This window comes from Citrobacter sp. Cf118, from assembly GCF_030334095.1.
Taxonomy (GTDB): domain Bacteria; phylum Pseudomonadota; class Gammaproteobacteria; order Enterobacterales; family Enterobacteriaceae; genus Citrobacter; species Citrobacter freundii.
In genome coordinates, this window is record NZ_JAOWES010000005.1 from 1 (window position 1) to 43,021 (window position 43,021).

The following is a 43,021-nucleotide window of genomic DNA, read 5'->3' on the forward strand; positions in this document are numbered from 1 at the left end:
TCTTCATGGGGATGTCCTCATGTGGCTTATGAAGACATTACTAACATCGGGGTGTACTAATCAACGGGGAGCAGGTCAAACTTGCATGAAACCCCCTTTGCTCAATCATCGCCGTAAAGCATCAAGTCAACGCCATAGTTCCAGAAACCAATGGCATTACTGGCAACAGGCAACGGGCTCGATACGATCCTGGCTCGGGGGAATTCTTCTCGTATGGTCTGTTCGTAGAACCTTGTCCCACCACCGGCAGCTGCAATGATATGGACTGGCCCGAGAACCCTTGTCGATTTTCGCAACTCTTTGACTACATCACTGGCGATGGAGGGAATAGCTTCTTCAAGCAGAGGACGTAGGGAAATGTGGCGGAACCCATTAAAGAAAGACTGCTCATTGTTACGGAGAGCGATTTCAATAATTTCTGGTAGATCATCAATTCGCTCTTCCGGGTTATCGGCATTAAGGCGGTTCACAATGCTTTCGATAATTGCACTGGTTGCTTTTAATGATGAACCTGAAGAGCCTGATACCCTGCTTCCGCTCTTAAAGGCGATGTAGTCCATCGAGAAGAAGCCAGGGTCAACCACGAGAATGGTCGACTTCTCTAATTCTTCCTGACTGATAAGGCCCGGTCTGTTAACGATGTCATTGATGACACCAACGCCCTGCTGAAGAACGAGGCATTTTTTAACAGTCACTGTTTTTCCTGGCGCAATAGTAAACGTACCGGTGAGCCTCGCAGTCAGTTTCGCGCGTTCACTTTCATTAGCAAGACGGACAGGTAAACCAGTTACTACCAGGTCGATTTCATTGCCTGCTTTAGCAGTGATTTTATCCAGTGAGGCCAGATATAGTGCCAGGTACATTTCTGTCATGTGGTAACGGTCATGCAGCTCACGCGCATCGGGGCGTTCGGTAAAAGCCCGCCATTCTTTACCTCCTGGGTACACCAACACTTCATGTTCGCAGCTACGCTTTACCAGCCGCACATCATCTACTGGCTCATTCGTAGCGTAGGCCGGATAAATACTGACTGTGGGTTTGTCATCCGCTGAATCCCCTACAGCAATTTTTACATTGCTGTATCCAATATCAATTCCGCAGACAACCAATTTGTCATTGCTCATTCGTTAACCCTGCAAGTTAAAAATGAATTACTGCCACTCCGATAACATTTGAGCGCCAAAAAGGGGTTCGCACTAACGTAAAGAAAGGTGGCCTCCCTCTGTCAACGTCGGGAATTAACCGTTAACAAGTTGTAACATGGTATTCAAACGATCATCGATTACCATTTTTTTTATCGGCAAAACGTCCCCATTTTTGACATTAATAATGGCTAGATACGGACGTTTAAAATGTCAGATATGTACATAAATGCTGCATGAAACTGGACGTCATATATGGCTAAATCCGGCCCTAAAAACCTTAACCCCTAACCTAAATCAGACTGAGGAAATTAGGTGGTAATGTATGAGGGCAACACATTTAGATTGGCTTTCCGCCTGGGGATTTCGCGGAGTATATATACTAAAAACACATGCTTCGGTGAGGTGAATTAAGGTATGTTGTGGCGATTACTCAAGGGTACACTTCGTGAAAATTTTACTTAAGCACAAGTTATAATTTCACTTAAATATGCATATCTCCCCTTCACTTCCCCCCCAAAAAAACTCTCTCAAACTAGTATATATACCTACAAAATGTGACATAAATCACTATGAAGTTACTGTGATTTAGGATTGATCCTGAAGACGGAGGGAGGTGATGGAAGTTTCAGCTGCGTTTGCCATTGTATTCTCCAGAAAGGTAACAAAAAGTGGAAAAGCCAGAAACATAAGTTTCTGCCATATCATATAGCGACTCTACATAATCGTTTACTAAGAGGTTTGTGCAGCGGTGGGCGTCATCCCGTTAATCGCCTCTACATTAGGGGAAGTAAGTTTCCATTATATTCCCCAGAAACCTATTAAAAATCAGAAATGCCCAGAAACGTAGTTTTCTGCCATATCATATAGAGATTGGCAAACTGCTTGATTAAAATAAAATGGCTTGATAAAAGTACCCGTACAGATAGATATTAATAGCTCAATCACCAGATTGCCATTGTATTCTCCAGAAACATGCAAAAAATGAGAACACCCAGAAAGATACTTAACTGGAGAATCAATCTTTCCTGTTTTGGAACTGAAAACTAAAAATCGAACCTGAAAAGGAGTTTTCTCTTTCTCCAGAAACATAGAGTTCTGGCGTAATAATAGAGATTCTCTTTTTTGGGGTTAAGTCCTAATCAAAAAACATCGAGGTGGTTTTATGCAACTCGTCGGGTACATCAATGATCTGGAAAAGGCTCGTGATGCGGTTGATTCAGCCGCAGAACTTCTGTTTAACGAGGCCAATAGTCTTCGGGAGGAATACTGGGACAAAGCTATTGCTGATGACGAGAAGGCACGGTACAGCTTTAACGTAACCAGGCAAGGAACAACTATCAGGATCCGCTGGGCCAGATTGACACCTTTGCGCAAAGCTGGTGGAGGCATTGATCGTGTCGTTCCCAAATACCTACCTCTCAACAAAGGCGAATCATATCCACCAGCGAAATTTAAGGATGCAAGCCAGCGAGAACTTGCGCTTATCGAACTGTATGAAGGTCAGCTTATTTGGTTGCGTGATGAGTTACGAAAAAACCGTGCAATTCGGCAGGCACTTTCACTTCGAATAACTCACCTAAGAAAACAGCTTTAGAAATACAAACCGCTCTGGAGTAAACATAACGGATATACATGAATACCAGGCGATGACCTGGTATTTTTGTTAGTGAGCCTTCAGGCGATCTGTTAGTGAGCCTTCAGGCGATAGCGGACTTATCGCGGCGGAAATGAATCAGGATGATCGCAATATGATCGCGAGTGTTTTCGCCCGGGTATGATCGGGTGGGAATGCAGCGGACTATTTCGCGGGCGCGAATATGGAAGGTAAACAAAGCGGAAGCGATAGCGTCGGTTTTCTCTATTTTTACATCGGGAGGTTGAGCATGGTAATAATCAAACCGCACGATGTCGGAGGAAAGATGAATTTCCTCCGGGGGTTTTTATGGGCAACCGGAGGTTGCCCTGGTTTTAATCGCCGGGGAAAACCAAAAGTGAATAACCAACATGGTTTTCCTCCGGGGGTTTTTGTCGCGGCGAGTACCGCTTAGAAATTGTGATCGGCTATCGAAACGGACAATATGAAGTCGATACCCTCGTTCGGAATAACTTCCCTCCCGATACACGCGTAAACAAAACGAAACCATTAACAAATTATCGCTCAGATTATCAAAGTGGATCATCTCCGTCTCATACCAGCCAAATTCCCTTGTAAACCGATCTGTATTCGCAAAAGGATCCGTTATTGGGATAAAACCACGCCAGAATCGCCTCAGAACGATTCTGAGCTTATCCCCCTGGTATTTTCACGATCGGATTGATTAAAACGCGCCTGAGCGTTTTGAGCGCGTTTTGTAGATCGACATATCTGTAAATTTCCTGAGTATGGTTTGGCTATGCCCTGATTTTGTTCCGAACGGGGAAGCCGTTATGATTAGGTCTGAATGTAAAGCACTTGTAGAGGTGATGCGGTATGAGTCACGAGCGCATTGAGGTTTTTGGTGATGGAGGCAGCTGGATAGCCGAAAGGCTTAAGTCATTCAGGTTAACGATCTTGGGTCAAAGTGAGTCGTTGTCTATCGTCAGGAACCCGACTGACAATTCTGCCTGGGTGACTCACGATGATACCGGCCTTGTTTTATGTCCCCTCCATGTTGATGGTTCGTTGGCCCCGGATATCGCTGAAGCTACTGAGACGGTGGAGAAATACATCTCCCGAGTGAGCCCTGCGGGAATATCAGCACGGATAAAGCAAGCCCGTAACCACCTGGATAGAATTGCCGCACCGGTAGACTCACGTTCTGCGGCAGCACTGTTAAGACGTGGCGGAATCCCGATTCTCTCACTGCGAACCACGGAATATCTGAAGTGGTACGAGTTGTTAGCGAGACTGGCGAAAGGTCAGGCTCTGTCACCATCCATCTGGGTGGATAACTACCTTGCCGGTGATACACCAGAAAGTGCATGGGCTAATGGACGCGGACTCTATGAGTTAATCAACAATGGGAATATGACATCAGCCAATACGATTTTCCCGGTCTGGTATTCTGTAGCTCTCGCACTGGGAAGATTCACAACAGAAGAACTACCTGTGATGAACGCCTGGCCGAGCTATTGTGATGGAACCCGTGTGGAGAGTTTTATCCAGTTGTATCGTGATTAATTCTTATTCATATGTCATATGATTAACGCTAAAGAAGATCTGCGGTAAGTCTGGCCGTTACCCGGAACCCCGGGACAGACCGAAACTTGCTTTCGGGTTGTCTCGGGGTTGGCCGAGCGAAGCGCTGGCAAGCACCACACCTATTTTGAGGAGAAGCCAATGTTAATTTCGTATAAGAGCAAATTGAAATTAGGATCTATCGCACTATGTTCATTTGGTGTAGGTATGGGCGTTATGCTATCAAAAACCGTTCCACTATCTTTAAGCGCTGTAGTAGTACTCGCCTTTTTCTGGTTACTCTCAATCATTTGTTTAGGGGTTGCTGCTTTCTTTTGTTCCGATTGAAATTGTGTAGTTCATACAGTACCCCGAATAATCCCCGCCTTTGTCAGTAGATAACCGTGAGGCAGACCGAAACTTGTTTTCGGGCTGTCGAGGGGTTGGCCGAGCGAAGCGCTGGCAAGTACAGACCATATTGTTCCCCCTGCATTTCTCATCGCTAAATTCTTTCTTGAAATATCGTCAGATTCCCTGTTTGTCACCCACCAGCCTCATGTTGTTATTGACCTAACTGCCATTCAATGGGAAGCAACAATGTTTAATTTAATCGCGAAGGCTAAAGAAGCAGGTTATCAATTCTGGATCAGTGCCTCCAAGGTACTGACAGTTACTACCGGAACCGAGATGGGGCTGACGATTATTAAAACTGTAACTGATATTAACCCTTGCTTGCTGGTGGCGGAGTTAATGAACCTTGGGATCACGTTATCCCCAGATAATAATTATTTCTGCTGGTTGGATAGCGAAGGTGTCCTTTGGGCCGTTGACCGCCACCATCTCTATCGAGGAAATACAGGGGAGCATGGGGTAAACTGGGATGTCGTCTATCATCACGGCATGGTAATTAATACCCCTGAGCAGGCATCCATCCTTTTCAAAATTCCCCACATTGGGCGCTTTACTGCCACTGTAATGTATAGCGCTGGCTATACACCCGACTGGGCTCTTCCAGCCTTTGTTGATTTTTCTGGTGAACCGGATCATGAAACAATACTGTCGTGGTTATCCGAGGTAGGCATTCGTAATGCAGGAATGCATCTCGAAGATATTGAGTTTCTTTCTGTTGAAGAAAATCCCGACGCTTATATCTCTCTTTAATGAGGTCTCTGTATGTCAAACGTTAAACCTTATTCCTGGGTAGTTCGCTTCGATGTTGCTCCTCAGTGGGTAGCTGACGGCTTTATCATGACAGATACCACAGCTCTCGAAATGCTATCTGATGTTATCAACTATGCAAACGATCACGAACTTGCCGCATTGGTTATTTCAGCACCCGATGCAGAAAGAATTTCCGAGGAGCAAGGCTATTTGGCTTCTAACAATGCGGAGCTAATGCGTCAGGTGCTAATCGGCTCACCGCAGGCATATGCTAAAGCATCTGTGGCAAATACCCTGCTAAAGGCTATAACCGCACTTGAGCAAACGCAGGATAATAAGCAGGTCGTTAAAGAACTGCATTCCAGCCTCGCTTTACTGACGGGCAATAAGCCTATTTCGGACATTATCTGGTTTCCAACCCCAGAATAATTCTTTCATAAAGAGCTTAAATCTTTAGCTCATTTATTTATGGATTTTCTATTCGTCAGCCACCCAGCGTGTGTTTAACTGAAGTTAGTAAACAAAACGAAAAACATACGCGGGGTGATTTATGAATACTGCAATTCATCAAGTACGAAATAACGTTCGTCGCACTACATCTGCACGTCCTGTTTGTTATCCAGTTCGCCCGCAGACAGAGAAAGAACTTTTTTCTGTAGGCCGCAGCCTCTGGTATCGCTACACCACTTCATTTGGCCCGTGCCGTGAAGTTCACCATCATCATGTGCAGCAGCTTGCACACCTGGTGGGTAAATCTGTTGGCTATGTTGAACATGCCATTAATCATTACCTCACGCATTGAACGAGGCGGCTTAATATGTCTACTCAAATCTATTGTGCGGTGCTTCGCCATTTCATGATGATGGCTGCATCCTCCCAGCACTCATTGATTGTGCTGAAGCAATTATATAACGCAGAGATTTCATCGAAAGCTCACCTGGCCGGTCTCTCCGTGTCCGAAGCTGAAGCGCTCCTGGCTCTACCATCCACCAGCTGGCGCAAACGCGATGATGTAATTCATGAGCTGAACATTCGCCTTAAGCAACTCACTAGCGTAGCCACACCGCCAGCTCAACAAGTCGCAAACTGAAGGAGTCTATAACATGCTGCCATTTCTCATTTTGCTGTTCTGCTCATCGCCTGAGACGGCGCGAATGATCCTAATCTACGCTACCGATGAATCTGCGGCCCGCCTCCAGGCGCTTGAAGATTTCGCACGTCTGAATGATTCGGGTTTTGCTGCTTCCGCCCAAACCCCATATGAGTGGGAGAATCCTCACGGTGACCAGCTCTTTATTGAGTCGGTATACCCGGTTCCATCCGGCGATTTATCTGCTATCCGCCGTATGCTCGGGGATGACGATGCCCCATATACCGACAAGCACCTTATTGCCGGTTTACTGGAGGACAGCCGACGTATCCAGATGATTGAACCGAATGCCGGTACTCTTTCTCGTATTGCTCAGGCAGAGCAGTACCTTCAGTAGACTTGTGTTCCGACCGCCCACCAGCAGGTGGGCTTCGGGCTAATTTCCTGTACGAGGTATGTATGCAAGGTACACCACGCTGGTGGCAGAACGGTCGTCGGGTGCAGGCCGTTCTCGCAGAGAATCAGACCGCAGATGTAAGGCTCAATATCGGCCCAGAAAATGACTTCTGGTTTACTGATGATGGTAATAATCCTGTTGCTGTGCTTAGGGTTATCGGCCCGGTCTGTCCACTGGATCCGCTAAAATTCACCTCCAGTATCACTGATGTCCTTCCTGAAGATGTCCATAGCTATAAAAAAGCCCTTCAGGAACACCAGATGATAAACCGGCCTGTCTCGTTCTATCTTGCACTTGCCGATGCCTGGTTGCTTGTTAACGAACAGCAGCCGGTTTACCAGTTCCGCATCCGAAACCAGTACAACGGCATGACTACTGAATGGAATTCCGTTGCCCGGGACAAAGTCATTGAAGTGATTAAGATGCAGCCGGAAACCGCTGAATTCCGGGTTCTCGTCCCATCGGCTCCTGAGCCTGCTGCGAATGCCCGGCAGTTGATCTCAGAAATTGAAGGTCTGCGTGAAGCTATTGGGAAACTCTACCCGGCAAATACTGATGTACGTCGTATTGCCAGAAACAGCGGCTGGATGCATGTATACGACGACACCAATGCCAAAATGAACTTTGCAGACAATGCCAGAAATACCCCTTATCTCGATGCCTTTGTGACTCAACTGCATCTCTTCCTCACAGATGATCGAGAGTAGATGTAAAACCTCCCTGAATCTTTCTGCTCTAACCAGCGCTGTCATATAGCATTTTTTTGACGGCGCTGCCGGTTGCGCTTTTATCAAACATGGTAAATACATTGTTTCATGCTGTCTGGCTCCCGGGCGCGGAGTTATCGTTGATGGAACCAAGTTGAGATATTCGAAATGAAAAGACCAACGGCACATAAAAATGACCGTCTGCCGGTGCGAAGATCTAACCCTACAACGCCTCAAGCAAGAGAGCGCGTTATTGCCGGGCTGGTGGCCTCAGCTACATCTGACTTCGTCTACCTCGTTCAGTGGCTGAAATCAGGAAAGCAGAACGGTGACCCTCTACAGCTATCCAGATGGGATAGCCTGAGAAATGCAATAAGCCACCTTGAGACGCTTGATGCTGGTGTACAACCTGACTGGCGCAAAGTCCTCACCCTGGTGTCGCGGGAAATTCATACCAGCCATAATGTCCAGGCGGTTGTTACTCCTCCGTCTAAAATCGCCGGTGGTATACTCAGCAACCTTAACGACATCAGCCAGAAGATAGCGACCGGGCTTGCTTCCCCTGACATGCTCGGCAGGCTCGATTATATGCTTCAGTTGACCGCAGGCCTGGCAGGTGGTGATGATCTGGCGCAAAGCATCCGTAAGGTTTCAGACAGTGCAGAAAAAGCCCTACGTGGTTATGACAAGCCGCAGGCAAAGGCCAAAACGCCTAAACCGGCCCCACCAGCTCCTGCATTCCGGGATGATCAGACGTTCAGGCAAGAGTGTGCGCCACTGATTGGGGTTGATGACCTCTTTGTTCTGGCTAATTGCCTTATTGCGATGTCCGCCCGCCTGGGCCGTTCTCCTGTCAGCCTAGCGAAACGCGCAGCGGGTTTAAAAGGTGTGATTAAACCCGATATGCTGGCTGACCTGCTGGAGCTCTTACAGCAGGACGTGGATCTGACCGCCCTGGCCCCGCCACCCAGGGTTAAAGACGATAATAGCCGCAGTGATGGAGGTAAGCTCGTCGGTTTAACCGGGGTCGTCGAAGGTGGCGCGTCAATCGGTGCTGAAGCGCAGCGTATCATCACCGCAGAACTGAAGAAGCACTCGCCGCTCACTTCGGCGCAGCGCGTATCTTTCGATACCGCCCGTGCGGGTCTGGCGCTGGAGAGCGATACATTCCGGGTTATTGAAGAGATCAGACGTATTGCAGCATCACTCAACTGGAGACCGCTGGCTGTCGCGGCCCATGCCGCGCATAAATCGCCTGGTATCCGCCCGGAGATTGCCGGGGATGTGATCACGTTGCTGGCGCAGGATGAGGCCTTAACCACCAGCAAGCCTAGCCGTTAAGTACCTGCCGCGCTGACTACAGCTTACCTCGCGATATTGCACCAGCAGCTCAGAAATAATACCGGTATAAACGTCCGCGTTTTGCCGGTATTTTAATTCGCCCTATTTTTAGAATTAGCGATAATAGCGTTGCTTATTACGTATTTTTACACTCAGAAACCTTCGTCACATGAATAGGGTATGGTTCACTGAATAGACAAAGACGTTAAATCTGGTCAGCTACAGAAAGGAGGATTTATGTAAATGCTCTCGTTACGTTCAAACTCTTAAAAAACTGCCGCGCCTGCCTATATAAGCCAGGCTGTAGACCTGAAGTCTACAAATTTAGCGTTACTGACAATTCACAATCCAGTGAACCGGCCCACACTAAGGAGGTTATATGCGAACGCGTAACTTTAAATCTGAGTCTATGTAATCTGATCAGCTGGCGCTGCCGAGAATGGCGGACTCCGCTACCCCGGTGATAGACCGGGGTAGCAGGAAGAAAGAGTAACGATTTACCGGTTTTAAAACCAAATTTTCGTCAAATGGGATACAAGCGCCCAAGGCCGGTTCCCGTCTGACAGACCGAAGTTGTGATGTGTGCATCGCCCCCCTGGAAGTTGTTTTATTGAATTGCTGTGTGTAGTTTTGCGGGGATAATACCCCGCTTTTTTTTTGCTTATTCTTCTTCGTCACCCCACCTTCCTGTGCCATCATACGTATAGAAAATAACTTTTCACTTCTGACCCTTTTTCAGTTGAAGTCTTATGATTTGATATTCCGCTAATACACACACATTAAGGAATGAAAATGAGCAACGATATTCATAACAAAATTGCTGATGCTTTAGCTTCTGTTGGTTTAAAACTTTCCGATGGATATACCCGGGCCGCACTCTTACTGAAGATGAAAGGTTCAGTTAGTCTCAATTTTGCTGTTGATGGCAAACCTGTCACTGTCACTCTCCATATGACTGAATCGGGTGATGTTACTGCTACCACTGATTATGACGATTCAACCGCTACTGCCGCAGCAGCAGCCGCAGCCACTACAACGCCAACACAAGAGTCGGTGGAAAAACCAGCAGAAGAGTCGGTGGAAGAGCCAGAAAAAAGTAATACACGAAAAGGCCCAAGGCCTAAGTAATAACTGCGCTGGAACTACATGTTGGCATAATTATAAATATCAAAACTGGCGGGGTTAAATCCCCGCTTTTTTATGCCCGATTTCCTTCGTCACCTGAATACCCCGTGAGACTATAAGTAAACAAAACGAACAACACGGGGCAACGCCATGACCACCAGCAAAGAGAAAAATGTATTCTACGTTCACTACTATGAATCCGACTCCAGTGGTGGCGAACTGCCACTGATGCGCATTGAAGCGGAGAACGAAGATGAAGCCAACCTGATCTGTCTTCGCAACCTCGCGGATGTTTATGACGTTGATCATGACGACATCAGTCTTGAAGACGGCTTCGAAGTGAACGGCAATAGCGTTTATCTGCAAGGTATCTACCCGGCGACCTCAGAGCAGGCACTGGTAGTTGATGCGGTATTTAATATGACTTCTGTAGAACCAGTCGCTGAGGCTGTGACCGGCACGGCGGAATCCGCCTGCGGTATCAGCCTGGTCTCTGATAAGGTCTGGCTGGAAAGCTGGTTCGACCTCGAAGACAAATTTGCTGATCAGATGGCCCACGTCGCTGAAGATGACAAGTCTGATACACGCTTCTTGCTCTACCGTGACCAGGTCATCGATGTGCGTGAATGCGAGACATCTTCTGTCCCAGGCTGGGATCTCCAGTTCGGCTTGAGCGGCGGTACGCAGATGCTATTCATTCGCCTTTCTGATGATGGCGATCACGTTGCACTGGGTCTCGAATAACTGCTGCCTGCGCCCGGGCTTGTTTGCCCGGGTTGCTCCCCTCCCCTGAATCAAACCGAGTATCATGACATCATTCTGAGGAGTACCAGACGATGAGCGAAGTAAAGCACTTCAGCATCACGAAAACCGTTGATTTTTACATCAATGAAGCATCCCCGGAAATTATTGCGGGCCGCAGGATCTATCTGGAAACCGTATTGATTCCTCGCCTTCGTACCGGCCTTGCCGTGCTCAATAAGATGGGCCTGACCGAGCGTGAAGATATGGAGCTGCGCGATGTGTACCAGCGTGGCGTGGAATTTTTTGACAAATTGTTCGATGGCCCTGTCCCGCAGGCCAATACCACCACCAGCCACTAATCCGCAAATTTTGTCCTTTTTTTACCCGGCTCTGACTTCGTCACCCGGGTAACCAGTGATTTAATAAGTAAACAAAACGAACATACCAATAATCACTGGGGATGCACCATGTTTAAAAGTCTGTCTGAATTGATGACCAGCGTTGGCAAGACTGATGCGCATAAAGTCTCGATAGTCCAGGTTAAAACCGGTGTCACCTCGTGGGGCCGCAAAAACCAGTCATCCCGGCCTACGGCTGAATACCAGATCTGGATGGATACTCCTGACAACGACAGTCGTATCGTCCTGAAGCTGAATTTCGTGCTGAGTTCCCGCCGTAACCAGCCTGAGAAGAATGCGCCCCTGAATATTGAAATCAGCCAGTACGCTAACTGGGATACGGTGAAACGCGCCTGGGCGGAATGCGCTCCTGAACGCTATATGCGGCTGGAGAATGAAACGACAGATGAGTTTATGTCCACCAGCGGGGTCTGGGAAGAAGCATCCGTCATCACCAATGACATGCAGCCGGATTACCGCTACTTCTATCCAGGCACGTCCTATTACGTGGCAAACGACAGCTACTGAAGCCAGAAAACACACCATATAACCGAGGATCTACCATGACCGACGCTATCCAGACTGCCCCTGAAAGCTTCAGCCTTTCTTCCCTGACCGACCTGTATCGCACAGTGCAGGCAACCGAGTCCCACGCTCTTTCAATGATGCGTGTCCAGAGGGGGATCACCTCCTGGGGGAGCCGTCGTATAACTGACCGCCGAACTGAGGGGTTCACCGTCTTTCTGGATGCGCCGGATAACGCCAGCCGTATTACTGTTAAAACGGAGTTCGTGCTGAATGCAGCAAAGACCGGCCCTGATACGTCTAATGATCTGGTGGTGGAAGCGCGTGAACATTCAGGCTGGGATGAGAGCCGGAATTGTTTCACTGTTACCCGCGAGATCGGCGAACTGCGGGTTAATGCTGGTGGTGAAAATCATGCTGCTACACTTCGTCAGCTGTGGAAGCTGCTTCACGCGCAGGCAAAAGCCTACCAGTCCAGAAATACTGCCGGTAACGCCACCTGGCTTATGTTCTGATAAGCCCCGGGCATGGTAATGTGCGTCACGACATTACGCCGTGGCGCACTACGTTCGTTTAGAAGGAAATGAAGATGAAAATAAGCCAGCTGGAAGTCGGGATGAGTGTCTGGTCGGTTAGCCGGGTAAATATGGGCAACACCACACTTAAAACAGTTGTCGTCCACCCGGTCGTGATTGTCGAAGTCCATGATAACCACGTCATAGCCACCTGGAATGGTAACGCCCCGCGTCGTTTCGGTGAGTCCGTCGTTAAGGGCTGGAAGAAAGAAAAGCCGTTGCTGATCCGTGAAGGTTTCGGGCAAATGCGCCTGGCTACCAGGGAAGAGAAAGCGCTGGCTGGTAAGTAACCCCCTTCGTGACCTGTATGACCCGTGGTGTAATGGCTCCGACAACCTGGCAGTTTTCGCAACGCAACACTCTGCCGCAAATCACCCTCCACGGGGCCAGACAGGGAATACACGATGACCGATGCCATTCTCTCTGAAGAGCTGTACTTCAAATACCTCAACACCTACGAACGCGAAAGCAGGTTTCGCATTGACTCTTTTCGCTTTGATGGCGAGCCTCAGTGGACAACCAAATTCGGTCAAGCTCGCATCCGCCCTTCTCAGGTACGTGTACTGCTCTGCCGCTGCGGGGCAAACAACTGGAAAGACGATGGCAGGTTCGCCAATGAGTACTGCTGCGACAGCTGCGGACAGTTCGTGGAGGTGCTACAGCATAACGACCGTTGATTCGCGTCCCGGGGCCGGAGCTGATGGCTCACTGATAAACCATTTCAGACCGACATATTCATTCTGATAATACCCGACGTATCGCCTTCGTCACCTGCCGGGCCCGTGTTGTACTGGTATCAGTACAACATAAAACGAGATCACGGGGCGCATCATGCAGACACTGACCGACGTATTCAGCGATAAGGCGAATAAAGCCTTTCATTCGATTTTCGCCGATTTCCTGCCCACCAGCGCGGATGGGGTAATCACCTTTACGGTTCGCGGCTATGGCGGAAAAACTGCCTGCATGACCGTCCCCTCTGGAACCCCGGTTTTCGTCTTTGGCACTGAAGAGCTCGCCGACTTCCATCGCTCCGCCGTGGCGGGTGAATTCTACATCGTTGATCACGGTGGTTTCCGCACCCTGAATCAACAGGTAGAACGTGGCCGCGTCCCAGTCATCTACGACATCCTCTGAAGGGATCCGATTATGGCAATCGACACAGTTTACCGCCTGCGGCTCGATTTCGACGTGTATAACGGCGATGTCATCGACACCAAAGAGCAGGAAGACAAAGACCAGATCTCCATTGCGAAAATCACCCAATTTATCTTCGATGCCTCCGTTCGGCTCAAGCTTGATGCCTGCGAAACCAGCGATGGCGGGCCAGCACATGGGCCTTACTGTGTTCTTGAGCACTGCAACCGAGCTGTACTGGAACAGGCCGAAACTGAAATTAAACGCTATGTGAGACGCTTTAAAGGCCATTCACTGGAAGACTGATGAACCCGGTACATCCACCAGCATGAGGATGTACCTGACTTCGATAGCCGCTGCCGGGCTGTGCCTCCTGAGCAGCAGAGGACAAGGTACGGATATGCCAGACAATAAACCCCGGATGACTGCCGCTGAAATGACTGAGCGAGCCTATCACTTCTTCCTGGACGCAAAGGGTCTGTCCCCTCGTGCCGGGCAGGTAGACATGATGGCGTTTTGCAGCGCAGTCGTTAACGCTACCCCCGCTGAGGAGCAGTATCGCGTCGGGGTTATTGAGGCCGGTACGGGGACAGGGAAAACACTCGGGTATTGTCTGCCGCTGATCCCCCTGGCGATGGAAAAGCATAAGACGCTGATCATCTCCACGGCAACCGTTGCGCTTCAGGAACAAATCATCTCCAAGGATCTGCCAGAAATACAGGCGAGAGCGGGCCTGAGCTTCTCCTATGCGATGGCGAAGGGCCGTAGCCGTTACTTCTGCCAGATGCGCTGTGACGTTCATATGGAAAGCGAGATGAATGCCTATGGCTACATCCGCGATGATGTGGAGGATATCAGCAAGGCCTTTGCTGGTGGTCACTGGACAGGAGAGCGTGATTCCTATCCTGATGAGATCAATGAGGCGGTATGGGGTCGGGTCAATGCTATTGGCAGTCAGTGCCCTAAAAAGCGTTGCCCACATTATCACCGTTGTCCGTTCTTCCTCGCCCGCGCCCTGCTGGAGTCGGTGGATGTGGTTATCGCCAACCATGACATCGTATTGTCTGACCTGTCACTGGGAGGCGGTATTATCCTTCCCCCGCAGGAAGAGTCCATTTATGTGTTCGACGAAGGTCACCACGTTCCGCAGAAAGCAATTAACCACTTTGCGACCTCCGCCTCTCTCGATGCCAGCAGGCATTTCATGAGCGAAATCTTCGACATGGTAATGACCATGCCAGAGTCCTACGGCGGGACTATGGAAAAGCACGTGCAGCAGCTGGTGGAGCTTGCGGGCCATGCCGGTGATGAGCTCGGTGAGCTGCGGGGGACACTTTTACGCTCCCTGAACTGGCGAAACGATCACGAAATGCCAAATGGCACGGAATCGGACATCTATCGCTTCCCGGAAGGTTTCGTTCCTGAAGATATTGCGGCCCTGTTTAAGCCTGGGTTAAAGACAGTAAACGAGATGCAGAATATCGTTGTGAAAATGACGGCGATTGTAGATGAGGCCGGGCGGGATATCAGCGAGGAAGAACTGGCCCTTCAAAAGATGGCTGTCGGCGAGCTGGCAAATCGCCTGGCGGGTATGCATCAGGCTCTGGCCTCATACTGCGGGAATAAAACCGTCTCTGGTATGCCTATGGCCCGGTGGATTAACGTCCGTCGTACTAAACGCAGCACCGAAGTGGTGATTAATTGCAGTCCGGTCTATGCGGGCGAACACCTGAAATCCGAGCTCTGGTCGAAGGCTTATGCCACCATTGTGACCTCGGCAACAATCCGCTCCCTTAGCAAGTTTGACGCATTCCTGGAGCAGGCCGGTCTTCCAGTCGATACACCTACCCTGCTGGCCCGCAGCCCGTTTGATTACCAGAACAACGGCGTGTTGTTCATCCCCCGTATGCGCTCGGTTCCGACCAATCATGAAGAACATACGGCGGAGATCATCGAACTCCTTCCCAAACTGGTGCTTCGGCTTCAGGGTTGCCTCGTGCTGTTCGCCTCCCGCAGGCAGATGGAAGAAGTCAGCAAGGCGATGCCTCAACACATTTCACCGCTTCTGCTGATACAGGGGGCACTTCCAAAACGGGAAATACTGCTGCGCCATAAGCTCAGAATCGACCGTGGTGAGCCGAGCATTATCTTTGGTATGGCTTCTTTCAGTGAAGGGGTGGATCTGCCTGGCGTGTACTGCAACAACGTCATCATTGCCAAGCTGCCTTTTAGCGTTCCGACCGACCCGGTGGGCCAGACCCTGACGGAGTGGCTGGAGAAAAACGGGCGTGATGCTTTCCGGGAAATCTCGATACCGGAGGCCTGCCTCAAACTGACCCAGTCCGTTGGTCGGCTTATCCGCACAGAGAGCGATACCGGCGCGGTGACTATCCTGGATAAACGCCTGAAGACAAAAGCCTACGGGAAAGACATCCTCGCATCCCTGCCCCCTTTCAGGCGCGAAATTCGTTAATCAACAGTCGAGAGGTTGCTATGCATAAAATTGAATGCCCACGCTGTCTGGGTGGTAAGGGTGAGATCCGAGCGTTCCGGCACGTTCAAGGCGGTGTGTGTTTTCGCTGCAAGGGCCGGGGGTATGTCGAGGTGAAAACCATCCCGAAGCCTTCTATCCGGTTTGTTGCTATGCAGAAATGGGCAAATCCAGAGGACGTTAACTACAACAATGGGGATTTTATCAGGACGTTCTATTTCAAGGCCCGAAGTCAGGCTGAAGCAACAAAGAAGCTTCAGAAAAAACTCGGCGCGTCAGGTCGTGAGTTTTATGCCACTCCTGCGGATGATGTCCAGCAATAAATGGGGGCGTTTTGTAGTGGTTTATTCACTCTGAAATCTATCACTCTGGTTATGATTGGTTTCGAAACAAATGACAGGTGGTAACACATGAAAAACCAGGCTAAAACACAACATTCTGTTTTTAAGTTCATTCGAGCTGCGATTCCGGTAACAGTTCTATCGGCTATACAGTACGCTGTCATTTCTACATTGCTGGTGGTTGGAAAAATTGACCTTCAATGGTCGGAACTCGCTACATCACTTCCGTTATGTATTATTGCAATATTCTCAACAGCATTTGTATTTTACGACCCAAATGAATATGAGTACTTTCTTTCAGTGCTGGGAATGCTTACCGTTTGGGTTTTAGTGTTTATTGCATCAATACTCCTACTTGTAATCGCGCGAGGTTTTTCCTTCATCACAAGCAATTATGTAACATATGCTGAATTGGCTTCCTATTCCATACAGATAGGAATGATGATTGTATTTTACTTCAAGAGGGATAGTCTTAATCAACAGACCCTATAGATACAGTATTTCGCGATTAATATTATCATTGAACATTAACGCACAAAATTTACCCCCACGTCATACAAGGTTACCGATGCAATGAAAAATAAAATTATCGATGCAAAACTTGCATTTTTTAAAGTAGAGGGAACTCCAAGTACTGGTCACGTTGTGGTTATCGGGAAACCATCATCTGGGAAAAGTTTCTGCCTTACTGATGAAATAACGCGTTTGTTAAAAGCAGGTAAAAACCACGAAAATTAATTTGAATATTGCAAGCGGGGTTTGCTATGACATCAATTATTACCACTTTATATGAAAAACTTTCATTTCGTGTGCTCGCAGTTCCGCTGATTATTTTCAGCATTGAATTTTTGATATGGGCAGTGCTTATTCGAGAAAATGTTATATCCGGGGACTGGCCTTTGTATAGAACTTGTTTGTTCGCTTGTTTTTCCTCGCTGATTATAACTGGATTCACATTCCAGAATCCTGAAGGCAGTGATTTCCTAAAGGCAGCAGCAGGTCTCCTTGGATGTCTGGCCTTGGGGGGATTGATAATTATTATTTATTATATTGGCACTCTCGAATTTCCGATTATCACTGCCAAGATGGTTTGGATTTTCATGATGGCAAGCTTTACGTCTCAGCTTTTCACTTGCCTGATGAAATCGATGACTGATTAATTTGAAGTTCAGCAAAAACAATTGCAGAGCAAAGTTATTTATTCACTCATTTTGCGATCTAAGTATGCTTACGCTGAAGTAACCGAAAAGTACCTTTCTTGAAAAGTTTTTTCGGGATTTTAGGAGAAATGGATAATGGCATTCTCACTTACTTTCCATCAATACATTCTGGAGTAATAACATGTTTACTTTAGTTCTCGTGATTGGGCTTTATTCAAGTGGTCTTAATCCAAGTGGTGTCACCTCTCAGAAAATACCTGACTACAAAACCTATGATGAATGCCAGAGTGCCGCGCCTAAAGCAAAGCGTGGGGAAACTATCACCATCTTAAGTTATTGCATTCCCCAGCCTGCGGATAAGACAAAGGCGTAAAGGCTTCGCTATATGTGAATTATCGAAGGGGTGTCCATTTCATACCCGATTACTTCGTCAATTGTCGACCGGTGGGATAATAGGATTAAAACAGTTTTTAGCTTCACGATATTATGGAGAAACCGCCGTCATGCACCCATTCGATTCGGTCAGAGTAAAACTGAGTTTTGCCGGAAAGCCACCAGCGGCTTTACTGCAAAGCGCCCTATTTCTTGAAAATCAGCGTCCCGAATCCTCCAGTTGGAGCGACCCGGGCACGGCGGGTAATACACTGCTTCGCGACATCCTCCGGTCACAACCGGTTGAACTGAGCACTCTACAAGGCGTGGTTAATCTGACTACTGGCAACCTCGGTAAAGCCGAATGTAGTGAGTTGCTTGCACTGATGGGCCTTCGTAGCTTCGGTGAAGAAGCTGCTGAGTTAATGGTTCGCAATGCGTCAATGGTTTTTGCGAGTGGACAGGCTAATGCAAAGAACCTGATTCGCATGGAAGTCACTAAATCACACCTTACTTCTGATAAGCAGGTCATTGTCAGTACTGAAACCCTTGAGCGGCGTATGTACGTCATGAACAGCAACGGTATCTGCTTCGTCGTTGAGCCTGAGATCTGCCTTGATGCCGAGAAACTGCCGGGCGCGGATTTCTTTATCACTGAAGACGAAATGGATGCTGCGGGCGTGAGCCGCTGGGGTGAAAACGGCAGTCAGCACTGGCGATGCATGGTTACCTGGTTCAATGGCAGTAGCACCATCATGAACGAAATGGGACACATGTACGAGCTCGGTGATGAACCTGAAATTCGGCTCAATAGCTTCGGTGGATAAAGCCCACCAGCGAGGAAATACGATGAGACACGATAACGTCAAGCCCTGCCCTTTCTGCGGTTGTTCATCTATCCGGGTTCGGGAGATTTCGAATAATTTTCGCGCCTGCTGCAATTCCTGTGAGGCCACGGTGGCGTTTCAGGACTCCGAACAAGCCGCTGTGACGCGCTGGAATACCCGCGCTGAAGAGAAACAATCTGGCGGACTCCAGTCAGCATAAATTAAGCCCCGGGCTGCTCTGGGCCTGAATACCGATAAGAGGAAACACCGACATGAAATTTTACATCAGCGACGTTTTATGGAAATCCGGGCAGGCATTCATTTTCTCGTTTGTCACTGCTCCGGCAGTTGCGTTACTGCTCATTCTGTTCTGCACAGTTCTTACCAGTTCACCATCCAAGGTCTTCCTCGATCAGGCCCGTAGTCTGGTTGGAAATGCCACCAGCACCTCGGTCATGGTTTGCCCTGAAGAGAAAGCAGTGTTTGCCGCGTTCCGCTCCTCAGAATGCCAGCGACACGTGGTGAATGCCGATGATGCCATTAAACAATGGGACTCGCTGTTGCTCAAAGGCTACCTGATAGTGGCGGGTATCGCTCTTATCTGCTGGATGGTAAGCGAGGCAGTTAACTACCGCAGAAAGCCGTGGCGCTATGGGATCCGTCCCTCTGATATGACATTTAGCTATACAAAACTCGTGCCGAAAGAATCCGATGATGACGCGGATAAATAACCACTCATTTAGCACGGCAGACAGCCGGTCAATGCCAGCAGCACAGGGGGCAGTATGGGTAGACCTACAGGCAATATCGTCAGACTCACAAAATCAACAGGCCGCAGCAGCGACTTTTTCGGGCCATGTGAGTTGTGTGGAAAACATATGTCAGAAGCATTCCGTACCCGAAAAGCGCGTGAGTGGCAGCGTGAAAATGGCGAACTCTATTACGGCCATGATTCCGCCGTCATGTATGCACATGAAAAATGCATTCTGAATCTGGAAAGCAAATTTACCTCAAATTAACGACTGGTGAGATTTATGAAAATACCTCTGGGTAAGACGTTCCCAATTTTTTTTATCTTATTGGTGGTGGTGCTGGGGGGCGCTATCGCCGAGAAACTGCTATGGGAGGGACACCTCTATCCCGATTTTCTTATCAGTGATGCCTATGTGGCGAAAGATACTCAATTGCAGGCCAGTAACGACACAACACTGTTGAAGCAGTGCTACGCTCAGCACTTAACTGGATGTGAAAAGTATTATAGAAGCTTCAGCCAACTGGAGGTCAGGGGTAACGATCTCAAGTCGCTGTGTAAAGTCCTGACAAATAACACTGATCTGGACGTCTTTCAGAGTGATGCTCAATTGCTGGTTCGTTGCTCACGATGGAATGTTTTCCGTGTAATTCCATTTAAACCTACAGATAACGCAACTGATAAATTTAAGCCAATGGTCGATATGGTTGGGAGCTGGATGGCCTACAACCGGCTCTCAAAAGAGCTACTTCATGAAGATCCGGTCGATATCTTTTTTGTTGGACTGGATGAGGGAAAAAAGCAACTATCCCTGAAATATTGCTTTACCGGGGTTGATCAAATTCCTCCTCAAGTAGCTTTCCAGCGATGTGACACCGAGTCGGATACGACTAAAACCCAGAGTGACAAATCATGATGACATTTCTCGCTAATTTGCATCGCCATACTACGGCCTGCCGCAGCTTCGCATTCTTCACTCTGGTCTCCGGCCCGGCGATTGCTTTATTTATCACGTTCATCTGCATGAACTATTCAGGTTCACCTTCAGCGCATCTGGTTAGTGCAGCCAGGGCTGTCATTGATGGTGCTCCGGTCGGCAAACTAATGGTATGTACCGAAGAGCCACAATCCACGACTCCCCCGACACTTATCGAATCTCCCTGCGTTCGCGAGGCGGTCGATGAATCAATAGTAACCGCGAAGTGGGATTCAAACTTCCGAATGGTTTACGCAATGCTTGCTCTGCTTTCTTCTGTTATCTGGTGTCTAGTGAGCGCCACACGAGCGAACATATTCAAGGACGCTAAACCCCCTACTCGATAAGCCTGTCAATTCTCAAATAAAATGATGAAAAGTTGTGAAATTAAGGAGTGATGATGAACATAAATTACAGTATTAATAACAGTGTGCTCATGATGATGAGTGAGTTTATGATTACAGCTTTTGTAATCGTAATACTTTTTGTGATTGTATTAGTATATAACAAAGCGTTTAAGTCTGAATTAAGCATAAAAATATTTTGTTTTAGTCAGTTAACAGCCATTTTCATTTCCGTATTAGAAATAACAACAAAAAGAACAAATGCTGGAAGTATCAGTATTACATGGAGTGACGGCATCCATCAGTTTTATACTCACGTTTTTCTGGGGTTTGCTTTTTCTTTCTTACTTTTTTTGCTTGGTCTTTATGACTACAAAATGAAAGGCAACAAAGATGGTTTAAAGGATTGCAAAAAACATGTTTTACCGTGTTTCATAGGGAGTTGGTTCGTATTAATAATATTCTTTTTCTCCGCTTCGCCTTTGCGCTATGAGGAGAATTTGATTACGGATGCTCGCGTCGTAGCTTCGGATCCCAATCGAACCACAATTATCTATGCTGATGGGTTCTACTGGCTATTTGATATGGATAGAAATGAATTTGATAAGTCTATATCCAGAGAGATAGTCAGAGGCAACTACAAGATGTTATGTACTTCAGATACACCAGCTACCTGCTGGGCGGGCAGAAAATTCCCCAAAAACACATCACTGGATAAAGTTTTATGAAAGATTGTAACGCTGAGAAATATAGCTATTCATGTCTTTTCGCAGCGGTATTTAGACCAGGTGAAATGCCTGTCATTTCCGCGTTCCGGGCGCGGTATTGGGCTCTAATCATTCGATGGGCATTGCGTTTCGGTTACACCGTTTGCCTGATTGGCAGCACTGGAACCGGAAAAAGTTACCTCATCGAAAGAACGCTACCAGGACGGATCATTGATGCCCGACTGTTACTGGTAAAGAATGATTGGCATGGCCCTGTGCCATTCAGTTTGCGCGGTGCAAAGCCCGGCCCAGTTGGCATTGATGAGTCGTCCAGCTTTTCAGAGGAAACGCTGCGTCAGAACGCGGAGAACCTGAAAGAAAGAGGGGTAGTGTATACAGCACAAAGCATTGATAAAGCAGCTAAAGTTGCAGCCAACCTGCCAAACAGGCGTGTGTTGCTTATCATGATTGGAAAAACGTAGCCTCTGCGGTCTAGGCCATCTGACCTGCTGAACTGACGCAGTAGACTCTCTCGGAGGCAAACAAATTTGCTGGTGGGATAAAATGGGCGCATACTTAAAGCACGTGTAATCGACACGTGCTTTTTTATTGGAGGACACATGCAGGCTACAGCTGCTCGCCAGAAAAAAACCGTCAGTGTCACCCTTGAGCCAATGCTCGTACAGCAGGCAAAAGACGCTGGGATTAACTTGTCCGCCACGCTGGCAGAAGCGCTTCAGAGCAAACTGAAGGCCAGTGCAGCGGAAGAATGGAAACGACAGAATCGTGCTGGTATTCAGGAGTTGAACCGCATCACTGAAGAGCATGGGTTACTGTCTGACGAATACAGGACGTTCTGATAATGCAATATACCGTTTACCGCAATCCCGGCAACAGCCAGGCATACCCTTACCTGCTGGATATACAGAGCGACATCATTGGCGAGTTAAATACCCGCCTGGTGATCCCCCTTCATCGGCTTAAAAAAGGAGCCTCGGCCCCGGTTGCGCGATTAACTCCGGTCATACAGGTGGAAGGGAATGACGTTATCCTGATGACGCATGAAATGGCTTCAGTCCGCGTGAAGCAGCTCGGTCAGGCGGTCATGGACGCATCTCCGTTCCGGCACACTATCAAAAGTGCGGTGGACTTCCTGCTGGATGGTTTCTGACAGAGATAATGAGCGAGAAAATGATGAAGCAAAATGAACTGCTGGAAGTGGCAAAAGCCATGCGCGATTATATTGATGCCCTCCCTACCGATGTCGTTGCAGCATTACCGGTGATGCCGGGATTTGATCGAGACTGGGCCGACGAAGTCATTTACGAAGCCGAATCCGCCAGCAAATAACCCCCCGTCTGCGCCCGTTTCATCTGAATTCGGGCCGTCACAATCTTTCTGATTTTATTGAGAAAACAGCCTCTTTTTGTCCCCTTTTTTCCTTCGTCAGCAGACTCAGTCGTTCGATAATAAAAACAGACCAACACAACCACTGAGGTGTTTCATGTTAGCGATTATCCCGGCAGCAGGCACTGACAAGGTTTTTAAAACCTCCCTCAAACACGTGCTCGATGAGGACTTCCTGTTTGCAATGGCTTCAAAAGCAAGCGCGACGTACATTTCATCCCATATCAGCGATGACGGTGAGGGCACAGTGTTTTTCAGTCTGAGCGACTGGGATAACCTCAAGCCTTCCTTATCGGCTGATGGCTGGGATGGCGATACGATGCCCGGCTTCATTGATTTGCTGGATGCAATCGCAGCGCAGGGCTATAACACCGTCGAATTCCACATTTCTCACCCACTGGTGGTTGGCGCGGTCTGGTTCACCGATGAGTATTACTTCACGGTTACCCCGCTGGCGTATGACCTTGCCACGCTGGATGGTCAGTTTGTTCTGCCGGATGGCTCTTCCTACCGGCTGGATGACCTTGATGAAGTCAGCTATGACGAAATGACCGACTACTTTGACGGCATTATCGAAGTCGATGGCGATACCATGCTGGGTGTAAAGCGTAACGACGATGACACCGTAAACGTCAGCAAAATCGAAAGCTAACCCCTCCTCCCCGGTGTCGGTATCCGCCGCGCCGGGCTATTTTCCTGCCATCATCCTCTGGAGTGTTTCATGAAAGACCGTTTTTATCTGGTCAGCTTGCGTGACACCGTTGGTAGCAATACCGCTTTTCATAGCCATCACGGCAGAGGTTACAGCACCGATCAGCGTAATGCCCGGGTTTACACCCGCGAGGAAGCACAACGCGCATGGAATACGGGACGGGAGTTTGACCTGCCGGTTGATGCCGATGCAGTCGACCGCCATCTCGTGTTTCATGTTGATCATCAGTTTGTACCGGGAAAAACCATTCTCTCCGAAAGCGCCACCAAATATGTCGGCTTCGTTAATGGCCAATGGGACGGAAACGATCTGTTCTGGCTGGCTGATGCGGGTACTACCACGGATTTTTCCCTTGCCAGAGTTTTTGACTCACCACAGGCAGATAGACCTGATGTCGTCTGGTTACCCCATCACATCCCTGACGCTGCAAAGCGCCCTACCTTCAGTGTTGAGCGGATAGACCGCCGTAAAATGACGCAGGGGGCCGGTCTGCTGATGCCTGCCTGGCTGAAACGCCAAAATCGCCGACAGTCAAAGGGGCTGACTCGCTGGAATTGCCCCGGGTGTGGCCGTATTTCATGGCAACAGAATCCGTATGATTTTGATGGTTGCCGGTTCTGCATATAGTCAACTACCGCGAGAGGCCTCTATGTTCCGATTATTACAGAAGTGGTTAGTCAGGTTTACCTGTCAGGACGATATAGATTGTATGTCGACCCGGCGCTCTGCGGGCGAGTTCTGGCTGGAAATAGATGCCCGTCGTCACTGGATTTTCCTGGACATCGACGGTGTACTCCACCGGGCGGAAAACGGGTCACTGGAGTTTATGCCTGTGCTGGATCACGTGCTGACGCAATGCCCGCAGACGGGAATTATCCTTTCCACAAACTGGCGTACCGGCGTACCCCGGGAGATGGTGCTGAGTCATTTCCCTGCGGGTATACGCGATCGGATTGCTGGACTCAATCCCGATCTGGATGGGCTGGTGAATAACCACGTGCGTTATCACGAATGCATGGCGGTCGTTAAACGGTTCGGCCTACAGCATTACACCTTCGTGGACGATACCGCTCGACTCTTTCCAACTGACTGCCCTGCCCTGTTCCTGACTCACCGGCACGAGGGGCTGAATGCAACGCAGGGTAGCGCTTTGATAGACCGGATTCGGTTAATGAAATGACCGGTTTAAGGCTGAATACAAATTATTAATGAGGATGCGTTATGAATGAAATCCCACAATACGTCTATGACCTGATCGGTATTTGCCTCTTTGTTGGAATGTGGGTCGGAGGCGTTCTGCTTATTTGGTTTATTTTCTCTAATGGAGAGAGCGACGAATAGCCAGGCAACTGGCGCAACTGATGTTGCAGGATGGCCCCAACAATATCTTACCTGCTTACGCTCTGATTACCCGCGCAACGCTTCGTCAGAAGCGGAAAGCTGGGATAATGAATATATCCCGTATACACCAGGCTATCCCAATGAAAATTACTGTGTTTACTGCCCCTGATTGTCCGAAATGTCGCATGACGCTTACCCGCTTTTCTCTGGCTGGGGTGGACGTGAATGAGATCCCGCTGGTGGACAACGCAGATCTCGTTCGCCTGACACAAAATACCGGTGCGCCGCTGGTGGTGGTGGTCAACGATTCGGGCCGTGTGACGGGTTGGGGTGGGTTCCGGCCAGATCTTATTGCGACAACTGCCAATGGCTGGAGTGTCGGGTCACTCGATATCCCCCCGTCGCTGGTTAATCACGTCCTTCACTGAGGTAAACGCCATGCACAATATCTCTGTCGAAATCCCTGCGGCCCTCGGCGTACATCCTCCTTCAGGAGCGGATGTCGTGCTTATAGACGATCTGAATAACGCCCTCGCCGGTGCTGGCTTACCGCAACTGAAGATAGAGCCGATAACGTGGACACCGCCATCAGGCCGACCGGTGATCTACCGGTCTGAGGTTCCCGATATCCTGCGCATTGCAGGTATAAACCCTGACACCTCTGACATGGTGAAAACCTTCTGTTCCGGGCCACTGCCGATTGACGATAACGAGCTGGATGCCCTTCTGGAGATGCGCGAACGGGACGGTCATAGCGAAAGCTTCAGGATCGCGCTCTGTGGGGCGCTGGACGCGATTCTCATTCGACTCTACTCAGCAGAGCGTCAGCTTCGTTGAAACGCCAGTAAAGACGCTGGTGGCCTCATATGAGGTATCAATCGGCTCGGTTCCGTCTCAATAATTTAAAGAGAGCACGGTATATGAGTCCTGAAGAAGAAAAAGTGCTGCATCAGCGGCTGATACAGCTTGGCGATATGATGGGGGATGGCCTGCACTATGAGCGCGACGGTCAATGGATCACCCGGGAGTACAAAGCCACGTTGCGGGCGCTGGGGCTTTTGAAGGCTCCCAAGCGTAAGCATAACCCGACCAAAACACTCGCTGTGGATGAGCGAATGGCACAACGTGTGAAGGACGTAGCCTGTACCCAGTGCGCCGGGAAACTGAAACAGGTGCGCTCCGGGTCTCTGAAAGCGCAATGCACCCGGTGCAAAACCAAGTTCACCCTCCTGAAAACCATTAAGTAACTATACCCGCAGCTGGTGGTCACCCCACCAGCATAAAATATACCCGAAACTGTGACACCTGCGCTTGCCTGCCTCAATGTCGTGATAGCTGACAACCCCCACGAAGAAAACAAACCTCACACCTGCGATCGTCGTGATGCAACGATTTTGTCGAGCCAATTATATGAAGAGACTGTTATGAAAGACTTCCATTTCCTGTATGTCGAACTCCTGGTCGAATTGCTTCGACTGGTCAATTTTCTTCTGCCGTTGTGGTTTGGTAGTTGAAAATAGCAGGTAATACCCGGGCAAGACCTTCCCGTTTTTTTAAAATAAAAGGGCGCACATAGCGCCCTGTCAGAAAGGTATTTTGAAGCAGCAGACTACTTACGAAACTCCCATTGTTTAATCAGCTTTTTGACAAACGTCTCGCCATAGATCTCATGTGACTCCATGTATGCACAAAGCTGTATCAGGGTCATCATGCCATCGCGAAGGGTATCGCATGACTCGTTACGGCAATAGGCCGTGAGTTTGTACATATTCGCCCCGCAAACGTCCGGGTTGTAGAGATTAACAATCAGGCTTGCCGCGAATTTCTTTCTCTCTGCGATAGCGCCCAGATAAGCCAGCTCCCTTTTCAGGTCTTCCGGGATAGGTGTGACAGCACACGCTCGCGGGTTCAGGTTTATCTGGATATGGTCAAAGTCGAGTTCCTGCATTGTCCTGGTTCCTTCTGCTGATATTCGGTATCCGTCTGCCGGGCCACACGATTCTGCATGTAATGCCCTTCATATCACCATTGTACCGGATACCTGCAATTTGCCCCGTAACTACCGGTGCTGATGATAAAAAATATCTTTATTTTGCGAACGATATACACCAGTCCGTCCTGATTTCGTCAGCTGAATTGTGCCGGGTAAGCTGGTTGCCATGTGAGTGACCTAATGGAGAACACCATGCAGCACACTGCAACCACACACCCGCAACCGGCTAACACCGTGAGTATCGTCAGTACGACCTACGGTCAGACGCTGGTGGTACTGAACGGGAAATGTCTCTACTGCGCACCACCAGAGCGAGGAGACGAAGCCCGGCAGCTGGCATCAACCACTGCCGGGGCACTCAACGTGCCGGTCGATGTCGTCCACCTCGATACATTTGCTACCGATACAACCGAAAGCCAGCTGATGGCCCGCTTTGAAAACCAGAATGCCGGGCCGTGGTATAGCCATGCGTTTACCATCGCGTTCAGTGTTGAATACCCGGCGAAGAGTAGCGATGACATTCCACCAGCGGAATTACACCGTGCATTGATGAAGCGGGCCAGAGAGTTTACCGGTGATCTGGATGCGCTGGTGGAAGCCTGCGGGGCATCTTATGACAGTTATCAGATGGGGTAACTCCTGCTGGAAATGACCGCATTCTGCTGGCGTTTTCAATGAGATATCGCCAGCCGCTTTGGTAGAGTTTTCCAGATAGCAAGCGAACATCATAGCCAGTGGCAAGAGGTAAACCTATATGAATTCTGTCTGTCTTGATTACGAGAAAGTGGATTTTCTGGCGAATCTCCTGATCCCCACCCTCGCCAGACACCCCATCAGTAACAGTTTCCCGGAGCGCGGCCTCGCACTTAAGGAAAAGCACCCTGAGCTGGTGGGCTGGCCCGAGCGCAAACTGGGTGAAGTGGAAAATTACCAGAATGCACTGTCCAGACAGCTACCGAGCCTGAACAGCATGTCCTTGCCGGAGTTTATCGACTTCATTCTCACCCCGCATGTCGCGGAGTATGTTCTTGAGCAGGTTGGCACTCCGCTTGCTGAAGAAACCATGCAGCTGTTTATGGCGAAAGTGAAGGCATAACGCGGTTTTCAGCCCCATATACTCCAGATCATAACCGGCCTTAATGGTCGGTTTTTTTTGTGAATTTTCTGCCCCGAAAGCCTTCGTCACCTGCGGGGAGCGTGGTTAACTGGTTATGTAAACAAAACGAACAACACACATAACTACAGGGGTCTACCATGTTAAATCCAGCTATCTGCGCCATGTTCATGTTTCAGGGCTTCCAGCATGAAGTCTCCCGTCTGACCGCATTATCAGTGGCTAATCCTATCCCCCTCACCTTCAACTGTGACAGCGTACAGACAATGATCTGTGAAACGCTGGCTGGTGGCGAAATTGAATGTGCTCACTGGATGTTGGATGCCGCAGAGCAGATCTGTAAAGCCTGCGAACCTGCGTATCAGGCATCTGAAGAACCGGGAGTCTGGTACTACGACATTGCTGAACGTCTGGGCGCTGAAGTGGCCTGCCGTTGCGTAAAAGGTGATATCAGCACTGACCAATTGGTCGCTGTTGCAGTTAACCTCACTGAGTCATGGAACACGCTGAGCGAAGACAGCAATCAGGAGCCTGATTGCGGATCATATGAAAATACCGTCAGGACGTTGGTAGAACGTGCTGATACAGCAGAAGCGGCTTGCGTAGAAGCAGTCAGAATCCTTGATGGTGGTGAGCGGCAGGCGTTATCAAAGGCGATAGCAATTCTTCGCCCTGTGGCCGCAACGTTGCAGTAGATAGTGGCAGAACACCAATACACACAACACTCACTACAGGAAAATGACCATGAAACTCACCGTATCGACTCGCCCGGTAAGAATTGAAGGGAATTATGTCTCTGTCGTCTTTAATCGTTCCCATAACTCCATGCCGGAAACAGCAGAGGTTAAAAATGCCGATCAGGCGCGGGCATTCATCAACGATTACATCGCCCGTAATATCAACGAAACGCCGATGCATCTGGTGCTGACAAAAGAGGGCCGGGCATTTGGCGGGTTCGACGCGCTGAATAGTAGCCTTCCGCCCGCGATTGAATCATCAACCCGTTTGTAATGACTGACTGGTGGCGCTCAGTGAGGAGCGTCACCCGGCATCACGGAGGGAGTTGCAAGAGTTCTGATTAGCCTTTCCTGACCCACGCCCAAAGCATCGCACCCGCCAACACCGTCAGCATCAGAGCAAACACGGAACCAACCAGACTCGCATCGCCATTCTTGCCGGAGTAACCGCAGGTTTGAGATGCGTCACCAACTGCCTGACAAATTGAATCGGGATCAAGTCCCCAGTAGACAAAGGCGAACAAGGCAATTACAGAGATAAACGCTTTAGCGACTTTCGCTTTCTGAATCATCAGAGACACCTCAGTTCGTCAATGCCGGGGAGTTGCCTGTGTGTTATTTCAGGCGGGAATCAAACCGGAACGGAATTTTCTTAACCGTAGCCATCAGGTCAAAGAGTTCAGGGTGTGCCGGATTCAGCAAGTAGTTAAATTCAACCGGAGACAACGCACTTGGAATACGCAGCGCGATAGAAGAACCGCTTTCAGCCCAGTTATCACCGTAGAGCGCCAGCTCAGCAGGAGCATCCTCACTCGCCCAGTTATCAGGGAGACGGCTCATGTCGAAGGTCTGGATCTGATCATCCGGTACATCAAGACTCAGCAGTGTAAAGTCGTCCAGTAACTGCGGCGCGTGAATGTGTACCAGCGTTTCAAGCATGGTAAGGCTGGCCGTTTCAGACAGGTAGACCATTGCAGTGCCTACGCTGTTCCAGCGGCCCCCCGTTTCTTTCGCACCCAGACCAGACCACGCAGTCATCAGATAACGGGTCTTGGTCAGTCGGTAAAGGATCACGAGTATACCCCGTGCTCAATACGCGTAATCAGGCGCATCACTTCAAGCGCACCTGTCTCAGAAGAAACAAGCTCTGCCGGTGATTTCCAGCTCAGACCACGGTTCGCTTCGTTCAGCCATTTGTGCGCCGCTTCTTTGTCACCTTCAAACAGCTCTACAGCGCGTTCAATTACGCGGATAATGCGCACCAGACGTTCGCTCTGATCGGCAGTGAAACGGTCTTTGATGCTACGATTAAACGTCGTATTAGGTATACCCGACATTTTGCGCAGCTCAGACGGCGTGATGTTAGCCCATTCAGAAATGTGCTTAGCTACTGTGCCATCGAGACCGTGATTGATTTTATCCATCAGCGCGATACCGTCATTATCCAGCCCAGCAACCTGCCATAAGCAGTGCTGATTCGTTTTGGTAACGTCTGGAGAAAAAACTTTCATCGTCATAACTAGCCCTCCCATTTGGTAATTCAATTATACCATATGGAACACTAACGGCAATCTTTTAACCATCAGACAACCTCAGCGCCCTTCGTCACCAGCCCCACCTGCCAGATAATAGGTCAATAACGACAAAACTATGACAGGGGGCATCATGCCGAATCTCTTACGTTATGACCAACTGGACTCCTCACGTCAGCCAGCAGCGCGGGCATCAGCCGCTAGTGGCGAATTATGGTGTGCCCGCAACAACGTAAAAAAGCAGGCGGCAGCGTCAAAGGCCGCAATTCACCAGGCAATCAATGATCAGCACCGCATTACCCGGCTGCGAAACACCTTTTCGCTCGCGAAGGATATGCGTGAAAAGCCGGTCGTCTGGATTGAAAAGCGCATCCTCGAAAATCTGTGCATGTTCAATGAGCAGGACGATATGTACCTGTTCACGCAGCAGAACTTTGTCAGCAAACTCTGAACCTCCGGCCCGGCTCGTCGGGCCATTAAAAGGAAACCGATATGACAGACTTCATTGATAAACTGGCAGCGAATGGTGTGGCCTTTACCCTTCAGGACGGACGAATCATCGTTGAAGGCGATCTTCGTGTCGGGTTTACGCTTGAGCCAGAAGATCCGGCAATTCCCTGCGACTATATTCCCGCGAATCTGACCGTGACGAACACCCTGACCATTCTGTCGGGCATTCATAGCATCCCTGCCGGGCTGGTGGCCCGCAATCTGTTTATCAGCTACTCTGAGCTGGAATCTCTCCCTGACAACCTGACCATTACCGGTACGCTCATGGCGAATTCTTCACGTCTTAAGTATCTGCCGGAAAATCTGACGGTGGGCCGCGTTCTGGACATCATGTGTACTGATATCGCCTATCTGCCGGATACGCTGAAAGTAGCTGGCAGTATGATGCTGTCAAACACCCGTATTACCACTTTGCCGGATAACCTGCATCTTGAAGAAAATCTGGCCCTCGAAGCCATGCCGTTGCAAGCGTTGCCAAAAAACCTGAAAGTGGGCCACAGCCTGTATCTGGATGCTGTGGCTCTGAAGCGGATCCCTGAGTGTATATCGTGCCCCGTGATTAACCTGGTTAACCCTGGTAATTTTGAAAATGTCGCGTCAGTCACCGGTATCGGCGGAAAGCCTAACCGCCATGTCTATGCGCTACGTACAGCGCTTGGCGTTCGCGTATGCATGTACGATTTGTCTGTAGACCCGGAAATATTTGGTCTGCTGGTACGTGGCATCTATGATGAACCCACGGCTGAACTACTTGATAAGGCCGCACAACAATGTATTCAGCGTCTGGAGGATATGTATGCTTCTGAAAACGCAGTTCGGCACTGACTCGGGTATGATTTATACCCGGAAGGTGTATCTGCATTACACCGACACTGACGGGCATTCACGCAGCAAGCTGATAAAAGGTTACTACTACCCGGGCGAAGTCCCGGTTGAGTCGTTTTCAGAGCGGGCACTTGCTCCTGGTATGCGCCAGCTGTTGAGTTGCCGCTGCGGCGCAATAAACTGGGTCGCAACTGGTGGTATCAACGAATACCAATGCGACTGCTGCGCAAAGGAAATAACCGTTTACTGACGGTCTGCACGGGGATACCGTTCGACCGGCATACCCATGACAATAAGAGCAGGTGCTAAATGACAAAAGAAGAATCACAATTTTATGCTGGTGCAATCTGGGCCGCATCGACCATTTACCGGATGCATTCTGACTCGGTGGTAGCGAAAGATTTTCTCCGTGAAATTAACGATCTGGATGTGGCAGCAAAATGTGGTGCTGAGTACGACGTTCTCCCATTACGCCTGTTTGTTTTGCGCGATTTACCATTGGGCCACGATGCGGATTATGAAGCCATCAGCTTCGGGCCGGTAGACCGTCACGGCAATATCATCTGCGATCACTCTCAGACTTCGGTCACCGATATCTCCGGCCAGCGAGCGTATGGGGTTTATGCCCGCCGTGCGGGTGAGTCGAATCTGACGCTCATCGACAATCTTGATGATGAAGAAGAAGCCGAACCACTGGCGAAGGTGCTGGCTGAACAGCTCCAGCAAATCAAAGAAGGTCGCTACGATATTTAAGCGTTAGACCACGTACTGCTGGTGGCAATACACTGGCGATTAAGGGGGTTAAGTGACTTAAATGATCCACTGACCTGTCTGTGTAAAGCCTGTTTATCCCAAAGCCGTCTGGTTCACCAGGCGGTTTTTTTATGCCCGGAATAGCAAGCACAACACAAAACGAAACCGATATTATCTTTCTGAAAATACAGGGCTTTTTATGCCCTGGTTTTCTTCGTCACCTGAGTCACTCACCAGATACTGGATACAGAAGCCACAACATGTAACCCGTTATCAGGAGCGACCCATGAAAGCACAAGCTGTTCGTAATCACTCTTTTGGCTCACTGAAGCTCAGCGCAAGCAATGCGGCAGCAGCCGCGCTGGCGCACCCGGTAACCCATTTCTTCATGCTGTTCGCCATCGTGATGTACCTGGTCTATGGCGGTGTAGTACTCGGCATTAAGCCGTAGCATTCCCTGTGGCCGGTCGCCCAACCGGCTTTGCCTCCAACCCTTCTGGAGGTAGTTGTTAACTTCCCCGGTAAACCGGGGATTTTTTTACCCGTAGTTCCAGCGTTCGCCACTGGAGCTAAAACCCACCAGAGCGAATTCCGTAACATAAGCGCTTCTTCTACGTCCGATCAGTACCTTACCCTATGAGCAACCCGTCACACTCTGCTAGCCTTCCTCCCGGAATGAACGACACTCTGATGTCCCTATATATCGAACCGGATATGCCTGGTATCGATGATCTCGTTATAACAATTATTCGGCTTCGGCGTGAGGGCTGGACAGCATCTGAACTGACTTTCCGTATACTTTCGTCAGTTGCATATCAGGTGATTCCTCCAGAGGCGTTTACCGACCCTAAGCATCACCTCCTGAAAGAGTATGTCAGTTTGTCCCGTGAGTTCGGCCTAGTAAGCGGGGCAAGACATAATGCTCACCTCCGTGGTGTCATTCGCAGAGGGATAATGTCGGGAATAGATAGAGCAGAGGTAATACGCCGCGTTCTTTTCTCCCCGCACTATTCAGAACATGAGGAAGATAACCAATCTGATTCGTTCCCTCGTTCGTCGTAACAACCGGGTGGCATTAACGCTTTTTCCCCGAATGTTCCGGTACAAAGCCTTTGGCGTGGTTGAAACAGGATCTGGTTATCCGCGACGGCCTGAACATCAGGAATCCAAAGTTTGTCTACTGGCAGGATATCTCAGAGTCCAGGAAGAAATTCGTGCTTCTCAGGCCCGTCTGGCTTTACTAAATACTGAAATCGAAAAGGAGAATGCTCAGGAGTACGCACGTAACAAAATTCCGGCATCACGGTTGGCTCACTTCAGGCTCTGGTTCACTCGCCGATTTGGTAATGACACATCCCGTTTGATTGAGTCCGTGGACACCTACTGCGAGGAGCAGAATCCAGTAATGGATGAGCAACCGGCTGTATTGCCATTACCACGCGGTCACCTCCCCCATGCAGATATCCGTATGCGCTCCCCGAGCTTCCGCCGAGAGGTTAGCGTTCGCGATGTGCATGTCCAGTCTCAGTTCCGTGAGTTGGTGGATAAGAATTTCGGAAGCCTGTGCGCGGTATCGGGCAAACACCTCAACGGTGTGCTGGAGGCAGCACATATTGAACCAACATCCGTAGCAGGCTGCTATAACGCCAGTAACGGCATTTTGCTATCACCAACATTCCACAGGCTGTTTGACACAAACATGATGGGTATTGATCCTGATACACTACAGATTCACTTCGCCAGCGGTATAGAGTTCCCTGAGTATGAAGGGGTCTGTATAAAACCGTTGTTCTACAATCTGGATAAAAACAGGCTCGGGGCAAGATGGCTTGAATTTAAAGTGAAATCACCTGCGGAGTAAGCCCTCTCCCCTCTTCCATCTCCCTGCCCTATCCAATCTATTTATTGGAAAGGCATAGCAGCATGGAGATAAGTAGCACACAAGTAACTCACCGATAATTCACATAAAAACCATATCAAAACAAATCAATCAGTTTATCGCATTTCCTAGCGCACTTTTAATTCACATTTTATGGACTTTTAATCCAATCCTCTCCTGTTCACTTTGAATTTAAGTGATATCAGTGAATGATAAGGTACGAATAATTCACTAAATAACAACTATGTAAATTCAACAGCATAAAAACCAGAGCGCTATCTTCGGACTGGTTCCAGTAATTGATGGTTTGAGTCCGGCCCGCATGTCATACTGATTTATATCTTTCGTGTAGCCCTGCGGTAGGCACGATTTCATCCCAATACATCCAGTGGCATGTGACTATATGATCGACCAAGCAGAGTTAATGAAGAGTGTTTTAGCGGTTCTGCAAGCCAGAAACGTGTCATTATCAGAGAGCCCTACGCGAATTCTGATGATGCTTCCAACACGGTTACGCGTGAATGTCACTGTAATCGATGCTCAAAATGAACCGTTAACCGCGACACTGATGCTGGATCAGGAAGGTCAAGTGACCTGTAAGCTGGCAACAGACCCCGCTGATACCGTCGTTGATATCAGTCGATATAGAGTATGATTTAAATCTTCGCGTTCCAGCCAGCCGTTCCCAGCTTCGTTGTAGAATATTGCAATAAGCCAATCCCCAGCCAGCCCTGTAATGTAACCGAAGAAAATCGTGCGCAATGCGCACGTAAAAATGTCTGCCCGCTACGCGGGCAATCGCCGTCCAAAAGCTTCGCTCTCAAGCGAAGCAGGCACGGCATGTAAATTCGAATAGAGCCCTCACGGGGCGATTAGGCGAATTCGCGGCCCGCTAGGGCAAAGTCTCAAAGCGTATGGGGGTTAACACCCCCAAAACGCTGTGGAGACTGTTGTGGCTTTTCGGAACTACGATCCCGAAGTACTGACTAAGGGTTGCGGCTGCCACCAGCCCGGCTATCAGGCGACCCAACAATTATTTCTCCGTATCACTTCGTCACCTGCTCAAGGTGATTGAAAATAGAATCACAATTAGAAAGCGGGGAACACACAATGAACACTCAGACAAGAATCAAATTGAAAGGCCTCAAAATCTATACTGGCATGAGCCAGGAAACAGTCTGCTTTAACGCTACTGTCCTCTTCGACGGGCTGAGCATAGGTACAGCTGATAATGATGGGCATGGTGGCGAAACTCGCGTACTGTTCGAACCAGGAAAAAAAGAGCTGCTCCGCCAGGCCGAATCATATGCGAAGGGTCTTCTGCCAATCTGCCTTGGCGAACACAATGGCAAGCCATTTCTCATAGACTCAAACCTGATTGAAGTAATCGACCAGCTTGTCAGTGACGAGGAGCGTAACCGGAAAACTAAATCAAGTTTCAAGAAGGTTTACCGCAAGAAAATCTGCGTCTTACGCGAAGGTAGACTTTGGACAGTGGGCTACAAAAGCCAGGCTCAATACGCTTCATACATCGCACAAATCAAAAAAGAACATGGCCCTGATATCGTTATCCTGGACGATTTGGAACATGATGAAGCTTTCGAGCTGTACAGTAAGCACTTATACGCCTGACCATCAAGCGTGGTAGAATTGGATAATTCTAGCGCAGAGGATCACTATGAAAGTTAAAGAGCTTATCGCCCAGCTTCAGCTACACGACCCTGATGCTGTTGTCGTAATTGCCGGATTTGAAACCCAGAGTACTGGACTGGTTGCCGAGGCCGATACTATTAAAGAATGCGTGACAGTTCCTGTCCAAGCGGACAGCATGACGGGTGACCGTTCGTTGGCAAAGGAGGGTTCACCTTCTGTCTGGTTGGGATGGGGGAATGATTACCGCACGGAGTTCTTCGTTAGTGCCATCAACGACCCGGACGAATTAGCCTAACTATATCGAATACCCAAGAGCCTCTACTTCAGAGGCTTTTTTATTTGATGGGTCTTACGGGAAACCTTGTCATTCATTTACCAATAGTTGCAGGGCGTATCCTCCAGCGCTAAGTCACTTAACCCCCTTAATCGCCAGCCAGCATCTCCGGGTTCTGCCCGACCCGTGGATTACTTAACACCCTTAATCGCCAGTCAGCCTCTCCGGGTTCTGCCCGTACCGTGGGTCACTTAACCCCCTTAATCGCCAGCCAGCCTCTCCGGTTTCTGCCCGTACAGTGGGTCACTTAACCCCCTTAATCGCCAGCCAGCCTCTCCGGTTTCTGCCCGTACCGTGGGTCACTTAACCCCCTTAATCGCCAGCCAGCATCTCCGGGTTCTGCCCGACCCGTGGGTTACTTAACCCCCTTAATCGCCAGTCAGTCTCTCCGGGTTCTGCCCGCCCCGTGGATTACTTAACCCCCTTAATCGCCAGAAGAGAAAGATGATGTGTCATTGAACTGCATTTCGAGATCGCAAAATGAAGAAAAAACAAAATAGAATGTTAGCGTCTCAATCTGATTGCCGTTACAATTATACGCATAGAGCGTCATTTTACGAATTATACGTAAAGTATACGCATATGCGTTTAAATTCATAATTCAGGTTTGAGGGTATGACGAGAATGAATCTAATAGATAAAATTGCCCTTGTCGGGCAACGCATGAAGTCCGAACAAATTTCATTGAAAGAATCGTTACTGGCTTCTTCCCGGGTATCTGTATCAGATGACAGTGTGGAGGGGGTAGATCGCCTTATCTATAACCACTGCCTGAATAAAAAAAATCTCTCCGACTTCTTTGGAAAATCTCGAGTTACCTTCAATAAAATTCTCGCTGATCTCGAAGAAAAAAGGCTGGTGGGTCAACCTATTTATCAGAACAAAAACCACCTTTATACCCGCTGGGATGTCCAGAATATTATGGATGCCCTGGGTTATCCGCGCTATAGAGATTACTACCAGAGCCGAACAATCATTGTTCAGAATCATAAAGGTGGGACAGGAAAAAGCACGACCTCAGTGGCTCTGGCTGTAGCAGCAGCACTTGATCTCCAGTTGAATGCCAGAGTTTTAGTAATTGAATGGGATCCGCAAGGCTCTATTGGTAGCGGTATGATTCAAAGCGTATCTGAAGACGACGTATTCCTGACTGCAATCGACGCAATCCTGGGCGTGTATGAAGAAGGTTCTGAATATAAAAAATACCTCGACATGGGTTACTCTGAGGCTGAAATCATTGAGAATATGCCGTTCTCAACCCATCTGCCAAATCTTGATGTAATTACTGCGTTCCCAACCGATGCGAGATTCAAAGATAAATACTGGCAGTGCAGTAAAGAAGAGCGCACTCAGTTGTTGCTACGATTCAAAGAAGTGATAATGCCAGTCCTGAAAGCTAAGTATGACCTTATTATCTTCGATACCCCTCCAGAAGACTCGCCAATTATCTGGGCCGCTGATGAGGCCGCTGACGGTATTCTTGTCGCAGTTTCTCCGCGAGAATACGACTATGCATCCACAACTGATTTTATGCTGACGATCAGTGAGCGATTCCGTCAGTCTCCCAATAAAGGTGAAAATATTAAATGGTTTAAAGTACTGGCCGTTAACGTCGATGATAAAAGCCCATACGAAAAAATAGTCCTCGATAAGTTAATTCGAACCGTTCAAGACCTGTTTATGGCAACCAATATCAAAAACTCTGAAGCATTCAAAGCAGCTGCGTCACGGGGTAGGTCGGTTCTCGATATTAAGAAATCTGAAGAGTTATGTTCACCAAAGCAGCTGGATATTGCCGAAGAATCCGTAATGTCCGTATATCAACAGTTTATTAATGAGATAAAGAGTTTTTCAGCGAAGGAAGGAGTTAACGCATGAGTGATGAACAGCATATCGGAAACGATAAATCGCGTTATCTAAATACGCCAAAGCGAACCGATGTAGGCCACCGTTCCGGGTTAGCTAACCTTAAGAGTCCCCCTCGCATTAAGAAACTCTTTACCCTTCATAACGGGCGAAAACTTGAAGCTGAGCACGTCACTGTAGCAGCTGAAAATGTCGCTACTGAGACCGCCGTTCACCCAATGAACCCGCGAAATCAGGAAGCGCTTACCACAAACGCAGTACGAGATATCCTGCAACAAATTGAGTCAAGGGGTGTTGATACTGAAGGTGTTGCCGTTAAACGTGATGGCGTGTACCTGCTTATTGAAGGTAGCCGCAGACGTTTTTGCTGTATTGCGGCTCAAAAAGATCTGCCTTTATGGGTGCTACCAGATGATCTATCAGCTGAGGACATCAAGGCGATTATTACCGCTGCACAAACATCACGCCGATTCTCATACCGAGAGGTTGGGCTTCAGTATCTGGAACTAATGCAGGAAAAAGGATTCACCAAAAATGAAGAGCTTGCCCTCTTTCTTGGCATAAGCCATGTGTCAGTCTTTAAACGTATTCAGGCGGCGCGTATTGACGGTTCGTTGATAGCTCTGTTCCCGGATTATGAAGGTATACCAAACTCCTTCTACAGCCGGTTGTCCAAACTTCAGAAATACGTAGAGAGCAACCTTTTCATTCTTGCAGATGTAGTTGATAGGGTGAAAGAAGAAATTGCTAATCTGGACATCAGTGACATCCCGGAAGCGCAGAAAATTGTCATGGCGCAGATCACAAAGGCGGTTGAATTACTCGATCAAAAGCCACCTGCAAAAAGTTGGGAAACCCGTGATCTGGCTAATTTTGCTAATAAGGACAAATACGCCCGTATCAGCAAAAATGCATCGGGCCGTAAAGTTCGCTTTGAATTTAACCGAATGAGTACCGAGCTCATGGCAGAAATTGAAGCATTTATTACGGATAAACTGAGTAGCGAAAAATAACAATTCGCCATTGCTTGATTATCGAAACTGCACCTCCTGGTGCAGTTTTTTTTTGGCCGCAAACCTATTCGTCAGGAGGAGACACCGGTTGATAATAGGAAAAAAACAGCTCATGAGGTGGCTATGCTTTCGGAAAAAATTGTAACCCTGTTTTCAAATGACGCATTAAAGCGTTTCACGATTCTTGAGGCTTACGCCGAGCTAAAACGTCAGGGTACTTTTAGCGTTTTCCTTTCGTTCATCGATCCTCGTACTGATTGTCTCGTAGAGGGTAACTTTCAATTCTACCCGAACCCCGTTAAGACCTACTCAAACATGGGAGTATGCTATCTCACTGAACATCTTGGGCTAACGTTAAAAATCCCAAGCTCTATGGAATGGTGGGCTACACATGAAAAGTCAACATTTCATAACCAAGACATCACCTATCTGAAGGAGGGTGAATACGTAAAGGCAACCATTAAACTGGAAATAGGCTCGCGGATCAGAGTTCCTAATGCGTTCGAAGTTGCCCCTTCCATGTGAACTTAAGGCATATCAAAGTAAATTACTGACGAGGACGGCTATGGCACTCACGATAAAAACAGAAACACTAAAAGCTACCACAAGCCCAACATTTGAGGCTTTACGTAATCGTTATAGCCACCGTAGTTCTGACGATGAGATTGCCGTCGATCCGCTATGTTTATCTCGGGATGATCTGAATGAACTTTTACAGGCATGTCGTGGTGATGGAGAGTCAAAAAATCGACGAGCTCTTGAATCGATCATCACTGCACTGGAAGGTGATTTCGATAAGCCTGTGAGCAGTTTTCCGGCATTCGGTCGTGTGTTACTACAGTATCTGAAGTCAAATCGAATTGATGGCTGGATATACCGACGCGGTCATGACGGCAACCTGTACCCCGGTCTTGTTACAGCAATAAAAGAAGTAAAATCAGAAAAAAACTCTGACCGTCCCCCATCACTATTGTTACAAATCAGCTGGTATGGGTTCGGCGAATATTCGCACTCCAAAAAGGTTTACGGAACCCAGCTTACCGCCCTGAATTTCGAGCCTAATGAGGTGGCGCGGCGCAGTGTCGCTAAGACACTGGCCGACCGTGATATCTACCATGAAACGCATGAGCTGAAACAAGAGTACCTGGAACAACTAACGCGGTTTAAGGAAGTGGTCGACGGGCAATTTGGCAATCAGTTTAAAGCAACCGGCAGGGCTGTCAGAATGGAATCGTATAGCTACAGCGACCGGAATCTGGAAATAGCAGGGCATAAACTGATACACGATTTGCCTGATAGTGAGTGCGATGCCTACGGTGCAGAAGTGGAGTCGCCTCTTTTTGAAGATGACCAGTTTGGCCTTTTACCCGAAATTCCTGTGCAGCGTTATTTTGATCTCTCGCTGCAAGACTTTATCTGGATACATGCCAATAACGTAGAACCATACAAGTATGATAAAGAACTGCCAAAAAAGATGGTTTTGCCGGAAGACCACCGTGATTTACTCGATATACTGACCACGGATATCAGCGCTTTCACCAGCGATATTGTTGAAGGGAAAAGCGCGGGTAACATCATCATGTGCGTGGGCTCACCCGGACTTGGGAAGACATTAACTGCTGAAGTGTATGCAGAGGTCATTGAACGGCCCCTGTACTCAATTCATGCTGGCGCACTGGGAACCAACGCCGATGACATTGAGAAAAATCTGCGGACGATTCTGACCCGGGCTAAACGCTGGAACTGTGTCCTGCTTCTGGACGAAGCCGATGTGTTTGTCATGCAGCGTGGAGCATCACTGACTCAAAATGCCATCGTTGCGGAGTTCCTCCGTACACTGGAGTATTTCGATGGGTTGATGTTCATGACAAGCAACCGGGGTAGTGACATCGATGAGGCTATCATACCAAGATGCGCTGCAATCATTCACTATGATGTGCCGGAGAAATCAGATGCCCAAAAGATCTGGAAGATTATGGGTGAGAACTTTGGCGTGAACATTCCTGATGAACTGGTCAGATCACTTGTAAACACTTACCCAGAACTTCCACCACGTGACATCAAGATGTTGCTACGGCTCACGTTGCGAATGAGCGTGAAAGAGCAGGGGAGTGGTAGCATCCCGACACTGGATATTGTGCGGAAATGCGCGATGTTTCGTGGGATAGAACGAAAGGGAAAAGAAAAAGCCCTGTGATAACGATGCCGGGTTCGCCCGGCATACAACCTGCTGGCCCAGCCCAAAGCAATCCGAGTTCTTCAGCAAAAGCAGCAGCGTGTCGGAAATAACTGTGTTATAACAATTCAGGTGATCATGATGAGAAGTTGATAACAATGTTTAAGCTAAGTCCCATAAGAAAAAAAACAAACAAGCTGCATAAACTCCTTAATAACGGCTATCGTTTCGTAATCATGCATGAAGATGAAATTATTGAACCCTTCCGCTACGAAATAGAAGCCAGACGAAAACTATTCTTTGGCAGAAAACTCCTTTCTATTTCCGACCTCATCGACTCAATAAACGATAGTGTAAAAACCCAAGCAAAACGCGCCCCTTAACTATTCGTCACCTGAATAACTCCAGCTATGATAAACATTATTATCAAGCTTAAAGGTGATACTTATGAAACCGTTTGGGATTTTCTATTCAGTAGAAGGCTGCACTTGTTCACTGTGCCGCTCGCGTGGCTATCGTAAAAACAATGCATACGATAGATCTCTTCGTGTAAGCAAACACCGCGCCCGTCAGCAGGCCAAGCGTGAAATCCGCTCCGCCGTATTCAGCATCGACAATTAAGAAAGGTTGATGATAAATAAGAAGAATAACGAGGATAACAAATGACTGATGAAAACCAAATAAAGGTGCTGTTTTGCATTCTGCGTCGTCGATTCGTGGATTATGTCCCTGAGTTTGAAAACTGTGTAGAAGAACGGGAAGTCATCAATGAAACGCCGAAGGGTTACCGTATGTCCGTCTCCTACGGCACATCAGTTTACCTGCACGCGGATTATGAGTTTTTCGAATCACGTCAGGCAGCGTATCAATGGTGCGCCCGCCGTGTGACCGCTAGCATTGAGAAGATGAAACAAAAAATGCAGGCGGCAGAAGCAACAAAAATAAAACTGATAGAAGCATCCGGGAACTGTGGCGAATAAGATGACACCACGTCAAATTATCCTCTCACATATTACAGCTGAGAAAGCACTCCCACGAGGAACGCTGATCTGGTTATTCTACGAGAATGCCGATGATTTAATCAGCCTGAATGAAGTGGGCGATAATCTTGAAAGGTGGCATCAACGAGTTGGGTCGCCTGAAGAAATTCAGGTGATACTGGATATGCCTGATGACGATTCAGAAGTCTGGCTATTCAGCCCAACAAAATTATTCTCCCCACGGGTAAAAACCCCCGTTCTGACAGCCAGAGATAGGGCAGTTGCTCGCTATGGCGTTTCTCGCGTTATGACGGCGGAGAAAGTTGTTTTTCTGTATTCAGGGTATCTTCTGCACCTCTATAGACAGGCATATGGTTTCACCGGCCCTGCGCCTGAAGTTCGGGTCAACTGGAGTGCCAAACATTCATGGGGCGGCAGGAGCTCAATCACTATTTCACCATCGTCCATTTATCCTGACAGTGATACACCGCGCTATCGCTACCATGAGTAGGTAATGACTCCAACTTATTGATAGTGTTTTATGTTCAGATAATGCCCGATGACTTTGTCATGCAGCTCCACCGGTTTTGAGAACGACAGCGACTTCCGTCCCAGCCGTGCCAGGTGCTGCCTCAGATTCAGGTTATGCCGCTCAATTCGCTGCG

At 48.6% G+C, this 43,021-nt stretch carries 64 protein-coding genes; 58 read left to right on the forward strand and 6 right to left on the reverse strand.

The window, feature by feature from the left end; genetic code table 11:
• Window positions 1-101: 101 nt before the first annotated feature.
• Window positions 102-1,124, reverse strand: coding sequence for a ParM/StbA family protein (locus tag OGX67_RS00020; protein WP_007372253.1), 1,023 nt, complete (start codon window positions 1,122-1,124; stop codon window positions 102-104).
• Window positions 1,125-2,307: 1,183 nt separating this feature from the next.
• On the opposite strand from OGX67_RS00020, the gene mobI reads away from it, so the two are divergent.
• The 40 genes from mobI to OGX67_RS00220 all read left to right on the forward strand — a co-directional run bounded on the left by mobI (window position 2,308) and on the right by OGX67_RS00220 (window position 26,238).
• Window positions 2,308-2,739 carry a conjugative transfer protein MobI(A/C) gene (gene mobI / locus OGX67_RS00025; RefSeq protein ID WP_016241569.1) on the forward strand — a complete coding sequence of 144 codons (432 nt, stop codon included), beginning with the start codon at window positions 2,308-2,310 and terminating at the stop codon, window positions 2,737-2,739.
• An 876-nt stretch (window positions 2,740-3,615) separates the two neighbouring features.
• The gene (locus OGX67_RS00030; protein ID WP_009652897.1) at window positions 3,616-4,305 is read left to right on the forward strand and encodes a hypothetical protein; all 690 of its coding nucleotides are present in this window, start codon (window positions 3,616-3,618) and stop codon (window positions 4,303-4,305) included.
• A 594-nt stretch (window positions 4,306-4,899) separates the two neighbouring features.
• Entirely contained in the window at window positions 4,900-5,463 is a 564-nt protein-coding gene (locus tag OGX67_RS00035; protein ID WP_007372259.1) for a hypothetical protein, read from the forward strand.
• A 12-nt stretch (window positions 5,464-5,475) separates the two neighbouring features.
• Window positions 5,476-5,892 (forward strand): hypothetical protein, encoded by a 417-nt coding sequence (locus tag OGX67_RS00040; RefSeq protein WP_016241566.1) that lies wholly within the window; start codon window positions 5,476-5,478, stop codon window positions 5,890-5,892.
• Between the two features lie 121 nt (window positions 5,893-6,013).
• Window positions 6,014-6,265 carry a hypothetical protein gene (locus OGX67_RS00045; protein WP_007372261.1) on the forward strand — a complete coding sequence of 84 codons (252 nt, stop codon included), beginning with the start codon at window positions 6,014-6,016 and terminating at the stop codon, window positions 6,263-6,265.
• Window positions 6,266-6,280: 15 nt separating this feature from the next.
• On the forward strand, window positions 6,281-6,553 hold the full coding sequence (locus tag OGX67_RS00050; RefSeq protein ID WP_016241565.1) for a hypothetical protein: 273 nt from the start codon (window positions 6,281-6,283) through the stop codon (window positions 6,551-6,553).
• Between the two features lie 13 nt (window positions 6,554-6,566).
• Window positions 6,567-6,950, forward strand: a complete 384-nt coding sequence (locus OGX67_RS00055; RefSeq protein WP_007372262.1) for a hypothetical protein — start codon at window positions 6,567-6,569, stop codon at window positions 6,948-6,950.
• Window positions 6,951-7,012: 62 nt separating this feature from the next.
• Window positions 7,013-7,717 carry a hypothetical protein gene (locus OGX67_RS00060; protein ID WP_007372263.1) on the forward strand — a complete coding sequence of 235 codons (705 nt, stop codon included), beginning with the start codon at window positions 7,013-7,015 and terminating at the stop codon, window positions 7,715-7,717.
• Window positions 7,718-7,885: 168 nt separating this feature from the next.
• A complete protein-coding gene (locus tag OGX67_RS00065) occupies window positions 7,886-9,058 on the forward strand; it encodes a hypothetical protein (protein WP_007372264.1) in 1,173 nt (390 codons plus the stop codon).
• 792 nt (window positions 9,059-9,850) lie between these two features.
• Window positions 9,851-10,186, forward strand: a complete 336-nt coding sequence (locus tag OGX67_RS00070) for a hypothetical protein (RefSeq protein WP_007372266.1) — start codon at window positions 9,851-9,853, stop codon at window positions 10,184-10,186.
• 147 nt (window positions 10,187-10,333) lie between these two features.
• Window positions 10,334-10,927 carry a hypothetical protein gene (locus OGX67_RS00075; protein WP_007372267.1) on the forward strand — a complete coding sequence of 198 codons (594 nt, stop codon included), beginning with the start codon at window positions 10,334-10,336 and terminating at the stop codon, window positions 10,925-10,927.
• Between the two features lie 92 nt (window positions 10,928-11,019).
• Complete coding sequence (locus tag OGX67_RS00080) at window positions 11,020-11,286, forward strand: hypothetical protein (protein WP_007372268.1); 267 nt, start codon at window positions 11,020-11,022, stop codon at window positions 11,284-11,286.
• Window positions 11,287-11,394: 108 nt separating this feature from the next.
• Window positions 11,395-11,853, forward strand: coding sequence for a hypothetical protein (locus tag OGX67_RS00085; protein ID WP_007372269.1), 459 nt, complete (start codon window positions 11,395-11,397; stop codon window positions 11,851-11,853).
• A gap of 35 nt (window positions 11,854-11,888) precedes the next feature.
• Complete coding sequence (locus OGX67_RS00090) at window positions 11,889-12,365, forward strand: hypothetical protein (RefSeq protein ID WP_007372270.1); 477 nt, start codon at window positions 11,889-11,891, stop codon at window positions 12,363-12,365.
• Window positions 12,366-12,439: 74 nt separating this feature from the next.
• Window positions 12,440-12,715, forward strand: a complete 276-nt coding sequence (locus OGX67_RS00095; protein ID WP_007372271.1) for a hypothetical protein — start codon at window positions 12,440-12,442, stop codon at window positions 12,713-12,715.
• 114 nt (window positions 12,716-12,829) lie between these two features.
• The gene (locus OGX67_RS00100) at window positions 12,830-13,102 is read left to right on the forward strand and encodes a hypothetical protein (RefSeq protein WP_007372272.1); all 273 of its coding nucleotides are present in this window, start codon (window positions 12,830-12,832) and stop codon (window positions 13,100-13,102) included.
• A 154-nt stretch (window positions 13,103-13,256) separates the two neighbouring features.
• Window positions 13,257-13,562 carry a hypothetical protein gene (locus tag OGX67_RS00105; protein ID WP_016241563.1) on the forward strand — a complete coding sequence of 102 codons (306 nt, stop codon included), beginning with the start codon at window positions 13,257-13,259 and terminating at the stop codon, window positions 13,560-13,562.
• A gap of 12 nt (window positions 13,563-13,574) precedes the next feature.
• Entirely contained in the window at window positions 13,575-13,868 is a 294-nt protein-coding gene (locus OGX67_RS00110; RefSeq protein WP_007372274.1) for a hypothetical protein, read from the forward strand.
• Between the two features lie 94 nt (window positions 13,869-13,962).
• On the forward strand, window positions 13,963-16,035 hold the full coding sequence (gene dinG, locus OGX67_RS00115; protein ID WP_016241562.1) for an ATP-dependent DNA helicase DinG: 2,073 nt from the start codon (window positions 13,963-13,965) through the stop codon (window positions 16,033-16,035).
• Between the two features lie 20 nt (window positions 16,036-16,055).
• Window positions 16,056-16,376, forward strand: a complete 321-nt coding sequence (locus OGX67_RS00120; protein WP_016241561.1) for a hypothetical protein — start codon at window positions 16,056-16,058, stop codon at window positions 16,374-16,376.
• A gap of 87 nt (window positions 16,377-16,463) precedes the next feature.
• Window positions 16,464-16,886: a hypothetical protein gene (locus tag OGX67_RS00125; protein WP_024196082.1), complete on the forward strand. Its 423-nt coding sequence runs from the start codon at window positions 16,464-16,466 to the stop codon at window positions 16,884-16,886.
• A gap of 81 nt (window positions 16,887-16,967) precedes the next feature.
• Window positions 16,968-17,132: a hypothetical protein gene (locus tag OGX67_RS00130; RefSeq protein WP_007372277.1), complete on the forward strand. Its 165-nt coding sequence runs from the start codon at window positions 16,968-16,970 to the stop codon at window positions 17,130-17,132.
• Window positions 17,133-17,158: 26 nt separating this feature from the next.
• The gene (locus tag OGX67_RS00135) at window positions 17,159-17,554 is read left to right on the forward strand and encodes a hypothetical protein (RefSeq protein WP_024196081.1); all 396 of its coding nucleotides are present in this window, start codon (window positions 17,159-17,161) and stop codon (window positions 17,552-17,554) included.
• 181 nt (window positions 17,555-17,735) lie between these two features.
• The gene (locus OGX67_RS00140) at window positions 17,736-17,927 is read left to right on the forward strand and encodes a hypothetical protein (protein ID WP_016241560.1); all 192 of its coding nucleotides are present in this window, start codon (window positions 17,736-17,738) and stop codon (window positions 17,925-17,927) included.
• 130 nt (window positions 17,928-18,057) lie between these two features.
• A complete protein-coding gene (locus OGX67_RS00145; RefSeq protein WP_007372278.1) occupies window positions 18,058-18,753 on the forward strand; it encodes a hypothetical protein in 696 nt (231 codons plus the stop codon).
• 22 nt (window positions 18,754-18,775) lie between these two features.
• The gene (locus OGX67_RS00150) at window positions 18,776-18,973 is read left to right on the forward strand and encodes a Lar family restriction alleviation protein (RefSeq protein WP_032155220.1); all 198 of its coding nucleotides are present in this window, start codon (window positions 18,776-18,778) and stop codon (window positions 18,971-18,973) included.
• Window positions 18,974-19,025: 52 nt separating this feature from the next.
• Entirely contained in the window at window positions 19,026-19,484 is a 459-nt protein-coding gene (locus OGX67_RS00155; RefSeq protein WP_008786599.1) for a hypothetical protein, read from the forward strand.
• Between the two features lie 147 nt (window positions 19,485-19,631).
• Window positions 19,632-19,772, forward strand: coding sequence for a hypothetical protein (locus tag OGX67_RS00160; RefSeq protein ID WP_007372281.1), 141 nt, complete (start codon window positions 19,632-19,634; stop codon window positions 19,770-19,772).
• Window positions 19,773-19,787: 15 nt separating this feature from the next.
• Window positions 19,788-20,420: a hypothetical protein gene (locus OGX67_RS00165; protein WP_007372282.1), complete on the forward strand. Its 633-nt coding sequence runs from the start codon at window positions 19,788-19,790 to the stop codon at window positions 20,418-20,420.
• A gap of 457 nt (window positions 20,421-20,877) precedes the next feature.
• Window positions 20,878-21,552, forward strand: coding sequence for a hypothetical protein (locus OGX67_RS00170; protein WP_008786597.1), 675 nt, complete (start codon window positions 20,878-20,880; stop codon window positions 21,550-21,552).
• Window positions 21,549-22,013, forward strand: a complete 465-nt coding sequence (locus OGX67_RS00175; protein ID WP_008786596.1) for a hypothetical protein — start codon at window positions 21,549-21,551, stop codon at window positions 22,011-22,013. Before OGX67_RS00170 ends, OGX67_RS00175 begins: the two co-directional genes overlap by 4 nt.
• Window positions 22,014-22,151: 138 nt before the next feature.
• Window positions 22,152-22,391: a type II toxin-antitoxin system CcdA family antitoxin gene (locus OGX67_RS00180; protein ID WP_007372285.1), complete on the forward strand. Its 240-nt coding sequence runs from the start codon at window positions 22,152-22,154 to the stop codon at window positions 22,389-22,391.
• A gap of 2 nt (window positions 22,392-22,393) precedes the next feature.
• Complete coding sequence (locus tag OGX67_RS00185) at window positions 22,394-22,702, forward strand: CcdB family protein (protein ID WP_007372286.1); 309 nt, start codon at window positions 22,394-22,396, stop codon at window positions 22,700-22,702.
• Window positions 22,703-22,722: 20 nt separating this feature from the next.
• Window positions 22,723-22,881, forward strand: coding sequence for a hypothetical protein (locus OGX67_RS00190; protein WP_016241558.1), 159 nt, complete (start codon window positions 22,723-22,725; stop codon window positions 22,879-22,881).
• A 154-nt stretch (window positions 22,882-23,035) separates the two neighbouring features.
• Window positions 23,036-23,590, forward strand: coding sequence for a hypothetical protein (locus OGX67_RS00195; RefSeq protein WP_007372288.1), 555 nt, complete (start codon window positions 23,036-23,038; stop codon window positions 23,588-23,590).
• Between the two features lie 69 nt (window positions 23,591-23,659).
• Entirely contained in the window at window positions 23,660-24,277 is a 618-nt protein-coding gene (locus tag OGX67_RS00200) for a hypothetical protein (protein ID WP_007372289.1), read from the forward strand.
• A gap of 22 nt (window positions 24,278-24,299) precedes the next feature.
• A complete protein-coding gene (locus OGX67_RS00205) occupies window positions 24,300-24,830 on the forward strand; it encodes an HAD domain-containing protein (RefSeq protein WP_016241557.1) in 531 nt (176 codons plus the stop codon).
• Between the two features lie 301 nt (window positions 24,831-25,131).
• On the forward strand, window positions 25,132-25,419 hold the full coding sequence (locus OGX67_RS00210; protein ID WP_016241556.1) for a glutaredoxin family protein: 288 nt from the start codon (window positions 25,132-25,134) through the stop codon (window positions 25,417-25,419).
• Between the two features lie 10 nt (window positions 25,420-25,429).
• Window positions 25,430-25,828, forward strand: a complete 399-nt coding sequence (locus OGX67_RS00215) for a hypothetical protein (protein ID WP_007372292.1) — start codon at window positions 25,430-25,432, stop codon at window positions 25,826-25,828.
• 83 nt (window positions 25,829-25,911) lie between these two features.
• The gene (locus tag OGX67_RS00220; RefSeq protein ID WP_007372293.1) at window positions 25,912-26,238 is read left to right on the forward strand and encodes a hypothetical protein; all 327 of its coding nucleotides are present in this window, start codon (window positions 25,912-25,914) and stop codon (window positions 26,236-26,238) included.
• Window positions 26,239-26,600: 362 nt separating this feature from the next.
• Here the strand turns inward: OGX67_RS00220 and OGX67_RS00225 are convergent, their stop codons facing one another.
• Entirely contained in the window at window positions 26,601-26,939 is a 339-nt protein-coding gene (locus tag OGX67_RS00225; RefSeq protein WP_007372294.1) for a hypothetical protein, read from the reverse strand.
• 237 nt (window positions 26,940-27,176) lie between these two features.
• On the opposite strand from OGX67_RS00225, the gene OGX67_RS00230 reads away from it, so the two are divergent.
• The 4 genes from OGX67_RS00230 to OGX67_RS00245 all read left to right on the forward strand — a co-directional run bounded on the left by OGX67_RS00230 (window position 27,177) and on the right by OGX67_RS00245 (window position 29,109).
• Window positions 27,177-27,620, forward strand: a complete 444-nt coding sequence (locus OGX67_RS00230) for a hypothetical protein (protein WP_007372295.1) — start codon at window positions 27,177-27,179, stop codon at window positions 27,618-27,620.
• Window positions 27,621-27,738: 118 nt separating this feature from the next.
• Complete coding sequence (locus OGX67_RS00235; RefSeq protein ID WP_007372296.1) at window positions 27,739-28,080, forward strand: hypothetical protein; 342 nt, start codon at window positions 27,739-27,741, stop codon at window positions 28,078-28,080.
• A gap of 158 nt (window positions 28,081-28,238) precedes the next feature.
• Window positions 28,239-28,793 (forward strand): hypothetical protein, encoded by a 555-nt coding sequence (locus OGX67_RS00240; RefSeq protein ID WP_007372297.1) that lies wholly within the window; start codon window positions 28,239-28,241, stop codon window positions 28,791-28,793.
• Window positions 28,794-28,842: 49 nt separating this feature from the next.
• Entirely contained in the window at window positions 28,843-29,109 is a 267-nt protein-coding gene (locus OGX67_RS00245; RefSeq protein ID WP_007372298.1) for a hypothetical protein, read from the forward strand.
• A gap of 67 nt (window positions 29,110-29,176) precedes the next feature.
• Here OGX67_RS00245 and OGX67_RS00250 read toward each other — a convergent pair whose 3' ends face one another.
• From OGX67_RS00250 to OGX67_RS00260, 3 genes are read right to left on the reverse strand one after another with little or no spacing between them, the layout of a single operon-like run.
• On the reverse strand, window positions 29,177-29,407 hold the full coding sequence (locus OGX67_RS00250) for a hypothetical protein (RefSeq protein ID WP_007372299.1): 231 nt from the start codon (window positions 29,405-29,407) through the stop codon (window positions 29,177-29,179).
• 43 nt (window positions 29,408-29,450) lie between these two features.
• Complete coding sequence (locus OGX67_RS00255) at window positions 29,451-29,909, reverse strand: RES family NAD+ phosphorylase (protein ID WP_008786589.1); 459 nt, start codon at window positions 29,907-29,909, stop codon at window positions 29,451-29,453.
• Window positions 29,906-30,346, reverse strand: coding sequence for an Xre family toxin-antitoxin system antitoxin (locus tag OGX67_RS00260; protein WP_007372301.1), 441 nt, complete (start codon window positions 30,344-30,346; stop codon window positions 29,906-29,908). The genes OGX67_RS00255 and OGX67_RS00260 overlap by 4 nt, the downstream gene beginning before the upstream one ends.
• 154 nt (window positions 30,347-30,500) lie before the next feature.
• Between OGX67_RS00260 and OGX67_RS00265 the strand changes: the two genes are divergently transcribed.
• The 14 genes from OGX67_RS00265 (at window position 30,501) to OGX67_RS00330 (ending at window position 42,867) form a co-directional block, all read left to right on the forward strand.
• Window positions 30,501-30,818, forward strand: coding sequence for a hypothetical protein (locus OGX67_RS00265; RefSeq protein ID WP_016241555.1), 318 nt, complete (start codon window positions 30,501-30,503; stop codon window positions 30,816-30,818).
• A 41-nt stretch (window positions 30,819-30,859) separates the two neighbouring features.
• A complete protein-coding gene (locus OGX67_RS00270) occupies window positions 30,860-31,702 on the forward strand; it encodes a hypothetical protein (RefSeq protein WP_007372303.1) in 843 nt (280 codons plus the stop codon).
• Entirely contained in the window at window positions 31,674-31,952 is a 279-nt protein-coding gene (locus OGX67_RS00275; RefSeq protein ID WP_007372304.1) for a hypothetical protein, read from the forward strand. Before OGX67_RS00270 ends, OGX67_RS00275 begins: the two co-directional genes overlap by 29 nt.
• 59 nt (window positions 31,953-32,011) lie before the next feature.
• Entirely contained in the window at window positions 32,012-32,455 is a 444-nt protein-coding gene (locus OGX67_RS00280) for a hypothetical protein (protein WP_007372305.1), read from the forward strand.
• Between the two features lie 286 nt (window positions 32,456-32,741).
• A complete protein-coding gene (locus OGX67_RS00285; RefSeq protein WP_007372306.1) occupies window positions 32,742-32,906 on the forward strand; it encodes a hypothetical protein in 165 nt (54 codons plus the stop codon).
• A 567-nt stretch (window positions 32,907-33,473) separates the two neighbouring features.
• Window positions 33,474-34,316, forward strand: coding sequence for an HNH endonuclease signature motif containing protein (locus tag OGX67_RS00290; protein WP_007372307.1), 843 nt, complete (start codon window positions 33,474-33,476; stop codon window positions 34,314-34,316).
• Window positions 34,317-35,444: 1,128 nt separating this feature from the next.
• Window positions 35,445-35,966: a hypothetical protein gene (locus OGX67_RS00295; protein ID WP_032951151.1), complete on the forward strand. Its 522-nt coding sequence runs from the start codon at window positions 35,445-35,447 to the stop codon at window positions 35,964-35,966.
• 46 nt (window positions 35,967-36,012) lie between these two features.
• Window positions 36,013-36,282 (forward strand): hypothetical protein, encoded by a 270-nt coding sequence (locus OGX67_RS00300; protein ID WP_008786584.1) that lies wholly within the window; start codon window positions 36,013-36,015, stop codon window positions 36,280-36,282.
• A 663-nt stretch (window positions 36,283-36,945) separates the two neighbouring features.
• Window positions 36,946-38,199, forward strand: a complete 1,254-nt coding sequence (locus OGX67_RS00305) for a ParA family protein (protein ID WP_007372312.1) — start codon at window positions 36,946-36,948, stop codon at window positions 38,197-38,199.
• The gene (locus tag OGX67_RS00310; protein WP_007372313.1) at window positions 38,196-39,200 is read left to right on the forward strand and encodes a ParB family protein; all 1,005 of its coding nucleotides are present in this window, start codon (window positions 38,196-38,198) and stop codon (window positions 39,198-39,200) included. Before OGX67_RS00305 ends, OGX67_RS00310 begins: the two co-directional genes overlap by 4 nt.
• Window positions 39,201-39,239: 39 nt before the next feature.
• On the forward strand, window positions 39,240-39,725 hold the full coding sequence (locus tag OGX67_RS00315) for a hypothetical protein (RefSeq protein WP_172745723.1): 486 nt from the start codon (window positions 39,240-39,242) through the stop codon (window positions 39,723-39,725).
• A 40-nt stretch (window positions 39,726-39,765) separates the two neighbouring features.
• A complete protein-coding gene (locus tag OGX67_RS00320; protein ID WP_008786582.1) occupies window positions 39,766-41,397 on the forward strand; it encodes an AAA family ATPase in 1,632 nt (543 codons plus the stop codon).
• Window positions 41,398-42,038: 641 nt separating this feature from the next.
• Window positions 42,039-42,356 (forward strand): hypothetical protein, encoded by a 318-nt coding sequence (locus tag OGX67_RS00325; RefSeq protein ID WP_007372316.1) that lies wholly within the window; start codon window positions 42,039-42,041, stop codon window positions 42,354-42,356.
• A gap of 1 nt (window position 42,357) precedes the next feature.
• The gene (locus OGX67_RS00330; protein ID WP_032951339.1) at window positions 42,358-42,867 is read left to right on the forward strand and encodes a hypothetical protein; all 510 of its coding nucleotides are present in this window, start codon (window positions 42,358-42,360) and stop codon (window positions 42,865-42,867) included.
• A 14-nt stretch (window positions 42,868-42,881) separates the two neighbouring features.
• Here the strand turns inward: OGX67_RS00330 and OGX67_RS00335 are convergent.
• A partial coding sequence (locus OGX67_RS00335) for an IS1 family transposase (RefSeq protein WP_241161214.1) occupies window positions 42,882-43,021 on the reverse strand: 140 nt, incomplete at its 5' end.

Bases quoted from the DNA above. Each gene is read 5' to 3' on its own strand.
- OGX67_RS00320 (WP_008786582.1), top strand. From the start codon at position 39,766: ATGGCACTCACGATAAAAACAGAAACACTAAAAGCTACCACAAGCCCA.
- OGX67_RS00020 (WP_007372253.1), bottom strand. From the start codon at position 1,124: ATGAGCAATGACAAATTGGTTGTCTGCGGAATTGATATTGGATACAGC.
- mobI (WP_016241569.1), top strand. From the start codon at position 2,308: ATGCAACTCGTCGGGTACATCAATGATCTGGAAAAGGCTCGTGATGCG.
- OGX67_RS00245 (WP_007372298.1), top strand. From the start codon at position 28,843: ATGAAACTCACCGTATCGACTCGCCCGGTAAGAATTGAAGGGAATTAT.
- OGX67_RS00075 (WP_007372267.1), top strand. From the start codon at position 10,334: ATGACCACCAGCAAAGAGAAAAATGTATTCTACGTTCACTACTATGAA.
- OGX67_RS00220 (WP_007372293.1), top strand. From the start codon at position 25,912: ATGAGTCCTGAAGAAGAAAAAGTGCTGCATCAGCGGCTGATACAGCTT.
- OGX67_RS00065 (WP_007372264.1), top strand. From the start codon at position 7,886: ATGAAAAGACCAACGGCACATAAAAATGACCGTCTGCCGGTGCGAAGA.
- OGX67_RS00055 (WP_007372262.1), top strand. From the start codon at position 6,567: ATGCTGCCATTTCTCATTTTGCTGTTCTGCTCATCGCCTGAGACGGCG.
- OGX67_RS00310 (WP_007372313.1), top strand. From the start codon at position 38,196: ATGAGTGATGAACAGCATATCGGAAACGATAAATCGCGTTATCTAAAT.
- OGX67_RS00110 (WP_007372274.1), top strand. From the start codon at position 13,575: ATGGCAATCGACACAGTTTACCGCCTGCGGCTCGATTTCGACGTGTAT.
- OGX67_RS00300 (WP_008786584.1), top strand. From the start codon at position 36,013: ATGAAAGTTAAAGAGCTTATCGCCCAGCTTCAGCTACACGACCCTGAT.
- OGX67_RS00155 (WP_008786599.1), top strand. From the start codon at position 19,026: ATGAAATTTTACATCAGCGACGTTTTATGGAAATCCGGGCAGGCATTC.
- OGX67_RS00235 (WP_007372296.1), top strand. From the start codon at position 27,739: ATGAATTCTGTCTGTCTTGATTACGAGAAAGTGGATTTTCTGGCGAAT.
- OGX67_RS00225 (WP_007372294.1), bottom strand. From the start codon at position 26,939: ATGCAGGAACTCGACTTTGACCATATCCAGATAAACCTGAACCCGCGA.
- OGX67_RS00250 (WP_007372299.1), bottom strand. From the start codon at position 29,407: ATGATTCAGAAAGCGAAAGTCGCTAAAGCGTTTATCTCTGTAATTGCC.
- OGX67_RS00050 (WP_016241565.1), top strand. From the start codon at position 6,281: ATGTCTACTCAAATCTATTGTGCGGTGCTTCGCCATTTCATGATGATG.
- OGX67_RS00270 (WP_007372303.1), top strand. From the start codon at position 30,860: ATGACAGACTTCATTGATAAACTGGCAGCGAATGGTGTGGCCTTTACC.
- OGX67_RS00090 (WP_007372270.1), top strand. From the start codon at position 11,889: ATGACCGACGCTATCCAGACTGCCCCTGAAAGCTTCAGCCTTTCTTCC.
- OGX67_RS00125 (WP_024196082.1), top strand. From the start codon at position 16,464: ATGAAAAACCAGGCTAAAACACAACATTCTGTTTTTAAGTTCATTCGA.
- OGX67_RS00200 (WP_007372289.1), top strand. From the start codon at position 23,660: ATGAAAGACCGTTTTTATCTGGTCAGCTTGCGTGACACCGTTGGTAGC.
- OGX67_RS00095 (WP_007372271.1), top strand. From the start codon at position 12,440: ATGAAAATAAGCCAGCTGGAAGTCGGGATGAGTGTCTGGTCGGTTAGC.
- OGX67_RS00230 (WP_007372295.1), top strand. From the start codon at position 27,177: ATGCAGCACACTGCAACCACACACCCGCAACCGGCTAACACCGTGAGT.
- OGX67_RS00205 (WP_016241557.1), top strand. From the start codon at position 24,300: ATGTTCCGATTATTACAGAAGTGGTTAGTCAGGTTTACCTGTCAGGAC.
- OGX67_RS00190 (WP_016241558.1), top strand. From the start codon at position 22,723: ATGATGAAGCAAAATGAACTGCTGGAAGTGGCAAAAGCCATGCGCGAT.
- OGX67_RS00160 (WP_007372281.1), top strand. From the start codon at position 19,632: ATGTCAGAAGCATTCCGTACCCGAAAAGCGCGTGAGTGGCAGCGTGAA.
- OGX67_RS00265 (WP_016241555.1), top strand. From the start codon at position 30,501: ATGCCGAATCTCTTACGTTATGACCAACTGGACTCCTCACGTCAGCCA.
- OGX67_RS00045 (WP_007372261.1), top strand. From the start codon at position 6,014: ATGAATACTGCAATTCATCAAGTACGAAATAACGTTCGTCGCACTACA.
- OGX67_RS00035 (WP_007372259.1), top strand. From the start codon at position 4,900: ATGTTTAATTTAATCGCGAAGGCTAAAGAAGCAGGTTATCAATTCTGG.
- dinG (WP_016241562.1), top strand. From the start codon at position 13,963: ATGCCAGACAATAAACCCCGGATGACTGCCGCTGAAATGACTGAGCGA.
- OGX67_RS00030 (WP_009652897.1), top strand. From the start codon at position 3,616: ATGAGTCACGAGCGCATTGAGGTTTTTGGTGATGGAGGCAGCTGGATA.
- OGX67_RS00130 (WP_007372277.1), top strand. From the start codon at position 16,968: ATGAAAAATAAAATTATCGATGCAAAACTTGCATTTTTTAAAGTAGAG.
- OGX67_RS00140 (WP_016241560.1), top strand. From the start codon at position 17,736: ATGTTTACTTTAGTTCTCGTGATTGGGCTTTATTCAAGTGGTCTTAAT.
- OGX67_RS00285 (WP_007372306.1), top strand. From the start codon at position 32,742: ATGAAAGCACAAGCTGTTCGTAATCACTCTTTTGGCTCACTGAAGCTC.
- OGX67_RS00150 (WP_032155220.1), top strand. From the start codon at position 18,776: ATGAGACACGATAACGTCAAGCCCTGCCCTTTCTGCGGTTGTTCATCT.
- OGX67_RS00060 (WP_007372263.1), top strand. From the start codon at position 7,013: ATGCAAGGTACACCACGCTGGTGGCAGAACGGTCGTCGGGTGCAGGCC.
- OGX67_RS00070 (WP_007372266.1), top strand. From the start codon at position 9,851: ATGAGCAACGATATTCATAACAAAATTGCTGATGCTTTAGCTTCTGTT.
- OGX67_RS00105 (WP_016241563.1), top strand. From the start codon at position 13,257: ATGCAGACACTGACCGACGTATTCAGCGATAAGGCGAATAAAGCCTTT.
- OGX67_RS00260 (WP_007372301.1), bottom strand. From the start codon at position 30,346: ATGAAAGTTTTTTCTCCAGACGTTACCAAAACGAATCAGCACTGCTTA.
- OGX67_RS00170 (WP_008786597.1), top strand. From the start codon at position 20,878: ATGATGAACATAAATTACAGTATTAATAACAGTGTGCTCATGATGATG.
- OGX67_RS00275 (WP_007372304.1), top strand. From the start codon at position 31,674: ATGCTTCTGAAAACGCAGTTCGGCACTGACTCGGGTATGATTTATACC.
- OGX67_RS00290 (WP_007372307.1), top strand. From the start codon at position 33,474: ATGAGGAAGATAACCAATCTGATTCGTTCCCTCGTTCGTCGTAACAAC.
- OGX67_RS00085 (WP_007372269.1), top strand. From the start codon at position 11,395: ATGTTTAAAAGTCTGTCTGAATTGATGACCAGCGTTGGCAAGACTGAT.
- OGX67_RS00195 (WP_007372288.1), top strand. From the start codon at position 23,036: ATGTTAGCGATTATCCCGGCAGCAGGCACTGACAAGGTTTTTAAAACC.
- OGX67_RS00100 (WP_007372272.1), top strand. From the start codon at position 12,830: ATGACCGATGCCATTCTCTCTGAAGAGCTGTACTTCAAATACCTCAAC.
- OGX67_RS00135 (WP_024196081.1), top strand. From the start codon at position 17,159: ATGACATCAATTATTACCACTTTATATGAAAAACTTTCATTTCGTGTG.
- OGX67_RS00180 (WP_007372285.1), top strand. From the start codon at position 22,152: ATGCAGGCTACAGCTGCTCGCCAGAAAAAAACCGTCAGTGTCACCCTT.
- OGX67_RS00215 (WP_007372292.1), top strand. From the start codon at position 25,430: ATGCACAATATCTCTGTCGAAATCCCTGCGGCCCTCGGCGTACATCCT.
- OGX67_RS00210 (WP_016241556.1), top strand. From the start codon at position 25,132: ATGAAAATTACTGTGTTTACTGCCCCTGATTGTCCGAAATGTCGCATG.
- OGX67_RS00305 (WP_007372312.1), top strand. From the start codon at position 36,946: ATGAATCTAATAGATAAAATTGCCCTTGTCGGGCAACGCATGAAGTCC.
- OGX67_RS00040 (WP_016241566.1), top strand. From the start codon at position 5,476: ATGTCAAACGTTAAACCTTATTCCTGGGTAGTTCGCTTCGATGTTGCT.
- OGX67_RS00145 (WP_007372278.1), top strand. From the start codon at position 18,058: ATGCACCCATTCGATTCGGTCAGAGTAAAACTGAGTTTTGCCGGAAAG.
- OGX67_RS00325 (WP_007372316.1), top strand. From the start codon at position 42,039: ATGACTGATGAAAACCAAATAAAGGTGCTGTTTTGCATTCTGCGTCGT.
- OGX67_RS00240 (WP_007372297.1), top strand. From the start codon at position 28,239: ATGTTAAATCCAGCTATCTGCGCCATGTTCATGTTTCAGGGCTTCCAG.
- OGX67_RS00120 (WP_016241561.1), top strand. From the start codon at position 16,056: ATGCATAAAATTGAATGCCCACGCTGTCTGGGTGGTAAGGGTGAGATC.
- OGX67_RS00175 (WP_008786596.1), top strand. From the start codon at position 21,549: ATGAAAGATTGTAACGCTGAGAAATATAGCTATTCATGTCTTTTCGCA.
- OGX67_RS00295 (WP_032951151.1), top strand. From the start codon at position 35,445: ATGAACACTCAGACAAGAATCAAATTGAAAGGCCTCAAAATCTATACT.
- OGX67_RS00080 (WP_007372268.1), top strand. From the start codon at position 11,020: ATGAGCGAAGTAAAGCACTTCAGCATCACGAAAACCGTTGATTTTTAC.
- OGX67_RS00165 (WP_007372282.1), top strand. From the start codon at position 19,788: ATGAAAATACCTCTGGGTAAGACGTTCCCAATTTTTTTTATCTTATTG.
- OGX67_RS00185 (WP_007372286.1), top strand. From the start codon at position 22,394: ATGCAATATACCGTTTACCGCAATCCCGGCAACAGCCAGGCATACCCT.
- OGX67_RS00280 (WP_007372305.1), top strand. From the start codon at position 32,012: ATGACAAAAGAAGAATCACAATTTTATGCTGGTGCAATCTGGGCCGCA.
- OGX67_RS00330 (WP_032951339.1), top strand. From the start codon at position 42,358: ATGACACCACGTCAAATTATCCTCTCACATATTACAGCTGAGAAAGCA.